Origin of the sequence: Hymenobacter negativus (assembly GCF_017571495.1) — a bacterium.
GTDB classification, from domain to species: domain Bacteria; phylum Bacteroidota; class Bacteroidia; order Cytophagales; family Hymenobacteraceae; genus Hymenobacter; species Hymenobacter negativus.
The window spans coordinates 572,354-616,819 of sequence record NZ_JAGETZ010000004.1 but is presented as its reverse complement, the minus strand read 5'-3'; the positions used below and the strand labels follow the sequence as shown (position 1 = coordinate 616,819).

Here is a 44,466-nt window from a genome sequence, read left to right as displayed (position 1 = left end):
GTCGCAGAACGTTCTGCGACCTCTGCGAAACCCCTTGCGGCTTCTGCAGACTAAAACCAGTTAGAACACTACTTCCGAATCAGCGCTCCGGCCTGCTTCTCAAACTGCTGAATCAGCTTCTGCATCACCTGGTCGATGGCCTGCTCGCTGAGCGTCTGGCTGAAGTCCTGCAAGGTGAAGCTTACCGAGTACGACTTCTTGCCCGCGCCGAGGTTTTCGCCCGCGTACACATCGAACACGTTGATGCTTTGCAGGAGTTTTTTCTCGGTGCGCTGCGCAATCTGGCGGAGCTGGTCGAAGGTCACCGACGCATCCACCACGAGGCTCAAATCACGCCGCACTTCCGGGAACTTGGACAGCTCGCGGGCCACCAGCGTGGGCTTGTATTTCTTGCTCAGCGCATCCCAATCCAGCTCGGCGTACCACACCGGCTGCGTCACGTCGAGCCGCTTCAGCACCGATGCCGACACGGCACCGAACTGCGCCACCGGCTGGTTGTGCACCAGCAGTGTGAGGCCGCCGGCCAGGTACGGATGCTGCACCGGCTGCGAGGCCGCTCCGCCGAAGCCCAGCGCGGCCAGCACCTGCTGCACGGCGTTGGCCAGGTCGTGGTAGGCCGCTTTTTCCGACTTGTGCTGCCAGGTTTCACTGCTCGCGTTGCCGGTCAGGTAAATCACCAGCTTGTTCTTTTCCTGGTACTTGCCGTTCTCGTTTTGCGAGTACACCTTGCCGAATTCGTACAGCTTCAAATCGCGCTGGCGGCGGTTGATGTTGTAGCGAATCACCTCCAGGCCTGATTGCAGCAGCGAGGGGCGCAAGGCATTCAAATCGATGCTGTTGTAGTTCAGAATGCGGACCAGCGCGGCATCGGCTTCGCCTTCTTTATCGAAGTACTGCGAGTTGGTGAGCGAATTGGTCAGAATCTCCGAATAGCCCTGGCCGCTGAGCAGTGAGGCAATTTTCACGCGCGTTACCTCCGGGTCGGGGTTCGGGAACTTGGCCAGGAAAGAGGCCGAGTTATTGGGCCGCAAAGCCACGTTGTTGTAGCCGTAGATGCGCAGGATTTCCTCAATCACGTCGGCCTCGCGGGTCACGTCCACCTTATGCGGCGGCACCGAGAGCAGCCAAGTGGCCTGGTCGCCTTCGTCCAGGTTCTCCTCGGTGATTTCGATGTCCAGGTCCGTCAGAATCTGCCTAATGCGCTCGGGCGCGATGTACTGGCCCACCAGTCGCTCCACGCGGGGCAGGCGCAGGCGTACGGTGGCGGGCTGCACGGGCGTGGGGTACTCATCTACGATGGGAGCAGCCACGGTAGCACTGGCCACCTCTTGGAGCAGCAGCGCGGCGCGTTTCAGGGCTACCAGTACCATGTTGGGGTCGGTGCCGCGCTCGAAGCGGAACGAAGCGTCGGTTTTCAGCTGGTGTGTTTGGGAGGTGCGGCGCACGGCGGCAGGGCCGAAGTAGGCGCTTTCCAGGAATATGCGGGTGGTGCTGTCGCTCACGCCCGAAGTCTTGCCGCCGAACACGCCGGCCAGCGCCATTGGTGCGCCATTGGCATCGGCAATCACCAGGTCTTCGGCTTTGAGGCTACGCTCCACGCCGTCCAGCGTCACGAATTTCTCGCCCGCTTCGGCCCGTTTTACGCGAATCTGGCCGCCCGTAATCTGGTCGGCATCGAAAGCGTGCAGCGGCTGGCCCAACTCGTGCAGCACGAAGTTGGTCACGTCCACCACATTGTTGATGGGACTCAAACCTATGCTGCGCAAACGGCGCTGCAGCCACTCCGGTGAGGGGCCCACTTGCACGTTCTCCAGCAGTAGGCCGGCGTAGCGTGGGGCCGCTTCCGTGTCTTCAATGGTCACGCTAATATTCGCCGCTGCCGATTCCGGCGCCGTGAAGCCACTGATATCAGGCAAGTGGCAGGGCTGCTGGAGCAGCGCGCGTAGCTCGCGGGCCACGCCGTAGTGCGAGGCGGCATCGGCCCGGTTGGGCGTGAGGCCAATTTCGTACACCGTATCCGAGCCCAGGCCGAAGTAGTTGGCGGCGGGCGTGCCGTTGGGCAGCTCGGTGTCCAGCACCATGATGCCGGCGTGCGACTGGCCCAGGCCAATTTCGTCCTCAGCGCAAATCATGCCCTCGGAGGCTGCGCCGCGGATTTTACTTTTCTTGATTTTGAACGGCTCGCCCTGTGCGGGGTAAAGCGTGGCGCCTTCCAAGGCCACCACCACGCGCTGGCCAGCGGCCACGTTGGGGGCACCGCACACGATTTGGCGCGGGGTGCCGTCGCCCACGTCCACGGTGGTCAGGCTGAGCTTGTCGGCATCGGGGTGGCGCTCGCAGGTGAGCACGGTGCCCAACACCACGCCGCGCAGGCCGCCGGGAATGCTTTCCAGCTCTTCGGCGCTCTCCACCTCCAGGCCCGAGCCGGTGAGCAGGGCGCCAATTTCGGCGGCGGGTTTATCGGTAGGAATGAGGGTTTTAAGCCAGTCGAGGGAGATACGCATTGGGAGTTATTCGTTGTTTGTTGTCAGTTGTCAGGCTGCTGACGACGGGGCAAAGGTACGGCGGGGCAAAATGACTGAATTGGAGGGTGCTGGCATATATTTGCCCGAGGCCGGTTTAGGCATTGAGGCTCGCTTCAACAGCCATGCGGAGCGGAGCCGAAGCGTGACGTTTTTAATTTCCCTTCTGACCCGCCATTCACTGCTAATTCTTTCTGAGTATGCCCTTCGTCAACAAAGGATTTCACGCCAAGCGGCCCACCGACGGCGCCCACAAGCTGCCGCCAGGCCAGTACGAAACCCAGGATTTTCCGGTGCTCACGGCTGGCCCCACGCCGCGCATTCCGCTGGTGAACTGGGAGTTCCGCCTCGAAGGGCTGGTGGAAAACCCCGCCAAGTGGAGCTGGAACGAGTTCAACGCCCTGCCGATGCAGTCGTTTAATCCCGACATTCACTGCGTCACGAAATGGTCGAAATTCGATACCAAGTGGCGCGGCGTAAGCCTCGATACGCTGCTCGAACACGTGCAGCTCAAGCCCGAAGCCAAGTTCGTGATGGCCTTTTCCTACGGCGGCTATACCACCAACCTGCCGCTGGCCGACCTGCGCGATGGCAAAGCCTTCATCGGCCTGGAATACGAGGGTAAGCCGCTGGCGGCTGAGCACGGCGGCCCGGCCCGGCTGGTGGTGCCGCACCTCTATTTCTGGAAAAGCGCCAAGTGGGTGCAGGGCCTGCGCTTCATGGCCGATGATGAGCCCGGCTTCTGGGAAGACAACGGCTACAGCATGCACGGCGACCCGTGGAAGGAGGAGCGCTACCGCGCCGACGACGAGCCTACGCCCGACAACGCCCGCTTCCGCCTGTGAGCCGGCTAGCCTGGCAGGTGGCCACCGTAGCCGCCATTCGCAGTGAAACGCCCCGCGTTAAAACCTTCACCCTAAGCCTGCCGCAGTGGACGCCCCACCACGCCGGCCAGCACTACGACCTGCGCCTCACGGCCCCCGACGGTTACCAGGCCGAGCGCAGCTATTCCATCGCCTCGCCCCCGGAGCAAACCGGCGAAATTGAGCTGACCGTGGAAGAAATTGCCGAGGGCGAAGTCTCTGGCTACCTCTTCGAAGGCGTGGCCGTGGGCGACCAGCTGGAAGTGCGCGGGCCCATCGGCGGCTACTTTGTGTGGCCCGCCGGACCGCCCGATGCGCCGCTGTTGCTCGTGGCCGGTGGCTCCGGGGTGGTGCCGCTAATGGCCATGCTGCGCCACCGCCAGCGCGCCGGCCTGCGCAATCCTGCCGTGCTGCTGTTCAGCGTGCGCACGCCGGAGGAAGTCATTTATCAGCAGGAGTTAGAAGCGCTGGCGGCCAGTGACCCTGCTTTCACCCTGCTGCTCACTTATACCCGCCAGGCCCCGGCCGACTGGCCCGGCTACCAGCGCCGCCTCGATGCCGCGATGCTGGCCGAAGCCGTAGCACACCTGCCTGGTTTGCCGCAGTGCTACGTGTGCGGCCCCACGGGTTTGGTGGAAAGTGCCGCTACGCTACTGCAAGCGCAAGGCCTGCCCGATGAGGCTATTCGCACGGAGCGGTTTGGGCCGACGGGGAGCTAAAACTTTTGCTCTACGATTTTGCGGGATTGAAAAAACGTAAAGCAAAACGGAGGTTGACTGCAAGGCCCATCTGGAATCTGCTACCGGTTAAAACCCAATTTGAGTTAGTCGTGAAATGATTTTTCCCCAGCTGGAATGGCTACCGTGAGTCGGTTTTCGGCCGGTGGGACCGGGCAGCTGTATTCGTTGTTATAAGCGCAATAGGGGTTGTAGGCACGGTTGAAATCCAGCTGGATTTCCGACTCGTTCAGCCGGGGAATGGGCGCGTCGAGGTAGCGGCCGCCGCCGTACGTTTCGTGGCCGTTGGTGAGGTCGGTGAAGGGGATGAAGAGGGTGGAATCGCGGCCGTCGGCTTTCAAGTAGAGGCGGAGCTGCTGGGGTGAGTTATTAATGGAAAACTTCACCACGCCCCAGTTCAGGTACTTCTCAGCTTTGTTGTCGCTCATTTGCAGAAGCGTGGTGTCGGGTTTCTCGTTGCGTGTGATGTCGGCATGCGGCACGAAGGCCGGGTCACCGGGGTAGTATTTCAGGCTGTCGAAGGCAGCTTTTTGGGCGGCTGGTAGCGGCGATTCCTCGGACTGCCGAAACGCCTGGTTTTTCTCGCGACGGAATTTTTGCAGTTGCGCCAGGTAGGTGCTCGAATTCGGCTTGGCATCGTTTAGTGAATACCAGATGATGCCGATGAGAGCGGCGGCCAGCGCTATTTTTTTAATCATAATATTTCCTTTTGCGAAAGGTAAATGCTGCCTTGGATTGTCTGAATCAAAAGTAAGTTGGCAGCGCACTGTAACTTTTCCGGATTAGCGCAGTGTCTCTGCTTGGCTACCGGAACAGCCAACCTCTTGCCCATCGGCTGCGTCCTTGGCGTCGCCTACCGCCTTAATTGCGCCCTTGTTTGCCCATATGCAAAAAATCCTGTTGTTTTTCTTCGCTCTGGTTACCGTTGTTCCGGCTGTTGCCCAGCCATCGGCCGCTACTGCTTACCAGGCGGCAACGCATAGGATAAACGACCTGGTGCACACCAAGCTCGATGTGCGGTTTGATTATGCTAAGCGCTACCTCTACGGTAAGGAATGGGTCACGCTCAGGCCCCACGGCTGCGCAACTGATTCGTTGCGGCTTGATGCGAAAGGCATGGATATTAGGTCTGTTGAATTGGTGCAAGGCTCAGCCAACGTCCCGCTGAAATTTGACTATAACCAGCAGCAGTTACTCATTCATCTGGGCCGCTCAATTCCCGCTGGTGAGTCGTACACTATCTACCTCGACTACACGGCCAAGCCCAACGAGCTGAAAGCGAAAGGTAGTGCCGCTATTGGTGACGCCAAGGGCTTATATTTCATTAATCCCGACAGCGCGGTGGCCGGCAAGCCGGTTCAAATCTGGACGCAGGGCGAGACGGAAGCCAACTCCGCTTGGTTTCCAACGATTGATAAACCCAACCAGAAAACCACCACCGAAATCAGCCTCACGGTGCCCGCCAAATACGTTACGCTCAGCAACGGGAAGCTGACCAGCCAGGCGCCCGCCGGCCCCGGGCTGCGCACCGATACTTGGAAAATGGACGAGCCCCACGCGCCTTATCTGGTGATGCTGGCTGTGGGCAACTTCCTCATAACCAAAGATACCTGGCGTGGCAAGGAAGTCAATTATTACCTCGAACCTCAGTATGCCGCCCAAGCGAAGCAGATTTTCGGCCAGACGCCCGCCATGCTGGAGTTTTTCTCCCAGCGTCTGGGCGTGGCGTTTCCGTGGAACAAATACAGCCAGATTGTGTGCCGCGAATACGTGGCCGGCGCGATGGAAAACACCACTGCCTCGCTATTTGGCGAGCAGGCGCAGGGCTCGGCCCGTGAGCTGCTGGACTGGGAGTACGCCGGGGTAGAGCGTGAAATTGCGCACGAGCTGTTTCATCACTGGTTTGGCGATTACGTGACGGCCGAAAGCTGGAGTAACCTGACGGTGAACGAGTCGTTTGCCAATTTCAGCGAAGTTATTTGGGCCGAGCACGCCCACGGGGCCGATGCCGGAGCCGCCCAGGCCTACCGCAGCCTGCGCAACTATCTCCGCAATGCCAGCAACCACACCAAGCCACTGGTGCGCTTCCAATATGCCGACAAGGAGGACATGTTCGATAACGTGACCTACCAGAAGGGCGGCAGCATTTTGAACATGCTGCGGGCTGAGCTGGGCGAGGAGGTGTTTTTCAAAGGCTTGCAGCGCTACCTCACCCAAAACGCCTTCGGTACCGGCGAGGCACAGCAGCTGCGGCTGGCCCTGGAAGAAGCGTCAGGCCGGGATTTGAACTGGTTTTTTAACCAGTGGTACTACCGCGCCGGCCACCCAATCGTAACCATTGACTACCGGTGGGACGCGGCCCGCAAGCGGCAAGCCGTGGTGGTGCGCCAAACGCAAGCCGGCGACCCATTTGTGCTGCCGCTGCAAGTGGATATTTATGCCAATGGCCGCACCCAGCGCTACGCCGCCACGCTACGCCACGCCGTGGATACGCTGTATTTTCCGGCCGCCACCAAGCCCAATTTGGTAAATGTGGATGCCAATAAAGTGCTGGTATGGGAGGTGCAGGACCACAAATCCCTAACCGAGTTTGCCTACCAGTACCGCCACGCCCCACGCTACCTCGACCGCCGCGAAGCCCTGGCCGCTGCCGAAACCCAGGTGGCCGACCCGCTGGCGCGGCAAATCCTCGTGGCCGGGCTGAGCGACAAGTCATCGGACCTGCGGCTGCTGGCCGTGAAAGCGCTCGACCTCAAAAACGCAGCTTTGCGCAAGGCGGCCGAACCGATATTGAGTCGGCTGGCGGCGGCTGATTCGTCGGTGCTGGTGCAGGCGGCCACCCTCACGGCGCTGGGCGGGCTGAAGGACAAGCGCTACCGCCCGCTGTTTGCGAAAGCGCTGAATAACCAATCATACCGGGTGCAGGCAGCGGCGCTCACGGGCCTGCTGCCCCTCGACCCGGCCCAGGCGCTGACCCGCGCCACTGCCTTTGAAGCCGACCACAAAAGCACTCTAACGGCCTCGTTGGTAACCGTGTACGGCCAGGCCGGTGGCCCCACGCACTGGCCCCTGATGCTGGCCAAATACGATGCCGCCGACCCTAACGGCCGCTTCGATATGCTGGAAGGCTTCAGTGAATTCCTCGGCCGCACCGACAGTCCGGAAGCATTAAACCAAGGCATTACCCGCATCAAAGACCTGACGGTAAAGTTCAAACCCTATATCGACGCAGGAGGCATCAAAAATATTATCGGTCTGCTGCGGCAGGTACAGGAGCGGCAGGCAAAGGGGACGAATGCGGCGCAGACTACGGCTTTGGTGGACCAGGCCGTAGCAGCCATCGAAGCGGCGAAGTAGTAGCCCTTGCACTCAGCGTGACGGGCTTATACTACTCTTCTATTTCTTCCAGACATAATAAACCACACCGCTCTTATCGTCGCTGATGAAAAACGAGTGGTTGTCCCATTGCATTACATCGCAGGGGCGGCCCAGGCGCAGGGCTTCTGTTTTTCCCTGCAAAAAGCCGGTGACCACGGGCACGTATTTATCCTTGCCCGTCACCATCACCACCTCGTTGCCGCGGTAGCGGCCGGGCATGTTGCTGCCATGCAGCGCCACCAGCATGTGCTTGTTGAACACCGTATCGGCGTAGTTGGTGAAATAGGCCAGGCCCAAGGGCGAAGAGTGGCCCAGGAAGCCAACCAAACCCGGTTTTTCCACGCGCGGCGCAGTCGACTTCACGGAGTCCACAAAGTACTTATCGGCCTTCATCTGCTGGCGGTACTGGTAGAAATAGGGCCAGCCGTAGTAGCCGTTTTCGCGCACTGAGGTCAGTATATCCTGCGGCTCGTCGGGGCCCAGGCCGTCGCGGCCCATGTTGGTGGCCCACAGCTGGTTGTTAATCCACTGAATGCCCACGGCGTTGCGCAGGCCGGTGGCAAACACGCGCTGGTTGCTGCCGTCGAGGTTCATTTCGAGGATGCAGGCGCGGAGCTTCTCCTTTTCCAGGCAGGCGTTGCAGCTACTCCCAATGCTGACGTACAGCTTGTTGTTGTGAATGGCCAGGCTGCGTGTCAGGTGCCAGCCGCCATACTTGTAGCTCAGCCCATAAGCCGGGAAGCGCGCTATGACCTTGCCCTCGCCGGCCTGTTTCGTGGAGCCGGGCACGTAGTCGAAAACGCGTAGTTTATCGGTTTCGGCCACGTAGAGCAGGGTTTTGCCATTGGCCTTGTGGAAGGCAATCTGATTGGGGTTGTGCAGGTGCTCCATGAACGGCACGATGCTCAAAAACCGGTGTTCCTGCTCGCTCCATTTGTCCAGAATCAGTACGCGGCCCTGGGTGTTGTCGTCGCGGTTGTGCATGTCGGTGAGGAACAACCGGCCATCAGGCGATTTAGCGAAAAAGCGCGGGCGTTCCAGGCCCTGGAAGGCCACGCTCAGCTCGTGTCCTTTCGGGACTTGCAGCATAAAATCCTTCTTCTTATCCGTCAGGTGCACCGGCACGGCGTGGAGCGCTAGCTGTGCCTGGGCGGGCCGGCTGGGCATCATTCCCAGCAGCACGGCTATGAATGCTAGCTTCTTAGCTGCTTGTGCTCCGAAGCTGTGCTTTGGCCCCGCAGGACCTTGTTCGCGGTTGTTGTTTGTGGCTCGTTCGGCCGAAGCACTGCTCCGGGGTGTACCGTTCATTGACGCAACCAGCGCCTTATAAAATCCCTTCATCAGCGAAGCTGTAGTAGCCTTGTTCGGCAAAAATAAGGTGGTCGAGAATGGGCAAATCCAGGAAGTTACCGGCTTCTTTCAGCTTTTTGGTAAGCTGGATGTCGGCACCGCTGGGGTTGCGGTTGCCACTGGGGTGGTTGTGTACTAGAATAATGCTGCTGGCCAACTGCTCCAGGGCTTCCTTGAAAATCATTTTGGGGTCGGCCACGGTGCCAGCCACGCCGCCGCGGCTGATGGCCGTTTTGCGCATTACCACATTGGCGCGGTTGAGGAGGATGACCCAGAATTCCTCGTGCGGCAAATCGAGCAGGTGCGGCCGCATGATATTATAGATGTCGCGCGAGCAGGTGATGGTGTTGCGCGGGGCGGCATCGGCTTCCTTGCGGCGCCGGCCCAGCTCCAGCGCGGCTACCACCGTAATGGCCTTGGCTTCGCCGATGCCGGGGTGGCGGCAGAGCTGCTTCACGCTTTCGCGGGCCAGGGCATTGAGGTCGTTGCCAACGCCTTGCAGCATGAGCTTGCCCACGTCCACGGCCGTGAGCTTGGTGGTGCCCGAGCCGATGAGAATGGCCAGCAGCTCGGCGTCAGAGAGCACGGCGCGGCCCTTAGCCATTAGCTTTTCGCGGGGGCGGTCGTCTTCGGCCCAGCTTTTAATACCGGACGCGGCCGGCGCGGCGTAGGGTGGGGTAGGAGCGGATGGTTCGGGCAGGCTGTCAGGGGCTTCCATGCAGGGCGTGGGCGGTAGACGGTAAAAAGTCGGTTAAATGTAAAGCAAAAGCCGGCTGGGTGCGTTTAAACTCCGAAGCTGCGACGGTAGTAAGTTGCGGCAGCATTAGTCGTTTCATTTTTGGTTATGCGGAATCCTGTGGTGGTGTGGTTGGTATTGGGGTTGCTGATATTGGCAGAATGGTATGGGTATCAGGCAGTGCGGACTGTGGCGCAACACTGGTCGCCAAATGCGCGCCGGGGGGTGGCCATTGGCTACTGGGTGCTCACGGTGGGTTTGTGGGGCCTGGCCGGTTGGGCCGGCAGCACCCGTCAAGCCGGCAATACCGTGCTCAAAAGCTACCTGATGAGTTTGCCACTGCTGCTGCTGGCGGCTAAAATTGTTATTCTCGTTCCGCTGCTGCTCGAAGACCTGACGCGGCTGGGCCGTTGGGCCGTGAGTTCGGCTACGCGCCCGGCGGGCATAGAGGCCGATGCTATTCCGCGCAGCGAGTTTCTGGCCAAGCTGGCGTTGGTATTGGGGGCTATTCCGGCCGTGGCCCTGCTGTGGGGCATGGTAAAGGGTGGCACCGACTACACCGTGCGCCGCGTCACGCTGAAATACCCCAATCTGCCGCCGGCGTTCGATGGCTTTAAAGTGCTGCAAATCTCGGACTTGCATACTGGCAGCTTCAACTCGACGGAGCCATTGGAACGGGCCGTGGCCATGATAAACCGCCAGGGCGCCGACCTCATCCTGATGACCGGCGACCTGGTAAACAACCGCGCCGAAGAAGTGGAGCCGCATATTCCGGCCCTGTCCAAAATCAAATCGGAACTGCCCATCTTCTCCAGTCTCGGCAACCACGACTACGGCGACTATGTGGCCGAATTCCGCGACGACCGCAGCCTGTGGCGCCAGAACCTGGAGCGCCTGATGCAGAACCACGCCAAAATGGGCTGGACGCTGCTCAACGACACCACCCACTTCATTGAGCGCGGCGGCGACCGAATTGCCATCCTGGGCATTCAGAACAGCAGTTCGCACCTCAACTTTCACACCTACGGCAACCTGCCCAAAGCCCACGCCGCCAGCGGCGATGCCCCGTTCAAAATCCTGCTCTCGCACGACCCTTCGTACTGGGAAAGCCACATTCTAAAGTACCCCGACATCGACCTCACGCTGAGCGGCCACACCCACGGCATGCAGTTTGGCCTGAACCTGCCTTTCCTGAAATGGAGCCCCGTGCAGTACGCCTACAAGCAGTGGGCCGGCCTCTACCAGCAGGGCCGCCAAAAGCTGTACGTGAACGTTGGGCTGGGCTTTTTGGGCTACCCCGGTCGGGTTGGTTTCCTGCCCGAAATCACGGTATTTGAATTGCGTCGTGCCTGATTGGATTGACTGACGTCGTGGAAAGCGGGACAGAACAGTTCAGCAGGGCGTTCTGCTTTTCCTGTTCAGGTAACATCGACAGTGGCATCGCCGTAAAGTGGCCCCAAACCAATTACGGTTCTTCTCATTCCCTCATTGTCATGAAAAATTCCCTGCTGATTCTCGCCGGCGCTGCTGCCCTTTCCCTGGCCTCCTGTTCGCAGGAAAAGACTGCCGAGACCACGGCTGCCACCGATGGCGCTGCCACAACCACGACGACTACCACAACCACCAGCCCCCTGACGGATGCCCAGATTGAGGCCCGCGCTCAGCGCATTGCCGACAAAATGGTCGCTGATATGAAAATCACGGACGAGGCCACCAAGACCAAAATCCGCACCGTGTACGTGAACCGCTACAAGCGCATGAACGAAATGCGCACCAAGTACACCACCGATACCACCGGCATGGCCGCTGCCATGCGCGACGCCCGCACGGCTGAAGACGCGGAATTCAAGACAGTATTCTCCGACCCTACGCAGTACCAAGCTTACGAGTCGAGCCGCTCGACCTATGACGACAGCAACTACGCTGATGATGATATGTCGAGCACCTCGATGTCGGACACAGCATCCAGCTCGATGGCCCCTTCGTCATCGATGACCACGACGGAGGAAACCACTACCACTACCACTGATAATGGTGCAAACGGCACTGGTACGGGCGCAGAGGTATCGAAAATGAAGGCCAAAGCCGACGACGGCAGCAAAATCAAGATTAAAGACAACGGCAAGGTGAAAACCAAAGACGCCGACGGCAACAAATCGAAAAATTAATGTGTTGGTCGATATAATTGACCAAACTGTCGCTGAAAAGCCCACGCCTGCAACGGTGTGGGCTTTTTTTGGCTCGTTGGGTTGCTACTTTGTAGTCGCTTGCGTTTAAAGGATTAATGGGTTTCGAAGTAAGAACTTATCTACGTGCGGCTTGGCTGCTTTTGAGCCGGGGCGTTGGGCTGTTGCTGGTCGTCTGGCTGCTGGCTTGCTCGGGCGTGCACGCGCAGGCGCTGCCTACGCAGGTGAGCGGCAGCGTATCGGAAGCCAAAACGCGGCTGCCTATTCCGGGCGCCACGGTGCAGGTAGTGCGTACCAAGCGTGGCGTGGTCACGAGCACTACCGGCGATTTCAGCATCGAAGCCATGCCCACCGACACCATTCTGTTTCGGGCGCTGGGCTACAAATCGCAACGCATGCCAATGGGCGGCATCGGGCTGTCGCAGCTGGTGGTGCGCATTCAATTAGTGCGCGACAGTGTGCGCCTGGGCGAAGTGCAGGTTATCAGCGACCGGCCCGACCGCGCCATCATCAACCGGGCGCTGCGCAACATCAAGCGCCCCGCGCCGCCGGTGGTGAGTGGGGCCAAGCGTCCGCCCAAGCCCAAACCCCTTTTCGCCGTCGATTCCACGGCCCCCAAAAAGCCCGTGCCCACCATCGCCAGCCCGGTAAGCCTGCTCTACGACCAGTTTTCGCGCGAGGGCAAGCAGCGTCGCAAAATGGAGGAAATTGAGGCCGAGCAGCGCGCCGAAAAGCTCCGCAAAGCGCGAGCTGAGTACAACAAAGCCTTTCTGGATAATCGGGGCTACACGCCGTGAAACTCAATGAGGAATTAGCGCTGCCTCGCTAGGAATTACGCATTCTCCATTCTGCATTGATAACTGCTCACTGCCCTTTCCCGTAAGCCCGAAGTATGAAAATCGGGTATCCCTGCGTGAACGAGGCAATGGATTGCAGCGCTGCCAACACCTTCCGGCTGGCCTCTTATTCGGAGGAGCGGGTGGTGGCGGCAGTGACGGCAAACCTGGCCTGCCTGCGCCGCATGTTGGAATGGAACGTGGCCCAGGGCCTGCTATTCTTCCGGATGGGCTCGGGTATTGTGCCCTTCGGCTCGCACGAAATCAACACCTTTCCCTGGCAGACGCATTTCGCGGCCGAGTTCCAGGCAATTGGTGACTACATCAAGGCCAATGACTTGCGGGTGAGCTTTCACCCCGACCAGTTTGTGGTGCTGAATTCGCCCAGTCCGGACATCGTACGGCGCAGCATTCAGGAGCTGGTTTACCAAGGTTCGATGCTGGATTTGATGGGGCTGAACGGTACGGCCAAGCTTCAGATTCACGTGGGCGGGCTGTATGGCGAGCGAGAGTTGGCCATCAGCCGGTTTGCCCAAGTGCACGCCACACTGCCGGAAGCGGTGAAAGTGCGGTTGGTGGTGGAAAACGATGACCGGCTTTTTCCGTTGCGCGACTGCCTGCACCTGCACGAACTCACGGGCGTGCCCATTCTCTTCGATAATTTCCACCACGAATGCCTCAACCACGGCGAGTCCATGCACGAGGCCCTGAAGCTGGCCGCCGGTACCTGGCACCCCACTGCCGATGGCGTCCCGATGATGGACTACAGCTCGCAGGCTTTGGGCGAGCGCAAAGGCAAGCACACCGATGACCTGGTGGAAGAGCGGTTCCGGGAGTTTCTGACCCATCTGCATGGGCTTGAATTCGACATGATGCTGGAAATTAAAAACAAAGAAGCCAGCGCCCTGCGGGCTGTCGCCATTCTGCGGGAGTTGGGCTTGAGTGCGCCTGCGCCCATCATGCCCATCCCACCCCTGAACTTACCCCGCGACCCCAACGCCCCAACCAAAACCCAGCGCACCCGAAAGGAGCCGGCCCTCAAAAGCAAATAGCAGTAAGGCTTCGCCGTTCTGCTACTCACCATTTCACTATTTCCCCACTTCATTCAATGCCTTCCGACCACCTTCTCGCCACCGTCAGTGCCCTCAAAAACGGCCTCACCAGCCTGCCCTTGGGCTCGGCCATGGATAATACCGAAACCTGGCAGCAGCAATTCCTACAAAGTGGCGAGCCCGGCCTGCAGGACATTGCCCGCGAAATTGGCAACCTGCAATCCTTGCTCAGCAGCGGCACGTTGAGCGCCACGGCCATTGGCAACTCGCTCACCATGCTCGGCGACCAGACCGGCGAAGTAGCTGCTAGCGCTGCCGTCGACCTGAAAAAGCCCCTTACCGAGTTAGCTGACCTACTGCGCCGCCACGGCGGCGACTTGCTGGCTCACGCCGCCAAAAACCAGAAATAATAAAGCACATTGGCTACACAAAAAGGCCCGGCTCAATCAGTTTGAGCCGGGCCTTTTTTGTGCGATTAGTCTGCTGGTTTAATTCTGCAATACGTTGCTGCTGTTGCTACGGCGCGAACGGCTGGGTACTACATCGGTCGACTGCCGACGGCGGCCGTCCTTGATGATGGGTTGTTCGCGCACGTCGGGGACGGCGTTGGGAGAAAGCTCGGGTGTGGCGGCGGGCGAGAAGCCCCGGTCCTGTAGCTGACGGCTGGGCTGGGCGTCGCGGTTGGTGGGAGTACGTTGCACTTCGGGTGGACCCTGAATCGTACTCTGGTTAAGTGCTGGGTTTACGGGCGGGACGGTGGTCTGGCCCTGGCTGCCGGCGCGTACCGGAGCAGAAGGGTCGAAAGGAACGGTCTGGGCCTGGGCAGCAGCAGCGAACAGCAGGAAGGAAAGGAGGAAGTACGGTTTCATGGGGTGGTGCGAAAAGTGGAAAAGCCAAAAGCCGGCTGCTTCGGAAGAAACAGCCGGCTTCGAACTAACTTACGGCATTGAGCCGCAGAAGGTTACTACATAGTGCCAGTCTTGGACTTGCTCTTAGTAGTTTTGGTACGGCGACCGGAAGTGGTACCCGAAGTAGAGCTACCCGAAGTAGTGCCGCTGGTAGTACCCATCGTGCCGCTTGTAGTGCCCGATGTAGTACCATAGGTGCCGGTGCCGCTGCCCGACGTAGAGCCCATCGTGCCCGAGGTGGTACCTACGGTGCTGCTGCCCGAAGTAGTACCGCTGGTGGTACCCATTGTACCGCTAGTAGTGCCCATCGTGCCGCTGGTAGTACCCATTGTGCCCGAGGTAGTGCTACCTGCTGTAGTGCCGCTGGTAGTGCCCATCGAGCCGCTGGTAGAGCCCGACGTGGTGCCAGTGCCAGTCTGAGCAAAAGCAGCGCTGCTAAAGCCCAGGGTCAACAGAGTAGCGAGGAAAATTTTGGAAGCTTTCATGGTATAAGAACTGAAAATGTGGAAAGGAGAAGAAGTCATTGGAAGCAGCGGTGGCTGCGGGAGTCATGTACGGTCAGGAGCCCTAAAGTGGTTACAATAAAATACGGGCTAGTTGGCTGGGTAATCTATTTAAGCACAACTATTTGTCTTTTAATAATTCCGGGTTGCTATGTGATTTGGGTTTGCGCGAAATGACTGTTATACAAGCTTGCAGGTAGCGTTACTGTTGGAGGTGAGTAGCCGGCCTTCAGTATTTTGCCTAGCTCTCGCCCAGCTGCTCATGCATGATATTTAGGCCTGATTTTCTTTGTTAAAAAAGTGTGAAGCCTTGATTGGCGGTACCAAAACCTAACAGGTATAACCCCGCCCCACCTATCTGACAGCTGTTGAAACCACCGGCCGTACAAGCAAAAAGCCCCCGCGATTAAGCGAGGGCTTCGGCTTACGAATACCGCAAACCGGATAAGATTTGCCAGCAAAAACCAACTACCGCACCACTAGGCGGCCGGTAGCGCCGTCGGAGGCACGCAGTAGGTAGAGGCCGGCGGGCAGGCCACGTACATCGAGCTTATCGGTGGCAATTGGCAACTGGCGCACGGTACGGCCCAACCCATCGAGCAGCGAGCCGGCTATGGGGCGGCTCAGGCGCACCGCGGCATCCGGTGCGGCGGGGTTGGGGAAGCAGTAAAGGGCTTCCGGCGCGTTGAGGCCGTTTTTGGTGGCCGTCACCACGCCGCGCAGGCCAATCTGGTACACGGATACGGTGCTGCTCACTTCATTGGCAAGCAACAGCAGGGGCGAACCCGTGGGGCTGTTGGCCGCCGATACAAACACGAGGCCTTCGGGGCCCTGGTCGCCGGCACCAGTGGTCAGGCTGCGGTTGTTGATGTACTGCACGAGGCGTGGGTTGGCCGGGTCGTTCACGTTCATAATCAGCACGCCGCCCTGGCGCTCCAGGCTCACGAAGGCGTACACCGTGTCGCGAATCATGCCGATGGTGGTGCCTTCAGGCTCGGGGCCTTTGTCGTCAGAGCGGTTTTTCCGGACGGGGTTGCCGGTAGTGTTGCTGGCGTTGAAGATGCTGCCAAACGTGGGGTCGGTGCTGGTGAGGTGTTCGAACAGGTCGCCGCTGTCGTGCACCAGCGCGCCGGTGCCAGCGTTGAGAATGCTGAATGAGCGGCCGCCGTAGGCATAAATCTGGTCAAAGTCGCCGTCACCGTCGGTGTCGCCCAGCTTGTTGGTCACGTTGAGTCGGCCAAGGGCGCTGATGGTTTTCAGCATCGCGGCTTGGGGGAAAGCCGTGGGGTCGAGCACATAAGCAGCATCGCCAAGGCGGTTGACCTCGCTCATGCCGGTGTATTCGCGGGCATCGCCCTCGTTGGCCGTAATAAGGTAGCGGCCACCGCCGAGCGAAGCCGGCAGCTCAAACGAGGCAATGGCATCGGGCTGGCGCATGCCACGGATGGGCCAGTTGGCCATCAGAACATCAGCGGCCTGGTCGGAAGCATCGAGGCTGAAGCCGGGCTGGCTGTGGTCTTGGTAGCCAATGGGGCGCAGGGCGGTGAATTGAAGTGTGGCCAGGTTCAGCGTAGCAATGGCGTTGTTTTCCTGCAAGCCGATGTATGCCGTCTGCGAATCAGCCGACACTGCCACGTACTCCGGCTCCAAATCCTGGGCTACGCTGCTGGGCGTGCCAGCCGGACCACCATAAATGCGGATGCCTGACGTGCGCAGCGCGGCAGCCTGCGAGTTGTAGCTGCTGAAATCCAGCGTAGTGACGCGGGCCTGGGTCACGGCCGTGATGCCGCCGGTCATATCCACTACCGATACCGAGCCGAGTGGGTCGGTAGTGTAGGCTTGGTTGGGCTCGCCCTCGTTGGCAGTGATGAGGTAATGGCCATCGGGCGAGAAGGTTATCATGTCGGGCATGGCCCCGGCGATTACCTGCTTGATGAAGGTGCCGTTCTGGTCGAAGAAGACGATGCTGCCGTCGGCCTGCGGGTTGGTATTTTCCACGGCGCAGGCCACCAGTCCGTTGCGCACTGCCACGGAGTTGATACCGCCATACGGAGCCATACTAATGGACGCCACTGGGGTGAGTACGCCGGTTGTGGCCAGTGTGCTAAAGTCCAGAATGTCAAGCTTGCCGCCGATGGAGTTGGCCACATATAAGCGTTGCGTGGTGGGGTCGTGGGCCACGATTTCGGCCGAGTTCGTTCCGCTGACGCCGTTCTGGTAGCTGCCCAGCAGGTTCAGACGCAGGTTGCCGGCGCGGGCCGGAGCCTGCGTGTCGTTGTCCTTAATAAAGACCAGAAACTCTGTGGCGCCGGCCGTAAGCGTGGCGTTGGTGGGGTTCTGGAGGCGCACGGTGAAGTACTCGGCCGCTTCGGCCGTGGCGTCGTCCGTGATGGGCAGCGTGAGTGTGGCCGTGGTGCTGCCCGGCGCGAAGGTGATGGTCTGAGCCGTGGCAAAGGTGAAATCCGAGCCGGCTGTGGCCGTGCCCAGCGGTGCTACAATGGCCTGCACGGTGCTGGACGTAGTGTTGGCATTGCGAATGCTGAGCGGAATGGCAACGGTGCCCGCGTTTTCATTCACAATAATTGGGGTGGTGCTGCCTGCAAAGCCGAGGTCAGGCACGACAGCGCTAGCCGTCTGACTCAGGCTGATTTCGTCAAAGGCCACCCAATCGTCGTTACCGTTCTGGCGCACGGCCAGGCGCAGGCGGGCGTGGGTGCTGCCGGCTGGTACGGGCACCGTCACGGTGGTCCAGGCTTGCGTGTCCTTATTAAGCTGCGTGTAGGTACGCGGGATGGGCCAAGTGGTGCCGTTGTCGAAGCGCACCACGTAAGCCAGCGAGTCGGGCCCGTCGAAGGCGTTGCTGAAATACTTGAACGTAACCGTATTGGCGGCCGTGGTACCCGATGCAATGGCTACCGGTGCAAAATCCAGATAGTGCCAGATGCTGATGTCGTTGGTTTGGAGCGGGCTTTGCAAGTCGCGGCCACCCCAGAGGTTAGTACCCGCTGAAGGCGTAGCCACTGTAACGCCCGAGCCAGCTGTGCCGATGGTGGTAAGTACCGCCCATTGGTCGGTGGCGGCGAGGTCGTTATAAGTGGCGGGGGTAGGAGTGAAGCTCCAGGTATCGGCGGCGCTGCTTTCGAAGCCTTGAGCCACACTTTGGGCTTGGGCAGTAGTGCTGGCCAAACTCAGGCCTGTTAATAAAGTTGCTGCAACGCGGGAACAGTAAGTTTTCAGGGGCATAGGTGAAGCCTTGATGAATAAAAATTCAAAATTATCCGGGCCTCATTACCTTAACATTGCGAGCGTGTTACCGAATAGGACAGCAGGTTTTAGCGGCTCCGCTAACTTTTTTTTGGGGTCGCTGTAACGAATGACCTTTGTCCTGGTACTCCCTGCATTCCAAACCTAAATACCTTCCGTGGAAACCACGAGCGACGAAGCACTAATGGCCGCCGTCCGGGCCGATGACCTCGACCAGTTGGTGCCGCTATTTGAGCGCTACCACGGACCCCTGTTCAACTACCTCACCCGCCTCACCAACGACCGCGAACTCAGCGAAGACCTCACCCAAACCGTGTTCGAGCGTATCCTCAAATACCGCAGCAGCTACCAGCCCACCCAGCCCTTCAAGGCCTGGGTGTACCAGATGGCCCGCAACGTGCACGCCGACCACTGGCAACGCCAGCAAAAGATGCGCACCGCCGACGTAGACGAAGTGGAGCGCACCGGCGGCCTGCGCGGCGCGGCATTTTCCCACATGCAGGTCAGCGGCAGCCACGACGACCTGCACGAGGCCCTGAACCTGCTCACCGTTCCACAACGCGAAATCCTGGTGCTAAACCGCTTCCAGGGCTTCGGCTACGAGGAAATCGGCAAGCTGCTGGGCTGCACTGCGGAGGCTGCCCGCGTAAAAGCGCACCGGGCCTTGCAGGCGCTTCGCAAAATCTATTTCGCCAATTAGCTATATGAAACCGACCGAATTCTCTGCCTGCCACGAGCTGGAAGCCCTGCTACCAGCCTACGTCGAGCGCAGCCTGCCGGCCGCCGAGGCCGAGCGCGTGGCCGCGCACCTGCCCAATTGCCCCAACTGCCAGCTTCAGGTTACCCAGCTCCGCGCCCTCTCCGATGACCTGGACGCGGCCCTGCCCGAAATCCCCCGCACCGCCCTCCGCGCCAACTTTATGGCCATGCTGGAGCAGCAAAAGCAACTGCTGAAACCAGAAGCCGACGTGCCTGCACCTATTCAAGCTCCGGTGCAACCGGAAGCCAAAGTGGTGTCGATGTGGCCTACGGCGGTGGCCAGCAACTGGCTCCGGGTGGCTGCCAGCATCGTGCTGATTGCCAGTGGCGTGTTCCTTGGTCGCAATCTGCACTGGGGCAACGCTGGCAATGGCAACGTGGCCGCTACCAACCCCGAGAAGCCCGCCCACGTCGAGCTGGCCCAGGCGCTGAATGGTTCGAAGAGCCGCACGGTTTCGGCCAGCGACCGGATTCAGCTGGTCACGAACTCGACCAAAGCACCACAGGCCGACGATAACACGGTGCAGGTGCTGCTTAATACCCTCAATTTTGACCCCAACCCCAACGTGCGGCTGGCCGCTTGCGAAGCCCTCTACCGCTTGCGCGATGCCCCCGGTGTGCGCGAGGGCCTGGCCAACTCGCTCCCCATCCAAACCGACCCAAACGTGCAGATTGCGCTGATTGACATGGTGGTATCGTTGCGAGTGCACCGTGCCGTGCCGCAGCTCCAGCGCCTCGCCAAGAAGGCCGATGCCCTGCCCGTGGTGCGCGCCCAGGCCGAAGCCGGCATTGGCAAACTGATTTAATAAACTTCTCCAACTTGGTGTAGGGCGCGGGGCTTGTCCTCGCCCGCCGCCAGAACGATTCAACCGCAGCCCGTGCAACGACGGGCGGGGACAAGCCCCGCGCCCTATGCCCGGTTGCCTCTCATCTCGATTATACTCCAATACCATGAATAAAGTCCTCTTATTCGCCTTCGCAGGCTTGCTGCTGACCCACACAAGCCACGCTCAGGAATTCAGAACCAAACTCAACAGCAAAGACCCGAAGGTCATCGTCGACATGCAGGGCAGCGACGTGGTGGTCGAAGGCATCGACGGCAACGAGCTGGTGATAAAAGGCGACGGCTTCGAGGAGCCGCCGAAGCGGGCCGAGGGCCTGCGTCCCATCTACAACTCGGCGGTGGACAACACCAAGCTGGGCCTGGCGGTGACGCAGGACGGCAACACGGTCCGCATCTCGCGGGCCTCGCGCAAGGACGCCAGCTACATCATCCGGGTGCCGCACGCGGCGGCCGTGCAGTTCAAACAAGCCGGCTGGAACGGTAGCGGCGACCTGGTGGTGCGCGACGTGAGCGGCGACCTGGAAGTAAGCATGACCAGCGGCGACATCAGCCTGAAAAACGTGGCCGGCCCCGTGGTGGCCAACACCGTGAGCGGCGACATCCAGGTGCGGTTTGCACCCATGCGTCAGGGCCCCAGCTCCATCTCAACAGTGAGCGGCGACGTGGACGTGAGCATGCCTACCAACTCCAAAGCCACCCTGAAACTCCGCTCGATATCCGGTGAAATCTACACCGATTTCGACCTGAGCCTGAAAAGCCAGGACAACATGCAGCACATCGGCGGCCAGGTGGTGGACGGTAGCATCAACGGCGGTGGCAACGCTTTGTCGCTCAAGACGGTGAGCGGTGATATCTACGTTCGTAAAGCGAAATAACGGATTAAGAACGTCATGCCGAGCGTAGTCGAACCGAGGTCGTAGGCAAGCTGCTTTACCGCAACAGTAAACCATTTGCTGCAACGAATGATAACTGTGCAATTCGATGCTTGGGTTGGTGAGTGACTAATAAGCAGCGAAGCGGTAGAGTGGCTTGCCTACGGCAACCTTCGGTTCGGCTGCGTTCAGCATGACTGTTCTTTTTTATCGGCATTAATCGTTAATCACTAACCATTAAGCATTAAAAATGCGCCAGTTCTTCTTTCTCCTTTTGCTGGTGAGCGCCGCAGTTGGCAGCCAGTCAGCTTCGGCCCAGAAAATAATCGAAAAAACCGCGAATCTGACTGCCGGCCAGCGCGTATTTCTCAACCTAAAGCAGGCCAGCAACATCCGCATCCGGCCGGGCGCAGCGGGCAAGATGACGATGAAGGCCACTGTCAGCATCAATTCCAACCGCTTGAACGACGCCCTGCAAATTGCCCTCGACCCCAGCAGCGACGAGCTGAAGGTAACCGCCGATTTTGATAAGGAAATGCTGAAGCAAGCCCAGCCCGGCGACTGCCCCAACTCTCACGGCGACCACAACGTGTGGTACGGCCAGCAGGTGTGCGACGACATCAGCTACGAAATCACGCTGCCCGCCGACGTAGCCCTGCACGTGTACACCTACAGCGGCAACGTGGACATCGTGGGCTTCACCAATGCCATCGAGGCCAAGTCGCTAAGTGGCTTCGTGGACGTGGCCTGGCCATCCAATAAGGGCGCCGAGCTGTCGCTCAAAACCATCACCGGCGAGGTGTATACCGACCAGGATATTGCCTTCAGCACCGCCCAGCGCAAGAATCCCATTGTGGGCTACCAGCTGCACGGCACCCTCAGCGGCAGCGGCCCGCTGGTGAAGCTCGAATCCATCAGCAACGACGTGTATTTCCGCAAGCGGAAGTAGGTTTGTTGCCGCGCGGGGCTCCCCCGGCCGTCTTCCTATCTTAGGGAGGTGGTCGGGGGAGCCCTGCGTTTAGGCAGTGCCCGAAAAAAAGTATGCGCTGGCCTGTAACGTTCTCCGATTAGCGCGGTGTCTACTGCTGAATACTCTAACAACCCATTTATCGGCTTGGACTCGCTTACGGATAACGCGCTGATGCTACGGGTGAAAGCCGGGGATGTGGACCGGATGGGTCTGCTCTTTGAGCGCCACCACCGCGCCTTGCTTGGCTTTCTCTACCACATGCTGGGCGGCAGCCGCGCCGCGAGCGAGGACCTGGTGCAGAATGTGTTTTACCGCATGCTGAAGTACCGCCACACCTATTCCGCCGACGGCGAGTTTCGGACCTGGATGTACCACTTGGCCCGCAACGTGCTGGCCGACCATGTGAAGAAAAACCGCCACGCTGCCTACCACACCGATGTGGCCAACGTGGCCGACTACCTCGGCGGCGGCCACCTTGCCGACGAAGGCCTAGAGCAGGCCCAGGATGTGCTGGTGCTGCACCAGGCATTGGCCCGCCTCAGCCCCGAAAACCGCGAGGTGCTGGTGCTAAGCCGGTTTCAGGAAATGAAATACGGCGAAATAGCCCAGGTGCTGGACACCACCGAAGGAGCCGTACGGGTGCGCGCCCACCGCGCCCTGAAGGAGCTCAAAACCATCTACCTGCGCATTGAAAATTGACCGATAGTATATGAATTGCGAATCCACCCAAGACCAATTGGCCGACTATATGAGTGGCCAGCTGCCGGAGCCGGAGCATAGCGAGCTGGTCGCGCACCTGGCCGGCTGCACTAGCTGCCGCGCCGAGCTTGAAGCCGTGCAGCGCGTGTGGCGCACCCTCGGCAAAGCCACCACGCCCGAGCCCAGCCCCAACCTGCGTCCGGAGTTCTACGCCATGCTGGCCGACTTTAAGAGCACGCTGGCGCCGGAGCCCAAGTATTCGCCAAAGGGCCTGTGGCGGTGGCTGCGGGAGCTGCAAATCCCGCAGCCGGCCCTGCGGCTGGCCTACAGCCTGGCCCTGCTGCTGGTGGGTGCGGTGGGCGGCTACTGGCTGAACAACCAGCCCAAAACTACCCCCGCCGACCAGCAGCAGCTTGCTACCCTAGCTGCCCAGGTGGGCGAAATGCGGCAGGTGATGCTGCTGACACTCATCGACAACCCCTCGGCCACCGAGCGGCTGCGGGCCGTGAGCTACACCAAGGAGCTGGACGGCGCGGCCGATGCCAAGGTGATAAATGCCCTGCTCAGTACCCTCAACCACGACGACAATGTGAACGTGCGGCTGGCCACCCTGGAGGCCCTGGCTCCGCTGGCCGCCGACCCTACCGTGCGGCTGGGCCTGGTGCACGCCCTGGCGCAGCAGGAGTCGCCGCTGGTGCAGTCGGCCCTGGCCGATGTGATGGTGCAGCTACAGGAGCACCGCTCGTTGCCCCAGCTGCGGGCCTTGCTGAAACAAGCCAACCTGGACGGCACCGTGAAAAGCAAAATCGAAGAAAGCATTCAAACCTTATCAACCGGCCGGCCCGCCGCGCCCGCAACCACTCCCCAGCGCCATGACCAAACGCATGTTTTCCCTCGGGCTGAGCGCCCTGCTCTTGCTGTGTAACAGCGGCTGCCTTCGGGCCCAGGGCTTTAAATCGGAAGAGAAAATCAGCCGTGAGTTTGCGCTGACGGCCGACGCTGCGCGGAGCACGCTGGCCCTCTACAACATCAGCGGCTCGGTGACCGTGCAGGGCTACGCGGGCAATAAAATCCTGGTCGAAGCCACCCAAACCATCAGTGCCAACGATGCCAAGACCCTGGCACTTGGCAAAAGCGAGTTGAAGCTGGGCTTTGCGCAGCACGGCGACAGCGTGGTGGTGTACATGGCCGCGCCCTACGACTCGCGCCCGCACAACGAGCATAACCGTTCGGAGCACGTGCACATCGACTACAATTACGATATCGACTACGTGGTGAAAGTGCCGTATCAGCTCAATCTACACGTTTCGACCGTGAACAACGGCAAGGTGCTGGTGCAGGACGTGACCGGCCTGCTGAACGCCGGCAACGTGAACGGCCCCATCACGCTACGCAACGTGAAGGGCACCACCCAGGCCCACACCGTGAACGGCAATGTGGAGGCAGCCTACGCGGCCAATCCGCCCGGTGCGTCGTCGTACCACACCATCAATGGCCAGATTAAGGTGCAGTACCCGGCCAGCCTCGGGGCCAACCTGCACTTCAAAAGCATGCACGGCGAGTTTTACACCGATTTTCCGAACGCGGAAATGCTGCCGGTGCAGGTTACCAAAAACAAGCAGAACCAAGGCGATGGCACGGTGTACAAACTCAGCAAAGACACGGCCGTGCGCATCGGCAAAGGCGGCCCCGACCTGCGCTTCGAAACCCTGAACGGCGACGTGACCATTACCAAACAGTAACAATTTATTTCTTTGACAATGATGTATTTACTTCATAATAAAATTAGTTGGTGTATTGGCGTGGTGTTTCTGCTCCTTGGCACAGCCTTGCCGGGCCGGGCGCAGGATGCCACCAAGGAGCAACTGACCGTGGCGCTCAGCGCACCTGGCAAGCCGGGTTCGCTGGAAGTGAGCCTCGTGCACGGCAGCATTCAGGTGACGAGCTACAGCGGCAAAGACGTGGTGATTGATGCCACGGCCCGGCCTAGCAAAAACCGTACAGCCACCCCCGCTTTGGCCACGGGCCTGCGGCGGATTCCGGCCGGCAACAGCCTTAACCTGACGGCTGAAGAGAAAAACAACCACGTCGAAATAAGCACCGAATCCTGGAAAGGCCCGATTGATTTGGCCATCAAGGTTCCCCGGAATTTTTCGCTCAAAGTGAGCACTGTGAACGAAGGCGACATATCCGTTGAGAATGTGGCCGGCGAGCTGGAAGTAACCAACGTGAACGGCGACATCAAGCTCCTGCAAGTGGCCGGTTCTGCCGTCGCCAATACCGTAAATGGCGACCTCATCGCCACATTTGCCAGCATAACTGCCGGTGCGCCCATGGCCTTTTCCACCCTCAATGGGAAGGTGGATGTGACGCTGCCTGCCAGTGCCAGCGCTGCCCTCAAAATGAAATCGGAACGAGGCAGCGTTTACAGCGACTTCGATGTGGCCCTGAGCAAGGGCCAGCCCAAAGTGACCCGCTCTGCCCAAAACGGCGTCTCCCGCCTCAGCACCGATGACTGGACCTACGGCAAAATCAACGGCGGCGGTGCCGAAGTAACGATGAAAACCTTCAATGGCAATATCTACCTGCGCAAGGCCAAATAAGTGGGCCATATTCATTAGCCCTCAGCATTGCTTCCCGAAATAAATTCAATCTGCCATTCGCATGCCTGCTATCCGATTTCTCACCCTCACTAGCCTGTTGGCCTTAACGCTGGGAACTGCTGCCGGACAGGTGCAAACCGCGCCGCCGGCCGATGCAAAAGCCCGAATGGACACCGTGGTGCAACGGCTAGGGACGGCGTTTATGAAGCAGCCGGGCCGGGTAGGCCTGTCCATTGGCATCCTCAGGAATGGCCAGTCCTACTTCTACAATTTCGGAACTGTGGAGAAGGGGAAAGCACAGGTAGCGACGCAAAACACGGTGTATGAAATTGGGTCCATCAGCAAGACGTTTACCAGCCTGCTGCTGGCCCACGCGGTGCTGGAGAAGCGAGTGAACCTGAACGACGACATCCGCAAATACCTGCCGGGGGCTTACCCGAACCTGGCTTTCGGTGGGCAGCCCATTAAGCTGGTGCACCTGGCCAATACCACTTCCCGGCTGCCGGATAATTTGCCCGAAAACCTATTCCGGCGCGCCAACCCTGATTCGGTGGCTTTTCTGGCGGTGAAAAACATGCGCGGCTACACCAAGCAGAACTTCCTGGCCGACCTGCACCAAGCCCGCCTAGACACCGTGCCCGGCCTGCTGCCGCGCCATTCCAACGTAGCTACGCAGTTGCTGGCCTACATCCTGGAAAGCGTGTATAAAACGTCCTGCGCCGACCTGCTGGCACGCTACATCAACCAGCCGCTGCACTTGGCCGGGCCGACGGGTACGGGCCCGAAAGCCACCGGCTATGACGGGAAAGGCACTGCCATGCCCAACATCACCATAGAAACTGCGCTGGCGGCCGGAGGCCTGCGCTACACCCCGGCCGACTTGGTGAAATACCTGCAATACCAGCTGGCCGAGTCGGACAAAGCCGTGGTGCTGGCCCACCAGCCCACCTGGGGCCAACTCGACGAACAGGCCATCGGTTTCAACTGGAACCTGGAAAAGACGGTGGATAGTAAGCGGACGCTCCAGCATTCGGGCGGCACCTTCGGTTACGCCAGCTACTGCGAGCTTTATCCGGAGTTGAAATACGGCATTGTGCTGCTGGCCAACGAGTCGGATGAGAACACACAGGGCAGCCTGGGTGCCACCGCCGAGCAGATTAAGGAAGCTTTGTATGGTGTGCCGCCCGCTCTGCAAGCGCTCCGGCAGGCGCTAGCTGCTAGTAATTATGACCATGCTCCCGACGTGGTGGCGGCCGTAAAAAAGAAGCATCCCGAGCTGCACCTCACCGAGGATTACGTGAATACCTGGGGCTACCGCGAACTGCGGCAAGGCCAGCCGCAACGGGCGCTGGCGTTGTTCCAGTTGAACGTGAGCCTATTCCCCAAGGGGTGGAATACCTACGACAGCTTGGCCGAAACTTACGAAAGCACCGGTGCCAAGCCGCAGGCCATCGAAAATTACCGCCGCTCCCTGACCCTGAATCCGAAGAACGACAATGCTGTGGCGCATCTCCGCAAACTCGGCGCGTTGTAAGCCTGGACTGATATCCCGCGCATCAGGCGGGAGCGAAAGACCTGATTGCCGATACACCGTTTGCTTTACCGCAATTCGCACCTCGGTGTTGGGACCACAAAGTGCGTCTTGGACTGGTGCCCTTTTGAACAGCAGCGTGTTGCATTAACTGGCTGAACGTGTCGTCAGACTAGGAAACAGACTCCAGCCTGAAGCCTGCTTTAGAGCCGTTTCGGCATCCACGTACCGGCCGGGCTGTAGCGCGAACTTTCAGTTCGCGTCTTGGAAGAACTACTAAGCGGCGCGGGGACACGAACTGAAAGTTCGCGCTACTTGCCATTGATGCCGAAACCGCTTTAACTCGCCGATACCTCGCCGAAATGTTCTGCTACCACGGCCTGAAGCTTCTCCTTGGTAAGGGGTTTATTCAGCACCCCCGCCACGGGCAGCTGCTGCACCCGCTCCATGTCACTCGGCAGCATCGAGGTGGTGAGCATCACAATGACAATGCTTTGCTGCCGGGCGAGCGGCAACTGAGCGTAGGCTTCCAGAAACTCAATGCCGCTCATGATGGGCATTTTCATGTCTAGCAGTATGAGGTTGGGGCAACTGTTGCTGGGCGGCACGCAGGTCTGATGCAGGGTTTGCAAGGCCTCGGCGCCGTTTTCGGCAACGTGCAGATGCTGGGCAATGCCCAGGCGCTTGATGAGGGTTTCGTTCAGGAAGTTGGTGGTCGTGTCGTCGTCCACCAACATAATGCTGGAAAGTTGGGGCATAGTGGGTGGGTAGCCGTGGTAAGCCGGCTGGCCATTGGTACGGCCGAAGTGGCTGGTAGTTGCGCCGCCTAAGCCGGAAACAAGGCCTTGAACACAGATTCTTGGTCCGGGCGGCTCTGCGCCGAAATGGTACCGCCCGCATTTTCCACCATCTTCTTCACCATATACAAGCCAATGCCCGAGCCCTCCGTATTGCTGACCAGGTTGTACAGAATGCTGCGCAGGTTCTTCTCAGATACCACCAGCGTGGGGCATTCTGCCACGTTCACCTGCAGTTGCCCGCCGGTTTCGGCCAGCAACGGCTGCAGGTCCTGTTGCACGTCCTCAATAACCGGCACTAGGTCGGTCGGGGCTACGGGCTGAGCAATTTCCTGCTAAATGCTAAACTTGCCCACAATCTCCCAAGCACAATAGCATGCCTTGACATAAGCGCATGCTTTAGGAAAGTCGCCTCCATCCGCCTCCTTCATTCTGACAACTTCTCAACGAAGCACACCGCAATGGGCTGGCGAGGGCCAACAAGGCTTGTTAGCCGAACAGTAAAAAGAACGCCGGGCAAAACGCCCTGTATGCCGTTCTTTGCAGTCGCTGTACTCTCCATTTTGCTTCGCATGCCGGCCACCGCTGCCCCCGAACTCCGCACCGTTACCCTCACGCGCTACGTGGCCCCCTTGCGTGAGGGTGGCTCCCTGCCCGGCCTCATGGAGGCCGACGATGGCTTCCTTTACGTGGTGAAATTTCGGGGGGCCGGGCAGGGCGTAAAGGCCTTGATTGCCGAGCTGATTGTGGGCGAAATAGCCCGTGCCCTGGGCCTGCGCATGCCCGAGCTGGTGTTTTGCGAGCTGGACGAATCCTTCGGCCGCACCGAGCCCGACGAGGAAATCCAGGACCTGCTGCAGGGCAGCACCGGCCGCAACTTGGCCCTGCACTACCTCTCTGGTGCCATCACTTTCGACTCGCTGGTGACCACCGTGGAACCGCATCTGGCCTCCCAAATCGTGTGGCTGGATATGCTGACGCTGAACGTGGACCGCACCGCCCGCAACACCAACATGCTGATGTGGCATAAAGAGCTGTGGCTCATCGACCACGGTGCCGCCCTCTATGTGCACCACGCCGGCCCGGAGTGGGCCGCACCGCGCCCCCGCCTGTTTCCCCAGATTAAAACCCACGTCCTGCTGCCACAAGCCAGCGAGCTAGCCACCGTGGATGCCGAGTACAAGGCCCGGCTCACGCCCGAAATCCTTCGCGCCATTGTGGCGCTGGTGCCCGACGAGTGGCTGACCAACGGCGACACCTCGCCCGAGGCCCAGCGCGCCGACTACGTGCGCTTCCTCGAAGCCCGTCTTGCGGCCTCAGAAACCTTTGTTCAGGAAGCCCAGGATGCCCGCCATGCACTTATTTGAGTACGCCGTGCTCCGCGTGGTGCCCCGCGTGGAGCGCGAAGAGTTTCTGAACGTGGGCGTCATTGTGTACTGCCGTTCGTTGGGCTTTCTCGAAACTCGCTTTGCGCTGCCCGAAGCCAAGCTGCGGGCCGTGGCGCCGGAACTGGATTTGGAGGAAATAACGGCCCGTTTGCAGGCTTTTGAGCGCATTTGCCGGGGCCGGGCCACTGGCGGCGTCATCGGCCAATTGCCAATTGCCGAGCGATTTCGCTGGCTCACGGCCACGCGCAGCACGGTGGTGCAAAGCTCGCCGGTGCACCCCGGCCGCTGCCCCGACGCGGCCGAAACGCTGACGCGGCTGTTTGCACAGTTGGTAGAGTAGCCGCGTAGCGGCAACAGGTTTGTCGCTGCATGGCCACTCTATAAAGTCTGGCTTAGCCGGCATGCGTGACCGTCGGCGCTGGCTTCAATCTCAACGGCAGCAGCCCTAATCTGGTAGTAAGCAGGCGCTGGGGTGATGCCCGCATTTGAGCCAATTTTAATTGGGGTTTTCATCATCAGCGTGTGCTCAAATACGAGCACCCAACGCGGCATTTTACGTACTACCAGCGCGGGAAGGAAACCGGCAGCCAGCGTGTTTCTGCCCGCCAATATCTGCGGGCTTTCTTATACCTTTAGCAGGCCGGCAGCCGCGAAATAAAACGCGTGAAATGCTCATTGCTTCCTCTTCAAAGGTTGAGGTTTAGCTTTCTGGTATTGATTTGACCTATAGTTTATTATCTGTGCCGCGATGGATGCCTTTCCGCCATTTTTGCCTGTTGCCGGGGCTGGGCCGTCAGGTGATGGGCCGGGTGCATCGCGCGAGGAGCAGCTGGTAGCGGCCCTGGCTGCCGCCAACGCCCGCGTAGCCGACCTGGAGAGCCAGCTGGCGAACACCACCGCCCAGCATCGGCACTGCCAGAACCAGCTAACGGCATTGGTCAACAACCTGCCCATGGGCCTGCTGCTGCTGGGCCCTGATGGCCAGACGCAGCTCATGAATGCCCAGTTTCGCGAGTTGTTTGGCCTGCCCGCCGAGCCCGTGGGCACCGATACCGCCGCCGCACCCGCCATAGTGCGCATTGACGAGTGCTTCCGGGACCCGGCGGCTTTTGCGGCCCGCGCCTGGTCGTTGCACGAGCAGGGCCAGACCGTGCTGCAGGAGGAATTTACGCTGGCTGATGGCCGCATTGTAGCCCTCGACTACCTCGTGATGGACCACGAGCAGGCCGGCCGCCTGATTTGCTACCGCGACGTGACCGAGCGCCACCGGCGAGCGGCGCAGTTACGCACCGTGTCCTTCATTCCGCAGCAAAACCCCAACCCGGTGCTGCGGCTCGATGCCTACGGCCAGATAGTGCACGCCAACCCTGCCGCCGAGCCGCTGGCGCAGGCCCTGGCCGCTACGGCCCCCGCCGACTGGCAGCAGCACCGGGTAGCCCTGGCCGATGCCGCCTTGCACAGCGCCCGGCAGCACCAGGAAGAATTGCTGATTGCCGGGCAGCACTTTCTGTGCACGGCCGTAGCCGTGCCAGGCGAAGCTTTCGTGACCCTCTACCTCACCGATATCACGGCGTGGCGGCGGGCTGAGCAGCGCCTTATCGAGCAGCGTGAGTTCTACGAAACCATTCTGGAGCAGGTGCCCATTGCGTTGGCCGTGGTCGATGCGGAGTTTCGCTACCTGTTTGCCAATCCGGCCGTGGAGCCCAACCCAACCGTCCGGGCTTGGATGCTGGGCAAAACCAACGAAGAAGCCTGCGAGTATCATCAGCGGCCGCTTGCCATTGCAATGCAGCGCCGGCACTACTTTGAGCTGGCCGTGCGCGAGCGGCGCGAGGTGCTTTGGGAAGAAACCATTGAGGATGGCCCGTTAAAAGGCGTTTTGCTGCGTCAGCTGCGACCAATTTTCGATGCCGACGGAAAGCTGCGGTTTCTGATTGGTTCGGGTATCGACATCACGGCCAGCAAGCAGGCCGAAGAGCAGATGGCCCGCCAGCAGGAATTCTACGAATCCATTCTCAATTACCTGCCGGTGGATATTGCCGTATTCGATGCCGAGCACCGGCACCTTTTTATCAATCCCTCCTCAATTTCGGACCCCACCGTGCGCCAGCAAATCCTGGGCATGACCAACTCGGAATACTTCGCATTCCGGCAGCGCCCGGCCATTATGGGGGCCATGCGGGAGCAGTATTTCCAGCAGGCCGTGCGCTTGCGTAAGGATATCTCGTGGGAGGAAACATTACCGGGCCCTAATGGACCCAAGCGCGTGCTGCGCACGTTACGCGCCGTATTTGCGCCCGACGACACGTTGCGTCTGGTGGTGGGCTCGGGCATCGACATCACGGCCCGCTATGCTGCCGAGGAGCGCCAGCGCCAGAGCGAAAACTTGCTGCGCGAGCAACAGAATTTCATTCGCCTGATTGTGGATACGGTGCCTAACGTTTTGTATGTGATGAACCAGGCAGGGGAGGTTGTATTCAATAATGCAGCCTTCGATGCGCTGGCGGTCCGCAGCTCGCACCGCCACCCCCTACAGGAACTAGAAACGCCGGTGCAGGATGAAATCCAGCAGCTGGTGGCCTGGCGCCAAGAGGTGATGGAAACCCGAAAGCCCCTAGACGTTGAGTTGCCGCTTATCATGAAATCGGGCGAGACCTGCCACCTGCACGTCCACATTCGCCCACTGGACCGCACCAGCAGCCAGCGCGAGGTGCTCGTGGTAGGCACCGACATCACCGACCTCAAGCTGGCCCAACAGGCGGCTGATGCCAATGCCCAAGCCAAAGAGGCATTCCTGGCCCGCATGAGCCATGAAATCCGCACGCCCCTGAATGGGGTGCTGGGCATGGCGCTGCTGCTTCAGAAAACGGACCTTACCCCCGCCCAGCAGGAATACCTGGCCACCATGCAGCGCGCCGGCCAGCACCTGCTCACGCTGGTAAACGACGTACTGGACCTGGCCAAAATCACGGCGCACCACCTGGAGCTCGACCATGCGCCTTTCGACGTAGCTGTGCTGCTACACAGTGCCGGGCAAACCATGGCCGCCCTGGCTACCCAAAAAGGCATTCAGCTCACAATAGAGCCGCTGCCCGAAACCCGCGTGCTGGGCGATGCTTACCGCCTGCACCAGGTGTTGCTCAACCTGCTCTCCAATGCCCTTAAATTCACCGAGGAAGGGACGGTGAGCTGCGGTGCCGCCGTGGTACATACTTCGCCCGAAACCATCGGCCTGCGCTTTTGGGTGCAGGATACTGGCCTGGGCATTGCCCCGGAGCAGCAGGAGCGTATCTTCGAATCATTTGCCCAAGCCAGCTCCGATACCAGCCGGCACTTTGGTGGCACCGGACTGGGGCTGGCCATCAGCGAACAGTTGGTGCAGCAGATGGGCGGCATGCTCCGCCTGTGCAGCCGGCCCGGTGCGGGCACCATCTTCTCGTTCACCCTCACCCTGCCCCGGGCTACCGAAGCGCCACCGGCCAGCCAGCCACCGGCGCCGACCAGCTACGAAGGCCTGCGCGGCCTGCGCGTGCTGCTGGCCGAGGACAACGCAGTGAACCAGTGGATTGCCCGCGTACTGCTTGAATACTGGGGCGTGCAGGTAGAAGCCGTCGGCACTGGTACCGACGCCCTGGCCCAGCTCAGCGCCCACGACTTTGACGCAGCGCTACTCGACATCCGCATGCCCGGCCTGAGCGGGGTGGAGGTTACTACGGCTATTCGCCGGCACCCCAATGCCCAGCGGGCGGCGGTGCCCATCATTGCTCTCACAGCCAATGCCTTCGACGCCGACCGCCAGCATTATCTGGACGCTGGGATGAACGGCTGCGTTACGAAGCCTTTTGAAGAGGCTGACCTCTGTCAGCTGCTTCTGCAGCTTACGCGGGGCGCTGCCACGGCCGGCTACCGCGCCAAGGAGGGCGGGTAGGAGCGGGGCAGACTGCTGCCCGAAGTACCTTTGCCGGGCATCGACAGCTGTTTTTGGTCTGCCAATGCCCATTCGCTTATTCCCTGCCCCATGCCCACCGGCACCATCTTGCTCATCGACGACGAAGCCATGCTGCGCCAAGCCGTGGCTCGCACTCTGGAGCTGGAAGGCTACACCGTGCGCCAGGCCCCCGATGCCATGCGCGGCCTCGAAACCCTGCGCGACTACGCCGCCGAAACCCTCGTTGTGCTGAGCGACGTGAAACTGCCCGACGGGCGCGGCCTCGACCTGCTGCCGCGCTACAAAACCCTCGCGCCCCTGGCCGAGGTGGTGCTGATGACGGCCTACGGCACCATTGCCGACGGCGTGCGCGCCATGAAGGAAGGCGCCTTCGACTACCTCACCAAGGGTGATGCCGACGACCAATTAGTGGTAGTCGTGGCGCGCGCCGCCGAAAAAGCCCGCCTGCAGCGCCGCGTGGCCGATTTGGAGAAGAAGGTCGGCGTGCAATACAGCTTCGACTCGATGATTGGGCACGCGCCGGCCTTGGAGCAGGCCAAGAGGACTGCTCAGCAAGTAGCCCTCACCGAGGCCACCGTGCTGTTGGAAGGGCCCACCGGCGCGGGCAAGGAGCTGTTTGCTCAGGCCATTCATCAGGGCAGCCCGCGCCGCAGCAAGCCGTTTGTGGCCGTCAATTGCAGCGCCTTCCCGAAGGACTTGCTCGAATCGGAGCTGTTTGGCTACAAGAAGGGCGCCTTCACCGGAGCCATGATGGACAAGAAAGGGCAGTTTGAGGAAGCCAGCGGCGGCACCCTGTTTCTGGACGAGATTGGAGAGTTGGAAGCCGGCGCCCAGGCCAAGCTGCTGCGCGCCCTCGAAACCCAGGAGTTCATCAAGCTTGGCGATTCGAAACCCACCCGCGTGAACGTCCGCCTGGTGGCCGCTACCAACCGCAACCTGCGCCAGGAAGCCGACGCCGGCCACTTCCGCCCCGACCTGTACTACCGCCTCTCGGTGGTAGTTATTCCAGTGCCGGCCCTTAGCGCGCGCCGGGCCGACGTGCCGGCATTGGTGCAGTTTTTTGCCCAGCAATTTGCCGTGAAGCTGCGCCAGCGCGCCCTCGTCATCGGCCCTGAAGCGCTGCGCGCGCTGGAAAGCTACAATTGGCCCGGCAATGTGCGCGAGCTGAAGAACGTGCTGGAGCGCGCCTCCATCCTCACGCCGCCCAACCAGCCGCTGGCGGTGGAAGACCTGCCCATCGAAATTCAGCTGGCCGCCGCGCCCGACAGCCCCATGTCCGACGACCCGCGCACCCTGCGCAACGTGGAAAAGCAGCACGTACAGCGCATTTTGCTGGAATGCGGCGGCAACAAGGCCGAAGCGGCCCGCGTGCTGGGCGTGGCCCACACCACGCTCTACCGCAAAATTCAGGAATACGGGTTGTAGCAATCAGGCGCGAGTACCCCGAAGCTGGGCTTTGGCTGGGTGGGAATCGTTGAACGTCGTTCGCCTGGGCCGAAGCGCAGCTTCGGGGTACTCGGGCCTAGCGGCTGATGCCGTGCGGCGGTAGGTCGCCGTTGAACTCGCCGTTGCTGGTCCACAAGTCGAAGGCGGCTACGGAAAGCTGGCTGGCCATGAATTCTCGGCAATTGTAGCCGCGCCATTCGAGGCAGAAGCGTAAGAATTCCGGCTCGGCCTGGCTAGCGGCGAAGCCGCGAGCCAGCACGTTGGTGCGGTGGGTAGGCGGCAGCGCATCCAGCCAGTCGTAGAAGTCGGTGGCGGTGAGGGGGAAAGTGGCGGCCTGCTTGTAGTAAGCTTTGGCCGCTTGGGTAATCTCGGCAAGTAAATCGGGCATAAGGGAATCGGGAAAAGGCTCCACCGAGCAGGTTGAGACCCTTTGCCAAATGCCAACGCGGGGCCAATGCGGCCCGAATGCCGCTGCCGCACTCTGGAGCGGCTTCCCGGCATTGCCGCGCCCTAGCGTTTTGCAAACCGGACTAGCGAAACGCTAGGGTCTGGCTACTGCTAGTGCGATAGGAAAGAGGCGAATAGAAATTATTCTCATTCATAGTCAGCGGGTTGATTCCTGATATCAGTGCGCTGTGGTCCTTGGGGTCAGGGTTTGCCCTAGGGCTGGCACACCCAATCATTCACCCGTTCCTCCTGACTCTTATGGCTGCTGCCCTCATGATTCCGGTCCTCTACGTCGCCGGCCTCGGTGCCTTCTGGCTCTTCTACAAATCGGTCGATTTTTTCGACAACATTTAACCCCGCCATCGCCATGATGCTCGCCCTGCTTTTCCTCTCCCTCGCCACGTTCGGCTACCTCTGCTACGTGCTACTGAAACCGGAGAAATTTTGATTTGAAGGCCCGTCATATCGAGCGCAGCTGAGATATGACGGACAGTTATCACCCCCAATACTTATGAACAAAGAACTTCTCGGCATCCTCGTCATCTTCGGCAGCACGGTGCTGCTGGCGCTGCCGCTGGGCCGCTATCTGGCCACGATTTACCGCGGCGACAAAAGCTGGACCGATTTCCTGGCACCGCTGGAGCGCCTGCTGTTCCGCGCCGGCGGCATCGACGCCAACCGCAGCATGACCTGGCAGCAGCACCTGGTGGCCCTGCTCACCATCAACCTGGCGTGGTTTATCTGGGCCATGTTCGTGTTTTGCACCCAGGGCCTGCTGCCGCTCAACCCCGACGGCAACCCCTCGATGACGCCCGACCAGGCCTTCAACACGGCCATTTCCTTCTTGGTGAACTGCAACCTGCAGCACTACTCGGGCGAGTCGGGCGCGACGTATTTCTCGCAGCTGTTTGCCGTTACCTTCCTGCAATTCGTGACGGCCGCCACCGGCATGGCTGCCTGCGTGGTCGTCTTCAACGCCCTCAAAGAAGGCACCACCGAGAAGCTAGGCAACTTTTACGCCTATTTCGTGAAGAGCATCACCCGCGTGCTGCTGCCCATTGCCACGGTGGTGGCGCTGGTGCTGGTGTTCCAGGGCACGCCCATGAACTGGGCCGGTAAAGCCCCCATCGTGACGGTACAGGGCGACTCGGTGAACGTGAGCCGCGGCCCGGCCGCCGCCATGATTGCCATCAAGGAACTGGGCACCAACGGCGGCGGCTTTTTCGGGGCCAACTCGGCACACCCGCTCGAAAACCCCACCTACCTCACCAACGCCGTCGAGAACTTTGCGCTGGTGCTCATTCCGCTAGCCATGGTATTTGCCTTTGGCTACTACCTGAAGCGCCCCAAACTTTCCTACATGGTATTCGGGGTGATGACGGTGGGCTTCCTGATGCTGCTGGCGCCCACGGTATACTATGAAATGCACGGCAACCCCGCCATCGCGCAGATGGGCGCCGACCAGCGCCTGGGCGCCATGGAAGGCAAGGAAGTGCGCCTGGGCGCGGCGGCCTCGGCCTACTGGGGCATCACCAACACCGTGATTTCCTGCGGCTCGGTGAACTCCATGCACGACTCGCACATGCCCATTTCGGGCATGGCCGAGCTGCTGGGCATGATGACCAACGCCTTCTATGGCGGCGTGGGCGTGGGCTTTCTCAACTTCTTCGTGTTTGTCATCATCGCTGTATTTATCTCGGGGTTGATGGTGGGGCGCACCCCGGAATTCATGGGCAAAAAGATTGAGGCGCGGGAGATGAAAATTGCCATCATCGTGGCGCTGCTGCACCCGCTGCTCATCCTCACGGGCACGGCCCTGTCGGCCCACCTCTACGCCGGCAACCCCACCGAGTACGCCGGCTGGCTGGCTAACCCCGGCTACCACGGCTTCTCCGAAATGCTCTACGAATTCACCTCCTCGGCTGCCAACAACGGCTCCGGTTTCGAGGGCCTCGGCGACAACACGCCGTGGTGGAACATCAGCACCGGCATCGTGATGGTGCTGGCGCGCTACCTGCCCATCATCGGCCCGGTGGCCATTGCCGGGCTGCTGGCCCGCAAGAAATTCATCCCCGAAAGCGCCGGCACCCTGCGCGTCGATACCGCCACCTTCGGCGTGATGGTCTTCTTCGTGATTTGGATTATCGCCGCGCTGGCCTTCTTCCCGGCCCTGGCGCTGGGCCCGCTGGCCGAGCATTTTACGCTGTACTAAAGTATCGCGCGGGGCTTTGCCCCGTGCGGACTGCTAGCGGGCCTCTGGCCCGCGCTGTCAGCACGATTCTGAGAACGATTTAAACGCGAGCCGTTCACGCGCCCGCAGGCCGGAGGCCTGCCCATAATCAGCACGGGGCAGAGCCCCGCGCCATCCTTCGAACAACAATGGCAACCCAATCCCAATCCCTCTTTCAACCCGCGCTGGTCCGCGAAGCCGTCGGCCAAGCCTTCGTCAAGCTCGACCCGCGTACCATGTTCCGCAACCCGGTGATGTTCACCGTGGAAATCGGCACGGTGGTGATGTTCTTCGTCACCATCGGCCTGCTGCTGAAGCCCGATGCGGCGCAGGGCAGCTTCGGCTACAATTTCACGGTGTTCGTGGTGCTGTTTCTGACCTTGCTCTTTGCCAATTTTGCCGAAGCCATTGCCGAGGCGCGGGGCAAGGCCCAGGCCGATTCACTCCGCAAAACCCGCCAGGACACGCCCGCCAACGTGCGCCTCGACAACGGCCAGATGCAGGCCGTTTCGTCAGCCCAATTGCAGAAGGGGCAGGTTTTCGTGGTCGAAGCCGGGGAGATTATTCCCACCGACGGCGAGATTATTGAAGGGCTGGCTACCATCGACGAGTCGGCCATTACCGGCGAGTCGGCCCCCGTGATTCGGGAGGCGGGCGGCGATAAATCGAGCGTGACGGGTGGCACCAAGGTACTGAGTGACCGCATCGTGGTGCAGGTGACTACGGCCCCCGGCGAGTCGTTTCTCGACAAGATGATTGCGCTGGTGGAGGGGGCTTCGCGGCAGAAAACGCCAAATGAAATTGCCCTTACCATCTTGCTGGCGGGCTTCACGCTGGTGTTCGTGATTGTGTGCGTGACCTTGCAGCCCTTCGCCGCGTACTCGCACACGCCCATTGCGGTGGCTTCGTTTATTGCGCTGTTCGTGTGCCTGATTCCGACCACTATTGGCGGGCTGCTCTCAGCCATCGGCATTGCGGGCATGGACCGAGCGCTGCGGGCCAACGTCATAACCAAGAGCGGCAAAGCCGTGGAAACTGCCGGCGACATCGACGTGCTGCTGCTCGACAAAACCGGCACCATCACCATCGGTAACCGCAAGGCCACGCACTTCTGGCCCGCGCCGGGCGTGCCCATGCAGGAATTCATCGAGCAGGCCACCGTGAGCTCCCTCACCGATGAAACCCCCGAGGGCAAGAGTATCGTGGAGCTGGCCCGCGACAACAAAGTGGACCCTGCGCAGCTGCAAAGCCGGCTGAATGGCGCCGAGCTCATCAAGTTCACGGCCGAAACCCGCAGCTCCGGCGTGACGCTGGCCAGCGGCGCCCGCATCCGCAAGGGCGCGGCCGATGCCATCCGCAAGCTGGCCGAACAGGCCGGCCAAACCTACCACAACGACGTGGCCGACCGCGTGAAAACGGTGGCCAGCAACGGCGGCACCCCGCTCGTGGTGAGCGAAAACGACCGGGTATTGGGCGTGGTGGAGCTGCAGGATATCATCAAGCCCGGTATTCAGGAGCGGTTTGCACGACTGCGCGCCATGGGCATTAAAACCGTGATGGTGACCGGCGACAACCCGCTCACCGCCAAATTTATCGCCGAAAAAGCCGGCGTGGATGACTTCATCGCTGAGGCCAAGCCCGAGGACAAGATGCAGTACATCCGCGCCGAGCAGCAGCAGGGCAAGCTGGTGGCCATGATGGGCGACGGCACCAATGACGCGCCCGCCCTGGCCCAGGCCGACGTGGGAGTCGCTATGAACTCGGGCACCCAGGCCGCCAAAGAAGCCGGCAACATGGTGGACCTCGACAACGACCCCACCAAGCTCATTGAAGTAGTCGAAATCGGCAAGCAGTTGCTCATGACGCGCGGCACGCTCACCACGTTCAGCATTGCCAACGACGTGGCCAAATACTTCGCCATCGTGCCCGCGCTGTTCATGGTGGCCATCCCGGCCCTGGGCGCCCTCAACATCATGGGCCTCAAGTCGCCGCAGTCGGCCATCCTCTCGGCCGTGATTTTCAACGCCATCATCATCCCTGCCCTGGTGCCGTTGGCACTGAAAGGCGTGGCCTACAAGCCAGTGGGCGCCTCAGCGTTACTGCGCCGCAACCTGCTCATTTATGGCCTCGGCGGGGTGGTGGTGCCCTTCATCGGCATCAAAATTATTGACTTATTGGTGGGGGCATTTTTGTAAGAACGATGGCGCGGGGCTGTGCCCCGTGCCACCTATTCGCGGGCCTCCGGCCCGCACCCTGGAACGATTTTCTGAACGAATCCAGCGCAAGCCGTTCACGCGCCGCAGGCCAGAGGCCTGCTAATAATCGGCACGGGGCAACCCCCCGCGCCATCAAGCAAACCCAACCCATGAAATTCCAACTCTTTTCCGCCCTCCGCCTCACCCTCGCCATGATGGTACTGTGCTGCGTGCTGTATCCTGCCTTGGTGTGGGCTGCCGCACAACTTGCGCCCGGCCACGGCGAGGGCGTCCAGATTGCTAAAAACGGCCGCGTGGTGGGCTTCGCCAACGTGGGCCAGAAATTCGACAAGCCCGAATATTTCAACTCCCGCCCCTCGGCCGCCGACTACCACGCCGACGCCAGCAGCGGCTCCAACAAGGGCCCCAGCAACCCCGAGTACCTGGCCGTGGTGAAGGCTCGCCTCGACACCTTCCTGCTGCAAAACCCCGGCGTGAAAGCCGCCGACGTACCCGCTGAGCTGATTACGGCCAGCGGCTCGGGCCTCGACCCGCACCTTTCGCCGGCCGGCGCGCTGGTGCAGGTGCCCCGCGTGGCCCGCGCCCGTCAGCTTGATGCTGCCCGCGTGGAAGCGCTGGTGCGCCAGCAAATCGAGCCCGGCACCCTCGGCCCCGACCACGTGAACGTGCTCAAATTGAACCTGGCGCTCGATGCTTTAGCTGGGCGGTAATAGGTTTGTCGGAATATCCCATTTAATGGACGCTCCATCGCCTGCGGTGCACGTCTTTCTCTCTTCTCTTTTGTCGCGCCCGGAGCCGACTAGCTTTCCATGAAAAATCTTTTAGTGCCCGCCCTCGTTGCCCTGAGCACGAGTGCCGTCCTCGCCCAAACTACCCCCACCACCGACCCGGCCTTAGCCGCGCCGGCCACGCCCGCGCCCGGTCCGCTCACCACCTACGGTTTCGTGGATGGCTATTACGGCTACGATTTCAAGCATGCCAACGGCAACGACCGGCAGCCGTTCCTCTACTCGCACGGCCGCCAAAACGAATTCACCATCAACCAGGCCCTCATTGGCCTGCGCTACGACGATGGCAAGGTGCGCGGCGCGCTGGGCCTGCACGCGGGCACCTACGTATCGGCCAACTACGCCAATGAGGACCCCGTGCTGCGGCACGTGTACGAGGCCTACGCCGGCTTCCGGCCCTTCGCCAAAGCTTGGTTGGACATGGGCATTTTCGGCTCGCACATCGGGTTCGAGTCGGCTGTTTCGAAGGACAACTGGACCTTAACGCGCTCCATCGCGGCCGAGAATTCGCCTTACTACGAGTCAGGAGCCCGCTTCACGTACGAAGTGGGTCCCAAGCTGACCCTGACCGGACTAGTGCTGAACGGCTGGCAGAACATCCGCGAAACCAACCAGGCCAAAGCCCTCGGTACCCAGATTCAGTGGAAGCCTTCGGATAAAATCCTCATCAACAGCAGCACCTTCTACGGCAACGAGCAGCCCACTGACTCGCTCATCCGTCGCCGCTACTTCCACGATTTCTACATTACTTACGCTGCCAGTGAGCGTACCAATCTGGCGCTGGTGTTCGACGTAGGCAAGCAGCAAAGCGTGACCCGTGAGAAGTACGATACCTGGCACACGGCGTCAGTTTTTGTGAAGCAGAAACTGGCAGAAAAATTCTCGGCCACCCTACGCGGTGAGTACTACTACGCCGAGCGTGGCATCATCATTCGCAGCATTATGCCCGGCGCGCTAGACCAGAATTTTCGGGTAGCCGGCGGCTCGCTAAACCTCGACTACCTCCCCAGCAGCAACGTGGCTTTCCGAGTCGAAGGCAGGTACCTGAACGGCATGAAGGGCGTGTTTGCCCGCAGCGATAACGCCGATAACCGCAGCTACGGCAACGTGACGACAAGCATTGCGCTGTCGTTTTAGCAGGGTCTGAAGGCAAAAGGAACATCATGCCGAGCAGAGCCGGGGCATCTCGCGTGCAGCAGTAAATCAACCGGCCAACTATGCCAGCGAGCGGCCCCGGCTCTGTTCGGCATAACGGGCTATTAATCCATTTCCAACCCATGAACTCCGCCTCTGACGCCCCCCGCGATACCTCCGCCGAGCGGTTCCTGCGCTTGGTGCAGGCGCGGCGGCGCGGCACGCTCAAGGTGTACCTGGGGCTGGCGGCCGGCGTGGGCAAGACGTTCCGCCTGCTACAGGAAGCCCACGACCTGCACGAGCACGGTGTGGATGTGCTGCTAGGCTATGTGGAAACCCACGGCCGGGCTGGTACCGTAGCAGAGTTGAGAAATGTGCCGCTGCTGCCGCGAAAACAGCTATTCTACAAAGGACATGCAGTAGAAGAAATGGACCTGGAAGCCATTATTCAGCGCCGGCCGCAGGTGGTGATTGTGGACGAGTTGGCCCACAGCAACGTGCCCGGCTCGCGCCACGAAAAGCGCTGGCAGGATGTGGAATACCTCGTGGGCCAAGGTATTTCGGTGATTACGGCCGTAAATGTGCAGCACCTCGAAAGCCTGCACGACCAGGTGCTGCGCATCACGGGCACCGACGTGACCGAGCGCATCCCCGACCAGCTCCTGAAGGCCGCCGACGAGGTGGTGAACGTGGACCTGACCGTGGGCGAGTTGCGCGCCCGGCTGGAGGAAGGCAAAATTTACGACCCGGCCAAGGTGCCCACCGCGCTGGCCAACTTCTTCCAGGCCGAAAACCTGTTGCAGTTGCGGCGGCTAGCGGTGCGCGAAGTGGCGCAGCTGCTGAGCCGCCAGGTAGAATCCGAAGCCGGCGGCGCGCCCGCCGTGGCTCCGCAACGCCGCAACGACGACCGCCTGCTGGCCTGCATCAACTCCAACGACAAGGCTGCAAAGGAAATCATTCGCAAGACTTCGCGCCTGGCCGACCGGTTCTCGGCCGCCGCCTGGTACGTGCTCTACGTGCAAACCGGCCGCGAAACTGCCAACCGCATCGGGCTGGCCACGCAGCGGCATCTACTCAATAACTTACAGCTGGCCACCGAGCTCGGCGCCCAGATTTTGCGGGTGAAGGACGACGACATTGTAGGCGCCATCCGACGGGTGGCGCAGGAAAAAAACGCCACACTGCTGGTCTGCGGTATTACCCAAGAAAAAGGCATATTGGAGCAGCTGACAAGGCGCGGCGTCACGTCGGATTTGCTGCGCGCCGTAGCCGATGATGGCCAGGATTTGGACGTATATCTGGTGACGTATTAGCAAAGGACTCGTTCTGGCGAGCGCCTCACCCCCCGGCTCCTCTCCGATGGAAAGGGGACCAGTTGATTTGAAATCGCATTGCATCCCTAAAATCAAATAAGCTGCCCGCGCCGCCGTGGCACCCCCTATCCATTGAAGAGGGGTCCGGGGAGTGAGGCGCCCGCCAGAACGACAACCCCATGAATCTCAAAACCAAAATAACCGTTGGCTTCCTGGCCATGCTGCTGCTGCTGCTGAGCATCGGGGGCTACGCGTACTACTCCCTGCGCCAGCTCGACCGCAGCTCGCGCGACGTCCTGAAGGCTAATCTATATTCCGTGAACCTGGGCCTGCGCATGCTCAGGAGCCTCGACCAGCTGGCCCGGCAGCCGCTGGCCGATACGGCGGGCACCGCGGCCTTCACGGCGGCGCTACGCGAGGAGGCCCGCAACGTGACCGAGCCCGGCGAGCAGCAGGTGGTCGATGACCTGCAAAACCTGACGCAGCAGCTCCGGCAGCACCAGCAGCAGGCGCAGCGCGCCGTGGCAGCCGGGCAGACCAGTCCGCTGGGCATCAGTGCGGAGCCGTACCGGCTGGGCGGCCTCACCTACCAGATGATGGCGCTGAACACCGATGCCCTCAACCGCAAAACCGAGGCCGCCAACCAGCGTGCCGACCAGGCCAACCGCAACTTGCTCATCTTTGCCACGCTCGCCGTGCTGCTGGCCCTGGCCCTTGTGGGCAGCGTGCCCGAAGCCGCCGTGCAGCCCCTGCGCAGGCTTACCGCCGCGCTGGACCATGCCACCGAGCGCAACTTCTCGGCCAGTATTCCGCAGGAAAGCCACGACGAGTTTGGGCAGGTAGCGCGGGCCTTCAACCGCATGCTGGGCCAGCTGCGCGAGTACCGCACCTCCACCGCCGCCGAGCTGATAACTGAGCGCAACCGCGCTGCCAGCATCGTCAATACCTTGGATGAAGGCCTGTTGTTGCTGGATGAGAGCCGCCACATTCTGCTGGCCAACCCGGTGCTGTGTGAGCTGCTGGGCATGCCGGCTGAAAAGCTGTTGGGCCGCCCCGCTGCCACCGTACGCCTCGAAAACGACCTGTTCCAGGCCATGCTGAAGCCGCTGGATGCCCCCAACCGTGAAAACGCTGTGGCCGAAGCGCCCCTGCTGCACATTGCGCAGCGCGGCGAGGAAGCATTTTACCGCCTTGCGGTGCAGGATTTGGTGTCTTTCAACGAAGCCACCGAAAAAACGGAATTCGTCGGCCAGATAATTACCCTGCGCAACGTGTCCGATTTCAAGAAGCTCGACCAGGTAAAATCGAATTTCCTGGCCACCGTTTCGCACGAACTGAAAACGCCGCTGTCCAGTATTAATCTCAACACCAAGCTGCTGCAGGATGAGCGCCTGCCCGCCGACGAGCGCCAGCGCATCACCGGTTACATCCGGCAGGAAACCCAGCGCCTCCAGCGCATGGTGGCCGAGTTGCTCGACGTGTCGCGCCTCGACGCCGGGGCCGGCATTCAGCTCGACGTCCAACCTACAAACCTTGCCGACGTAGTGAATTTCGCTACCTCTACGGTGCAGCCCCAGCTCGACGACAAACAGCTTCGCCTCGAGCTTCACCGGTCCGTTCAGCTACCCGAAGCCCGCGCCGACGTGGAGAAAACCACCTGGGTACTCATCAACCTGCTGGCCAATGCTATCCGCTATTCGCCGGTAGGGGCGGCCCTCGCGGTGCGGGTGGCCGTGGCTGGAGCTTTCGTGCAGGTGAGTGTGCAGGACCGCGGTCCCGGCATTGCGGCCGAGCACCACGACAAGATATTCCAGCGCTTCGCCCAGCTGCCCGACAAAACCGGCTACCGCGGCGGCTCCGGCTTGGGCCTGAGCATTGCCCGCGAGTTCATCACTACGCAGGGCGGCCGGCTGTGGGTAGAAAGTGAGCTGGGCAGCGGCAGCACGTTCCATTTCACGCTGCCGGTGGTAGCCTGACCAGAGCGTTTTTGCGGCTGGCTGCAAAGCCGTCCGACCAGTCGTCATTGCCCGGTTACATTGTGGCCAAGCAGTGCCTTGTAAAAGCAAAACTGCTCCAGGGCTCGTGTTGGCGACTCATTCGCTGGCCACGGCTGGCTGTGCTCGGCTGGCCGTGAGCGTGGCTCCA

At 60.7% G+C, this 44,466-nt stretch carries 39 protein-coding genes (1 of these 39 running past the window's edge); 28 read left to right on the top strand and 11 right to left on the bottom strand.

Features of this window, described 5'->3' with window-relative positions; genetic code table 11:
* Positions 1-68: 68 nt before the first annotated feature.
* Positions 69-2,504, bottom strand: a complete 2,436-nt coding sequence (gene pheT, locus J4E00_RS12415) for a phenylalanine--tRNA ligase subunit beta (RefSeq protein ID WP_208175460.1) — start codon at positions 2,502-2,504, stop codon at positions 69-71.
* A 218-nt stretch (positions 2,505-2,722) separates the two neighbouring features.
* Here pheT and J4E00_RS12410 point away from each other — a divergent pair, with 218 nt between their 5' ends.
* Together J4E00_RS12410 and J4E00_RS12405 are read left to right on the top strand one after the other, a co-directional pair.
* Entirely contained in the window at positions 2,723-3,367 is a 645-nt protein-coding gene (locus tag J4E00_RS12410; protein WP_208175459.1) for a sulfite oxidase-like oxidoreductase, read from the top strand.
* Positions 3,364-4,104, top strand: a complete 741-nt coding sequence (locus tag J4E00_RS12405) for a ferredoxin reductase (RefSeq protein ID WP_208175458.1) — start codon at positions 3,364-3,366, stop codon at positions 4,102-4,104. Before J4E00_RS12410 ends, J4E00_RS12405 begins: the two co-directional genes overlap by 4 nt.
* 104 nt (positions 4,105-4,208) lie before the next feature.
* Here the strand turns inward: J4E00_RS12405 and J4E00_RS12400 are convergent, their stop codons facing one another.
* The gene (locus J4E00_RS12400) at positions 4,209-4,820 is read right to left on the bottom strand and encodes a DUF1684 domain-containing protein (protein WP_208175457.1); all 612 of its coding nucleotides are present in this window, start codon (positions 4,818-4,820) and stop codon (positions 4,209-4,211) included.
* A gap of 187 nt (positions 4,821-5,007) precedes the next feature.
* Here J4E00_RS12400 and J4E00_RS12395 point away from each other — a divergent pair, with 187 nt between their 5' ends.
* A complete protein-coding gene (locus tag J4E00_RS12395; RefSeq protein WP_208175456.1) occupies positions 5,008-7,479 on the top strand; it encodes a M1 family aminopeptidase in 2,472 nt (823 codons plus the stop codon).
* 39 nt (positions 7,480-7,518) lie between these two features.
* On the opposite strand, the gene J4E00_RS12390 is transcribed toward J4E00_RS12395, so the two are convergent.
* A complete protein-coding gene (locus J4E00_RS12390; RefSeq protein ID WP_208175455.1) occupies positions 7,519-8,841 on the bottom strand; it encodes a PQQ-dependent sugar dehydrogenase in 1,323 nt (440 codons plus the stop codon).
* Positions 8,825-9,568 (bottom strand): RadC family protein, encoded by a 744-nt coding sequence (gene radC, locus J4E00_RS12385; protein WP_208175454.1) that lies wholly within the window; start codon positions 9,566-9,568, stop codon positions 8,825-8,827. The genes J4E00_RS12390 and radC overlap by 17 nt, the downstream gene beginning before the upstream one ends.
* 126 nt (positions 9,569-9,694) lie before the next feature.
* Between radC and J4E00_RS12380 the strand changes: the two genes are divergently transcribed.
* The 5 genes from J4E00_RS12380 to J4E00_RS12360 all read left to right on the top strand — a co-directional run bounded on the left by J4E00_RS12380 (position 9,695) and on the right by J4E00_RS12360 (position 14,070).
* The gene (locus J4E00_RS12380) at positions 9,695-10,939 is read left to right on the top strand and encodes a metallophosphoesterase (RefSeq protein ID WP_208175453.1); all 1,245 of its coding nucleotides are present in this window, start codon (positions 9,695-9,697) and stop codon (positions 10,937-10,939) included.
* Between the two features lie 140 nt (positions 10,940-11,079).
* Complete coding sequence (locus J4E00_RS12375; protein WP_208175452.1) at positions 11,080-11,754, top strand: hypothetical protein; 675 nt, start codon at positions 11,080-11,082, stop codon at positions 11,752-11,754.
* A gap of 161 nt (positions 11,755-11,915) precedes the next feature.
* A complete protein-coding gene (locus J4E00_RS12370) occupies positions 11,916-12,569 on the top strand; it encodes a carboxypeptidase-like regulatory domain-containing protein (RefSeq protein WP_208175451.1) in 654 nt (217 codons plus the stop codon).
* Between the two features lie 95 nt (positions 12,570-12,664).
* On the top strand, positions 12,665-13,660 hold the full coding sequence (uvsE, locus tag J4E00_RS12365; RefSeq protein WP_208175450.1) for a UV DNA damage repair endonuclease UvsE: 996 nt from the start codon (positions 12,665-12,667) through the stop codon (positions 13,658-13,660).
* 56 nt (positions 13,661-13,716) lie between these two features.
* Complete coding sequence (locus J4E00_RS12360; protein ID WP_208175449.1) at positions 13,717-14,070, top strand: hypothetical protein; 354 nt, start codon at positions 13,717-13,719, stop codon at positions 14,068-14,070.
* A 78-nt stretch (positions 14,071-14,148) separates the two neighbouring features.
* Here J4E00_RS12360 and J4E00_RS12355 read toward each other — a convergent pair whose 3' ends face one another.
* The 3 genes from J4E00_RS12355 to J4E00_RS12345 form a co-directional block, all read right to left on the bottom strand.
* Positions 14,149-14,529 (bottom strand): hypothetical protein, encoded by a 381-nt coding sequence (locus J4E00_RS12355; protein WP_208175448.1) that lies wholly within the window; start codon positions 14,527-14,529, stop codon positions 14,149-14,151.
* 95 nt (positions 14,530-14,624) lie between these two features.
* The gene (locus tag J4E00_RS12350; protein ID WP_208175447.1) at positions 14,625-15,053 is read right to left on the bottom strand and encodes a hypothetical protein; all 429 of its coding nucleotides are present in this window, start codon (positions 15,051-15,053) and stop codon (positions 14,625-14,627) included.
* 486 nt (positions 15,054-15,539) lie between these two features.
* Positions 15,540-18,257, bottom strand: coding sequence for a choice-of-anchor I family protein (locus tag J4E00_RS12345; protein ID WP_208175446.1), 2,718 nt, complete (start codon positions 18,255-18,257; stop codon positions 15,540-15,542).
* Between the two features lie 235 nt (positions 18,258-18,492).
* Between J4E00_RS12345 and J4E00_RS12340 the strand changes: the two genes are divergently transcribed.
* From J4E00_RS12340 to J4E00_RS12300, 9 genes are all read left to right on the top strand, one after another.
* Positions 18,493-19,035 carry an RNA polymerase sigma factor gene (locus tag J4E00_RS12340; protein ID WP_208175445.1) on the top strand — a complete coding sequence of 181 codons (543 nt, stop codon included), beginning with the start codon at positions 18,493-18,495 and terminating at the stop codon, positions 19,033-19,035.
* Between the two features lie 4 nt (positions 19,036-19,039).
* Complete coding sequence (locus tag J4E00_RS12335) at positions 19,040-19,900, top strand: zf-HC2 domain-containing protein (RefSeq protein ID WP_208175444.1); 861 nt, start codon at positions 19,040-19,042, stop codon at positions 19,898-19,900.
* A gap of 145 nt (positions 19,901-20,045) precedes the next feature.
* The gene (locus J4E00_RS12330; RefSeq protein WP_208175443.1) at positions 20,046-20,813 is read left to right on the top strand and encodes a DUF4097 family beta strand repeat-containing protein; all 768 of its coding nucleotides are present in this window, start codon (positions 20,046-20,048) and stop codon (positions 20,811-20,813) included.
* Between the two features lie 247 nt (positions 20,814-21,060).
* Positions 21,061-21,759, top strand: coding sequence for a hypothetical protein (locus J4E00_RS12325; RefSeq protein WP_208175442.1), 699 nt, complete (start codon positions 21,061-21,063; stop codon positions 21,757-21,759).
* Between the two features lie 126 nt (positions 21,760-21,885).
* Positions 21,886-22,479: an RNA polymerase sigma factor gene (locus J4E00_RS12320; protein ID WP_317196617.1), complete on the top strand. Its 594-nt coding sequence runs from the start codon at positions 21,886-21,888 to the stop codon at positions 22,477-22,479.
* Positions 22,480-22,489: 10 nt separating this feature from the next.
* Positions 22,490-23,404, top strand: coding sequence for a HEAT repeat domain-containing protein (locus J4E00_RS12315; RefSeq protein ID WP_208175441.1), 915 nt, complete (start codon positions 22,490-22,492; stop codon positions 23,402-23,404).
* Entirely contained in the window at positions 23,352-24,221 is an 870-nt protein-coding gene (locus J4E00_RS12310) for a DUF4097 family beta strand repeat-containing protein (protein ID WP_208175440.1), read from the top strand. The genes J4E00_RS12315 and J4E00_RS12310 overlap by 53 nt, the downstream gene beginning before the upstream one ends.
* Positions 24,222-24,239: 18 nt before the next feature.
* Positions 24,240-25,082 carry a DUF4097 family beta strand repeat-containing protein gene (locus tag J4E00_RS12305; protein ID WP_236049720.1) on the top strand — a complete coding sequence of 281 codons (843 nt, stop codon included), beginning with the start codon at positions 24,240-24,242 and terminating at the stop codon, positions 25,080-25,082.
* Positions 25,083-25,143: 61 nt separating this feature from the next.
* Positions 25,144-26,616 carry a serine hydrolase domain-containing protein gene (locus tag J4E00_RS12300; protein ID WP_208175439.1) on the top strand — a complete coding sequence of 491 codons (1,473 nt, stop codon included), beginning with the start codon at positions 25,144-25,146 and terminating at the stop codon, positions 26,614-26,616.
* A gap of 335 nt (positions 26,617-26,951) precedes the next feature.
* Here the strand turns inward: J4E00_RS12300 and J4E00_RS12295 are convergent, their stop codons facing one another.
* A complete protein-coding gene (locus tag J4E00_RS12295; RefSeq protein ID WP_208175438.1) occupies positions 26,952-27,371 on the bottom strand; it encodes a response regulator in 420 nt (139 codons plus the stop codon).
* Between the two features lie 68 nt (positions 27,372-27,439).
* Positions 27,440-27,709: an ATP-binding protein gene (locus J4E00_RS12290; RefSeq protein WP_208175437.1), complete on the bottom strand. Its 270-nt coding sequence runs from the start codon at positions 27,707-27,709 to the stop codon at positions 27,440-27,442.
* 273 nt (positions 27,710-27,982) lie between these two features.
* Between J4E00_RS12290 and J4E00_RS12285 the strand changes: the two genes are divergently transcribed.
* From J4E00_RS12285 to J4E00_RS12270, 4 genes are all read left to right on the top strand, one after another.
* On the top strand, positions 27,983-28,777 hold the full coding sequence (locus J4E00_RS12285; RefSeq protein WP_208175436.1) for a HipA family kinase: 795 nt from the start codon (positions 27,983-27,985) through the stop codon (positions 28,775-28,777).
* Complete coding sequence (locus J4E00_RS12280) at positions 28,755-29,138, top strand: DUF3037 domain-containing protein (protein ID WP_208175435.1); 384 nt, start codon at positions 28,755-28,757, stop codon at positions 29,136-29,138. The genes J4E00_RS12285 and J4E00_RS12280 overlap by 23 nt, the downstream gene beginning before the upstream one ends.
* A 408-nt stretch (positions 29,139-29,546) precedes the next feature.
* Complete coding sequence (locus J4E00_RS12275) at positions 29,547-32,726, top strand: PAS domain-containing hybrid sensor histidine kinase/response regulator (RefSeq protein WP_208175434.1); 3,180 nt, start codon at positions 29,547-29,549, stop codon at positions 32,724-32,726.
* A 90-nt stretch (positions 32,727-32,816) separates the two neighbouring features.
* On the top strand, positions 32,817-34,172 hold the full coding sequence (locus J4E00_RS12270; protein WP_208175433.1) for a sigma-54-dependent transcriptional regulator: 1,356 nt from the start codon (positions 32,817-32,819) through the stop codon (positions 34,170-34,172).
* 97 nt (positions 34,173-34,269) lie between these two features.
* Here the strand turns inward: J4E00_RS12270 and J4E00_RS12265 are convergent, their stop codons facing one another.
* The gene (locus J4E00_RS12265; protein ID WP_208175432.1) at positions 34,270-34,581 is read right to left on the bottom strand and encodes a hypothetical protein; all 312 of its coding nucleotides are present in this window, start codon (positions 34,579-34,581) and stop codon (positions 34,270-34,272) included.
* A gap of 426 nt (positions 34,582-35,007) precedes the next feature.
* Here J4E00_RS12265 and kdpF point away from each other — a divergent pair, with 426 nt between their 5' ends.
* The 7 genes from kdpF (at position 35,008) to J4E00_RS12230 (ending at position 44,297) form a co-directional block, all read left to right on the top strand.
* On the top strand, positions 35,008-35,088 hold the full coding sequence (gene kdpF / locus J4E00_RS30270; RefSeq protein WP_410779753.1) for a K(+)-transporting ATPase subunit F: 81 nt from the start codon (positions 35,008-35,010) through the stop codon (positions 35,086-35,088).
* Positions 35,089-35,151: 63 nt separating this feature from the next.
* Complete coding sequence (gene kdpA, locus J4E00_RS12255; RefSeq protein ID WP_208175430.1) at positions 35,152-36,852, top strand: potassium-transporting ATPase subunit KdpA; 1,701 nt, start codon at positions 35,152-35,154, stop codon at positions 36,850-36,852.
* A gap of 167 nt (positions 36,853-37,019) precedes the next feature.
* Positions 37,020-39,065, top strand: coding sequence for a potassium-transporting ATPase subunit KdpB (gene kdpB / locus J4E00_RS12250; RefSeq protein ID WP_208175429.1), 2,046 nt, complete (start codon positions 37,020-37,022; stop codon positions 39,063-39,065).
* A 170-nt stretch (positions 39,066-39,235) separates the two neighbouring features.
* The gene (kdpC, locus tag J4E00_RS12245) at positions 39,236-39,796 is read left to right on the top strand and encodes a potassium-transporting ATPase subunit KdpC (protein ID WP_208175428.1); all 561 of its coding nucleotides are present in this window, start codon (positions 39,236-39,238) and stop codon (positions 39,794-39,796) included.
* A 99-nt stretch (positions 39,797-39,895) separates the two neighbouring features.
* Entirely contained in the window at positions 39,896-41,011 is a 1,116-nt protein-coding gene (locus J4E00_RS12240; protein ID WP_208175427.1) for a porin, read from the top strand.
* Positions 41,012-41,151: 140 nt separating this feature from the next.
* Positions 41,152-42,321 (top strand): sensor protein KdpD, encoded by a 1,170-nt coding sequence (locus J4E00_RS12235; RefSeq protein ID WP_208175426.1) that lies wholly within the window; start codon positions 41,152-41,154, stop codon positions 42,319-42,321.
* A 179-nt stretch (positions 42,322-42,500) separates the two neighbouring features.
* Positions 42,501-44,297 carry an ATP-binding protein gene (locus tag J4E00_RS12230; protein WP_208175425.1) on the top strand — a complete coding sequence of 599 codons (1,797 nt, stop codon included), beginning with the start codon at positions 42,501-42,503 and terminating at the stop codon, positions 44,295-44,297.
* Positions 44,298-44,414: 117 nt separating this feature from the next.
* Here J4E00_RS12230 and J4E00_RS12225 read toward each other — a convergent pair whose 3' ends face one another.
* A protein-coding gene (locus tag J4E00_RS12225) for an EamA family transporter (RefSeq protein ID WP_208175424.1) crosses the window boundary here: on the bottom strand, positions 44,415-44,466 show its 3' portion. Its footprint extends 821 nt past the window's final position; only the last 52 of its 873 coding nucleotides appear in the window; its start codon lies off the right edge, out of view; its stop codon occupies positions 44,415-44,417.

Coding starts and splice junctions, on each gene's coding strand:
- J4E00_RS12235 (WP_208175426.1), top strand. CDS start 41,152: ATGAACTCCGCCTCTGACGCCCCCCGCGATACCTCCGCCGAGCGGTTC.
- J4E00_RS12310 (WP_208175440.1), top strand. CDS start 23,352: ATGACCAAACGCATGTTTTCCCTCGGGCTGAGCGCCCTGCTCTTGCTG.
- J4E00_RS12305 (WP_236049720.1), top strand. CDS start 24,240: ATGATGTATTTACTTCATAATAAAATTAGTTGGTGTATTGGCGTGGTG.
- J4E00_RS12240 (WP_208175427.1), top strand. CDS start 39,896: ATGAAAAATCTTTTAGTGCCCGCCCTCGTTGCCCTGAGCACGAGTGCC.
- J4E00_RS12360 (WP_208175449.1), top strand. CDS start 13,717: ATGCCTTCCGACCACCTTCTCGCCACCGTCAGTGCCCTCAAAAACGGC.
- J4E00_RS12335 (WP_208175444.1), top strand. CDS start 19,040: ATGAAACCGACCGAATTCTCTGCCTGCCACGAGCTGGAAGCCCTGCTA.
- kdpB (WP_208175429.1), top strand. CDS start 37,020: ATGGCAACCCAATCCCAATCCCTCTTTCAACCCGCGCTGGTCCGCGAA.
- J4E00_RS12300 (WP_208175439.1), top strand. CDS start 25,144: ATGCCTGCTATCCGATTTCTCACCCTCACTAGCCTGTTGGCCTTAACG.
- J4E00_RS12230 (WP_208175425.1), top strand. CDS start 42,501: ATGAATCTCAAAACCAAAATAACCGTTGGCTTCCTGGCCATGCTGCTG.
- J4E00_RS12315 (WP_208175441.1), top strand. CDS start 22,490: ATGAATTGCGAATCCACCCAAGACCAATTGGCCGACTATATGAGTGGC.
- J4E00_RS12390 (WP_208175455.1), bottom strand. CDS start 8,841: ATGAAGGGATTTTATAAGGCGCTGGTTGCGTCAATGAACGGTACACCC.
- kdpC (WP_208175428.1), top strand. CDS start 39,236: ATGAAATTCCAACTCTTTTCCGCCCTCCGCCTCACCCTCGCCATGATG.
- J4E00_RS12350 (WP_208175447.1), bottom strand. CDS start 15,053: ATGAAAGCTTCCAAAATTTTCCTCGCTACTCTGTTGACCCTGGGCTTT.
- kdpF (WP_410779753.1), top strand. CDS start 35,008: ATGATGCTCGCCCTGCTTTTCCTCTCCCTCGCCACGTTCGGCTACCTC.
- J4E00_RS12275 (WP_208175434.1), top strand. CDS start 29,547: ATGGATGCCTTTCCGCCATTTTTGCCTGTTGCCGGGGCTGGGCCGTCA.
- J4E00_RS12280 (WP_208175435.1), top strand. CDS start 28,755: ATGCCCGCCATGCACTTATTTGAGTACGCCGTGCTCCGCGTGGTGCCC.
- uvsE (WP_208175450.1), top strand. CDS start 12,665: ATGAAAATCGGGTATCCCTGCGTGAACGAGGCAATGGATTGCAGCGCT.
- J4E00_RS12330 (WP_208175443.1), top strand. CDS start 20,046: ATGAATAAAGTCCTCTTATTCGCCTTCGCAGGCTTGCTGCTGACCCAC.
- J4E00_RS12355 (WP_208175448.1), bottom strand. CDS start 14,529: ATGAAACCGTACTTCCTCCTTTCCTTCCTGCTGTTCGCTGCTGCTGCC.
- J4E00_RS12285 (WP_208175436.1), top strand. CDS start 27,983: ATGCCGGCCACCGCTGCCCCCGAACTCCGCACCGTTACCCTCACGCGC.
- J4E00_RS12325 (WP_208175442.1), top strand. CDS start 21,061: ATGCGCCAGTTCTTCTTTCTCCTTTTGCTGGTGAGCGCCGCAGTTGGC.
- J4E00_RS12395 (WP_208175456.1), top strand. CDS start 5,008: ATGCAAAAAATCCTGTTGTTTTTCTTCGCTCTGGTTACCGTTGTTCCG.
- J4E00_RS12410 (WP_208175459.1), top strand. CDS start 2,723: ATGCCCTTCGTCAACAAAGGATTTCACGCCAAGCGGCCCACCGACGGC.
- J4E00_RS12265 (WP_208175432.1), bottom strand. CDS start 34,581: ATGCCCGATTTACTTGCCGAGATTACCCAAGCGGCCAAAGCTTACTAC.
- kdpA (WP_208175430.1), top strand. CDS start 35,152: ATGAACAAAGAACTTCTCGGCATCCTCGTCATCTTCGGCAGCACGGTG.
- J4E00_RS12295 (WP_208175438.1), bottom strand. CDS start 27,371: ATGCCCCAACTTTCCAGCATTATGTTGGTGGACGACGACACGACCACC.
- J4E00_RS12270 (WP_208175433.1), top strand. CDS start 32,817: ATGCCCACCGGCACCATCTTGCTCATCGACGACGAAGCCATGCTGCGC.
- J4E00_RS12400 (WP_208175457.1), bottom strand. CDS start 4,820: ATGATTAAAAAAATAGCGCTGGCCGCCGCTCTCATCGGCATCATCTGG.
- J4E00_RS12375 (WP_208175452.1), top strand. CDS start 11,080: ATGAAAAATTCCCTGCTGATTCTCGCCGGCGCTGCTGCCCTTTCCCTG.
- pheT (WP_208175460.1), bottom strand. CDS start 2,504: ATGCGTATCTCCCTCGACTGGCTTAAAACCCTCATTCCTACCGATAAA.
- radC (WP_208175454.1), bottom strand. CDS start 9,568: ATGGAAGCCCCTGACAGCCTGCCCGAACCATCCGCTCCTACCCCACCC.
- J4E00_RS12380 (WP_208175453.1), top strand. CDS start 9,695: ATGCGGAATCCTGTGGTGGTGTGGTTGGTATTGGGGTTGCTGATATTG.